Origin of the sequence: Streptomyces sp. NPDC001068 (assembly GCF_042897315.1) — a bacterium.
GTDB lineage: Bacteria > Actinomycetota > Actinomycetes > Streptomycetales > Streptomycetaceae > Streptomyces.
The window spans coordinates 395,988-446,570 of record NZ_JBIAYD010000010.1 but is presented as its reverse complement, the minus strand read 5'-3'; the positions used below and the strand labels follow the sequence as shown (position 1 = coordinate 446,570).

General features: G+C 71.8%; 53 protein-coding genes and 1 riboswitch (1 of these 54 cut by a window edge). Of the genes, 21 read left to right on the top strand and 32 right to left on the bottom strand.

Annotated elements, in window-relative coordinates:
* Positions 1-151: 151 nt before the first annotated feature.
* The 7 genes from ACFY3I_RS28870 to ACFY3I_RS28840 form a co-directional block, all read right to left on the bottom strand.
* On the bottom strand, positions 152-4,048 hold the full coding sequence (locus ACFY3I_RS28870) for a S8 family serine peptidase (RefSeq protein ID WP_390863828.1): 3,897 nt from the start codon (positions 4,046-4,048) through the stop codon (positions 152-154).
* Positions 4,049-4,224: 176 nt separating this feature from the next.
* Positions 4,225-4,767 carry a G/U mismatch-specific DNA glycosylase gene (mug, locus tag ACFY3I_RS28865; RefSeq protein WP_390863826.1) on the bottom strand — a complete coding sequence of 181 codons (543 nt, stop codon included), beginning with the start codon at positions 4,765-4,767 and terminating at the stop codon, positions 4,225-4,227.
* Positions 4,768-4,978: 211 nt separating this feature from the next.
* Positions 4,979-6,451, bottom strand: coding sequence for an MFS transporter (locus ACFY3I_RS28860; protein WP_390863825.1), 1,473 nt, complete (start codon positions 6,449-6,451; stop codon positions 4,979-4,981).
* 101 nt (positions 6,452-6,552) lie between these two features.
* On the bottom strand, positions 6,553-6,942 hold the full coding sequence (locus tag ACFY3I_RS28855) for a hypothetical protein (RefSeq protein WP_365284024.1): 390 nt from the start codon (positions 6,940-6,942) through the stop codon (positions 6,553-6,555).
* A gap of 152 nt (positions 6,943-7,094) precedes the next feature.
* A complete protein-coding gene (locus ACFY3I_RS28850) occupies positions 7,095-7,634 on the bottom strand; it encodes a hypothetical protein (protein ID WP_365284022.1) in 540 nt (179 codons plus the stop codon).
* Positions 7,635-7,835: 201 nt separating this feature from the next.
* Complete coding sequence (locus ACFY3I_RS28845; RefSeq protein ID WP_390863823.1) at positions 7,836-8,600, bottom strand: DUF4328 domain-containing protein; 765 nt, start codon at positions 8,598-8,600, stop codon at positions 7,836-7,838.
* A gap of 103 nt (positions 8,601-8,703) precedes the next feature.
* Positions 8,704-10,329: a family 20 glycosylhydrolase gene (locus ACFY3I_RS28840; RefSeq protein ID WP_390863857.1), complete on the bottom strand. Its 1,626-nt coding sequence runs from the start codon at positions 10,327-10,329 to the stop codon at positions 8,704-8,706.
* 191 nt (positions 10,330-10,520) lie between these two features.
* Here ACFY3I_RS28840 and ACFY3I_RS28835 point away from each other — a divergent pair, with 191 nt between their 5' ends.
* The 5 genes from ACFY3I_RS28835 (at position 10,521) to ACFY3I_RS28815 (ending at position 14,704) form a co-directional block, all read left to right on the top strand.
* Complete coding sequence (locus tag ACFY3I_RS28835; RefSeq protein WP_390863822.1) at positions 10,521-11,093, top strand: 2-oxo-4-hydroxy-4-carboxy-5-ureidoimidazoline decarboxylase; 573 nt, start codon at positions 10,521-10,523, stop codon at positions 11,091-11,093.
* 189 nt (positions 11,094-11,282) lie between these two features.
* Positions 11,283-11,663 (top strand): succinate dehydrogenase, cytochrome b556 subunit, encoded by a 381-nt coding sequence (sdhC, locus tag ACFY3I_RS28830; protein WP_043406142.1) that lies wholly within the window; start codon positions 11,283-11,285, stop codon positions 11,661-11,663.
* 5 nt (positions 11,664-11,668) lie between these two features.
* Positions 11,669-12,151 carry a succinate dehydrogenase hydrophobic membrane anchor subunit gene (locus tag ACFY3I_RS28825; protein WP_390863820.1) on the top strand — a complete coding sequence of 161 codons (483 nt, stop codon included), beginning with the start codon at positions 11,669-11,671 and terminating at the stop codon, positions 12,149-12,151.
* Positions 12,152-12,170: 19 nt separating this feature from the next.
* Positions 12,171-13,925 (top strand): succinate dehydrogenase flavoprotein subunit, encoded by a 1,755-nt coding sequence (sdhA, locus tag ACFY3I_RS28820; RefSeq protein WP_365284014.1) that lies wholly within the window; start codon positions 12,171-12,173, stop codon positions 13,923-13,925.
* A complete protein-coding gene (locus tag ACFY3I_RS28815) occupies positions 13,925-14,704 on the top strand; it encodes a succinate dehydrogenase iron-sulfur subunit (RefSeq protein ID WP_365284012.1) in 780 nt (259 codons plus the stop codon). Before sdhA ends, ACFY3I_RS28815 begins: the two co-directional genes overlap by 1 nt.
* A gap of 60 nt (positions 14,705-14,764) precedes the next feature.
* Here ACFY3I_RS28815 and ACFY3I_RS28810 read toward each other — a convergent pair whose 3' ends face one another.
* The gene (locus tag ACFY3I_RS28810; protein WP_390863818.1) at positions 14,765-15,199 is read right to left on the bottom strand and encodes a hypothetical protein; all 435 of its coding nucleotides are present in this window, start codon (positions 15,197-15,199) and stop codon (positions 14,765-14,767) included.
* A 133-nt stretch (positions 15,200-15,332) separates the two neighbouring features.
* Here ACFY3I_RS28810 and ACFY3I_RS28805 point away from each other — a divergent pair, with 133 nt between their 5' ends.
* From ACFY3I_RS28805 to ACFY3I_RS28785, 5 genes are all read left to right on the top strand, one after another.
* Positions 15,333-15,743, top strand: coding sequence for a VOC family protein (locus ACFY3I_RS28805; protein WP_365284008.1), 411 nt, complete (start codon positions 15,333-15,335; stop codon positions 15,741-15,743).
* Positions 15,744-15,839: 96 nt separating this feature from the next.
* A complete protein-coding gene (locus ACFY3I_RS28800; RefSeq protein ID WP_365284006.1) occupies positions 15,840-16,247 on the top strand; it encodes a hypothetical protein in 408 nt (135 codons plus the stop codon).
* Complete coding sequence (locus ACFY3I_RS28795) at positions 16,244-16,738, top strand: DCC1-like thiol-disulfide oxidoreductase family protein (RefSeq protein ID WP_365284004.1); 495 nt, start codon at positions 16,244-16,246, stop codon at positions 16,736-16,738. The genes ACFY3I_RS28800 and ACFY3I_RS28795 overlap by 4 nt, the downstream gene beginning before the upstream one ends.
* A gap of 9 nt (positions 16,739-16,747) precedes the next feature.
* Positions 16,748-17,491, top strand: coding sequence for a TetR family transcriptional regulator (locus ACFY3I_RS28790; RefSeq protein WP_390863816.1), 744 nt, complete (start codon positions 16,748-16,750; stop codon positions 17,489-17,491).
* A gap of 90 nt (positions 17,492-17,581) precedes the next feature.
* The gene (locus ACFY3I_RS28785; protein ID WP_390863815.1) at positions 17,582-18,208 is read left to right on the top strand and encodes a Uma2 family endonuclease; all 627 of its coding nucleotides are present in this window, start codon (positions 17,582-17,584) and stop codon (positions 18,206-18,208) included.
* Here the strand turns inward: ACFY3I_RS28785 and ACFY3I_RS28780 are convergent.
* The gene (locus ACFY3I_RS28780) at positions 18,201-20,612 is read right to left on the bottom strand and encodes an MMPL family transporter (protein WP_390863855.1); all 2,412 of its coding nucleotides are present in this window, start codon (positions 20,610-20,612) and stop codon (positions 18,201-18,203) included. The genes ACFY3I_RS28785 and ACFY3I_RS28780 overlap by 8 nt on opposite strands.
* 175 nt (positions 20,613-20,787) lie before the next feature.
* Between ACFY3I_RS28780 and ACFY3I_RS28775 the strand changes: the two genes are divergently transcribed.
* Both ACFY3I_RS28775 and ACFY3I_RS28770 read left to right on the top strand, forming a co-directional pair.
* Entirely contained in the window at positions 20,788-21,477 is a 690-nt protein-coding gene (locus tag ACFY3I_RS28775) for a response regulator transcription factor (RefSeq protein ID WP_365283998.1), read from the top strand.
* Positions 21,474-22,907 (top strand): sensor histidine kinase, encoded by a 1,434-nt coding sequence (locus ACFY3I_RS28770; protein WP_390863814.1) that lies wholly within the window; start codon positions 21,474-21,476, stop codon positions 22,905-22,907. The genes ACFY3I_RS28775 and ACFY3I_RS28770 overlap by 4 nt, the downstream gene beginning before the upstream one ends.
* A gap of 79 nt (positions 22,908-22,986) precedes the next feature.
* Here ACFY3I_RS28770 and ACFY3I_RS28765 read toward each other — a convergent pair whose 3' ends face one another.
* From ACFY3I_RS28765 to ACFY3I_RS28755, 3 genes are all read right to left on the bottom strand, one after another.
* On the bottom strand, positions 22,987-24,528 hold the full coding sequence (locus tag ACFY3I_RS28765) for an ABC transporter substrate-binding protein (RefSeq protein WP_390863812.1): 1,542 nt from the start codon (positions 24,526-24,528) through the stop codon (positions 22,987-22,989).
* A 205-nt stretch (positions 24,529-24,733) separates the two neighbouring features.
* Positions 24,734-25,954, bottom strand: a complete 1,221-nt coding sequence (locus tag ACFY3I_RS28760; RefSeq protein WP_390863810.1) for a metallophosphoesterase — start codon at positions 25,952-25,954, stop codon at positions 24,734-24,736.
* A 33-nt stretch (positions 25,955-25,987) separates the two neighbouring features.
* Positions 25,988-26,227: an SCO4848 family membrane protein gene (locus ACFY3I_RS28755; protein WP_365283990.1), complete on the bottom strand. Its 240-nt coding sequence runs from the start codon at positions 26,225-26,227 to the stop codon at positions 25,988-25,990.
* A gap of 103 nt (positions 26,228-26,330) precedes the next feature.
* Here ACFY3I_RS28755 and ACFY3I_RS28750 point away from each other — a divergent pair, with 103 nt between their 5' ends.
* A complete protein-coding gene (locus ACFY3I_RS28750) occupies positions 26,331-27,611 on the top strand; it encodes a D-alanyl-D-alanine carboxypeptidase family protein (protein ID WP_390863853.1) in 1,281 nt (426 codons plus the stop codon).
* Here the strand turns inward: ACFY3I_RS28750 and ACFY3I_RS28745 are convergent.
* From ACFY3I_RS28745 to ACFY3I_RS28730, 4 genes are all read right to left on the bottom strand, one after another.
* Positions 27,559-28,464 carry a YihY/virulence factor BrkB family protein gene (locus ACFY3I_RS28745; RefSeq protein ID WP_390863808.1) on the bottom strand — a complete coding sequence of 302 codons (906 nt, stop codon included), beginning with the start codon at positions 28,462-28,464 and terminating at the stop codon, positions 27,559-27,561. The genes ACFY3I_RS28750 and ACFY3I_RS28745 overlap by 53 nt on opposite strands.
* Positions 28,452-28,856, bottom strand: a complete 405-nt coding sequence (locus tag ACFY3I_RS28740; RefSeq protein WP_390863850.1) for a GtrA family protein — start codon at positions 28,854-28,856, stop codon at positions 28,452-28,454. The genes ACFY3I_RS28745 and ACFY3I_RS28740 overlap by 13 nt, the downstream gene beginning before the upstream one ends.
* A gap of 71 nt (positions 28,857-28,927) precedes the next feature.
* Positions 28,928-29,977 (bottom strand): decaprenyl-phosphate phosphoribosyltransferase, encoded by a 1,050-nt coding sequence (locus ACFY3I_RS28735; protein ID WP_390863806.1) that lies wholly within the window; start codon positions 29,975-29,977, stop codon positions 28,928-28,930.
* Positions 29,974-30,498 carry a phosphatase PAP2 family protein gene (locus ACFY3I_RS28730; protein ID WP_390863805.1) on the bottom strand — a complete coding sequence of 175 codons (525 nt, stop codon included), beginning with the start codon at positions 30,496-30,498 and terminating at the stop codon, positions 29,974-29,976. The genes ACFY3I_RS28735 and ACFY3I_RS28730 overlap by 4 nt, the downstream gene beginning before the upstream one ends.
* 150 nt (positions 30,499-30,648) lie before the next feature.
* Here ACFY3I_RS28730 and ACFY3I_RS28725 point away from each other — a divergent pair, with 150 nt between their 5' ends.
* Both ACFY3I_RS28725 and ACFY3I_RS28720 read left to right on the top strand, forming a co-directional pair.
* Positions 30,649-32,049 carry an FAD-binding protein gene (locus ACFY3I_RS28725; protein ID WP_390863803.1) on the top strand — a complete coding sequence of 467 codons (1,401 nt, stop codon included), beginning with the start codon at positions 30,649-30,651 and terminating at the stop codon, positions 32,047-32,049.
* A gap of 15 nt (positions 32,050-32,064) precedes the next feature.
* A complete protein-coding gene (locus tag ACFY3I_RS28720; protein ID WP_365283978.1) occupies positions 32,065-32,820 on the top strand; it encodes a decaprenylphospho-beta-D-erythro-pentofuranosid-2-ulose 2-reductase in 756 nt (251 codons plus the stop codon).
* Positions 32,821-32,873: 53 nt separating this feature from the next.
* Here the strand turns inward: ACFY3I_RS28720 and ACFY3I_RS28715 are convergent, their stop codons facing one another.
* The 5 genes from ACFY3I_RS28715 to ACFY3I_RS28695 form a co-directional block, all read right to left on the bottom strand.
* Positions 32,874-33,452 carry a 2'-5' RNA ligase family protein gene (locus tag ACFY3I_RS28715; protein WP_365283976.1) on the bottom strand — a complete coding sequence of 193 codons (579 nt, stop codon included), beginning with the start codon at positions 33,450-33,452 and terminating at the stop codon, positions 32,874-32,876.
* Between the two features lie 207 nt (positions 33,453-33,659).
* Entirely contained in the window at positions 33,660-34,673 is a 1,014-nt protein-coding gene (gene trpS, locus ACFY3I_RS28710) for a tryptophan--tRNA ligase (protein WP_365283974.1), read from the bottom strand.
* A gap of 143 nt (positions 34,674-34,816) precedes the next feature.
* Positions 34,817-36,277: a glycine hydroxymethyltransferase gene (locus tag ACFY3I_RS28705; RefSeq protein WP_390863801.1), complete on the bottom strand. Its 1,461-nt coding sequence runs from the start codon at positions 36,275-36,277 to the stop codon at positions 34,817-34,819.
* Between the two features lie 32 nt (positions 36,278-36,309).
* A riboswitch (ZMP/ZTP riboswitch) is annotated at positions 36,310-36,400 on the bottom strand.
* A 144-nt stretch (positions 36,401-36,544) separates the two neighbouring features.
* The gene (locus tag ACFY3I_RS28700; protein ID WP_390863799.1) at positions 36,545-37,735 is read right to left on the bottom strand and encodes a glutathionylspermidine synthase family protein; all 1,191 of its coding nucleotides are present in this window, start codon (positions 37,733-37,735) and stop codon (positions 36,545-36,547) included.
* Positions 37,736-37,742: 7 nt separating this feature from the next.
* A complete protein-coding gene (locus ACFY3I_RS28695) occupies positions 37,743-38,093 on the bottom strand; it encodes a hypothetical protein (protein WP_390863798.1) in 351 nt (116 codons plus the stop codon).
* A gap of 183 nt (positions 38,094-38,276) precedes the next feature.
* On the opposite strand from ACFY3I_RS28695, the gene ACFY3I_RS28690 reads away from it, so the two are divergent.
* The 3 genes from ACFY3I_RS28690 to ACFY3I_RS28680 all read left to right on the top strand — a co-directional run bounded on the left by ACFY3I_RS28690 (position 38,277) and on the right by ACFY3I_RS28680 (position 40,002).
* On the top strand, positions 38,277-39,104 hold the full coding sequence (locus tag ACFY3I_RS28690; RefSeq protein ID WP_365284308.1) for a DMT family transporter: 828 nt from the start codon (positions 38,277-38,279) through the stop codon (positions 39,102-39,104).
* 173 nt (positions 39,105-39,277) lie between these two features.
* Positions 39,278-39,769, top strand: a complete 492-nt coding sequence (locus ACFY3I_RS28685) for a DUF2975 domain-containing protein (protein ID WP_390863796.1) — start codon at positions 39,278-39,280, stop codon at positions 39,767-39,769.
* Positions 39,769-40,002, top strand: a complete 234-nt coding sequence (locus tag ACFY3I_RS28680; protein ID WP_365283964.1) for a helix-turn-helix transcriptional regulator — start codon at positions 39,769-39,771, stop codon at positions 40,000-40,002. The genes ACFY3I_RS28685 and ACFY3I_RS28680 overlap by 1 nt, the downstream gene beginning before the upstream one ends.
* Positions 40,003-40,117: 115 nt before the next feature.
* On the opposite strand, the gene ACFY3I_RS28675 is transcribed toward ACFY3I_RS28680, so the two are convergent.
* From ACFY3I_RS28675 to ACFY3I_RS28665, 3 genes are all read right to left on the bottom strand, one after another.
* On the bottom strand, positions 40,118-40,750 hold the full coding sequence (locus ACFY3I_RS28675; RefSeq protein WP_390863794.1) for a chaplin family protein: 633 nt from the start codon (positions 40,748-40,750) through the stop codon (positions 40,118-40,120).
* A gap of 258 nt (positions 40,751-41,008) precedes the next feature.
* Entirely contained in the window at positions 41,009-41,284 is a 276-nt protein-coding gene (locus ACFY3I_RS28670) for a hypothetical protein (RefSeq protein WP_365283960.1), read from the bottom strand.
* A 98-nt stretch (positions 41,285-41,382) separates the two neighbouring features.
* The gene (locus tag ACFY3I_RS28665; RefSeq protein WP_390863792.1) at positions 41,383-42,021 is read right to left on the bottom strand and encodes a hypothetical protein; all 639 of its coding nucleotides are present in this window, start codon (positions 42,019-42,021) and stop codon (positions 41,383-41,385) included.
* A gap of 465 nt (positions 42,022-42,486) precedes the next feature.
* On the opposite strand from ACFY3I_RS28665, the gene ACFY3I_RS28660 reads away from it, so the two are divergent.
* From ACFY3I_RS28660 to ACFY3I_RS28650, 3 genes are all read left to right on the top strand, one after another.
* On the top strand, positions 42,487-42,975 hold the full coding sequence (locus ACFY3I_RS28660; protein WP_365283956.1) for a hypothetical protein: 489 nt from the start codon (positions 42,487-42,489) through the stop codon (positions 42,973-42,975).
* 206 nt (positions 42,976-43,181) lie between these two features.
* Positions 43,182-43,469, top strand: a complete 288-nt coding sequence (locus ACFY3I_RS28655; RefSeq protein ID WP_365283955.1) for a hypothetical protein — start codon at positions 43,182-43,184, stop codon at positions 43,467-43,469.
* 222 nt (positions 43,470-43,691) lie between these two features.
* Positions 43,692-43,979: a hypothetical protein gene (locus ACFY3I_RS28650; protein WP_365283953.1), complete on the top strand. Its 288-nt coding sequence runs from the start codon at positions 43,692-43,694 to the stop codon at positions 43,977-43,979.
* Between the two features lie 75 nt (positions 43,980-44,054).
* On the opposite strand, the gene ACFY3I_RS28645 is transcribed toward ACFY3I_RS28650, so the two are convergent.
* The 8 genes from ACFY3I_RS28645 to ACFY3I_RS28610 all read right to left on the bottom strand — a co-directional run.
* Positions 44,055-44,399: a hypothetical protein gene (locus ACFY3I_RS28645; protein WP_390863789.1), complete on the bottom strand. Its 345-nt coding sequence runs from the start codon at positions 44,397-44,399 to the stop codon at positions 44,055-44,057.
* Between the two features lie 208 nt (positions 44,400-44,607).
* A complete protein-coding gene (locus ACFY3I_RS28640) occupies positions 44,608-44,895 on the bottom strand; it encodes a hypothetical protein (RefSeq protein WP_365283949.1) in 288 nt (95 codons plus the stop codon).
* Between the two features lie 93 nt (positions 44,896-44,988).
* Positions 44,989-45,354 carry a hypothetical protein gene (locus tag ACFY3I_RS28635; RefSeq protein WP_390863787.1) on the bottom strand — a complete coding sequence of 122 codons (366 nt, stop codon included), beginning with the start codon at positions 45,352-45,354 and terminating at the stop codon, positions 44,989-44,991.
* Between the two features lie 7 nt (positions 45,355-45,361).
* Entirely contained in the window at positions 45,362-45,607 is a 246-nt protein-coding gene (locus ACFY3I_RS28630; protein ID WP_365283944.1) for a hypothetical protein, read from the bottom strand.
* A gap of 125 nt (positions 45,608-45,732) precedes the next feature.
* On the bottom strand, positions 45,733-47,133 hold the full coding sequence (locus tag ACFY3I_RS28625) for a condensation domain-containing protein (protein ID WP_390863786.1): 1,401 nt from the start codon (positions 47,131-47,133) through the stop codon (positions 45,733-45,735).
* Positions 47,134-47,247: 114 nt separating this feature from the next.
* The gene (locus ACFY3I_RS28620; RefSeq protein ID WP_390863784.1) at positions 47,248-48,207 is read right to left on the bottom strand and encodes an ABC transporter substrate-binding protein; all 960 of its coding nucleotides are present in this window, start codon (positions 48,205-48,207) and stop codon (positions 47,248-47,250) included.
* A gap of 2 nt (positions 48,208-48,209) precedes the next feature.
* Complete coding sequence (locus ACFY3I_RS28615) at positions 48,210-50,144, bottom strand: ABC transporter permease (protein ID WP_390863782.1); 1,935 nt, start codon at positions 50,142-50,144, stop codon at positions 48,210-48,212.
* A protein-coding gene (locus ACFY3I_RS28610) for a glycine betaine/L-proline ABC transporter ATP-binding protein (RefSeq protein ID WP_390863781.1) crosses the window boundary here: on the bottom strand, positions 50,144-50,583 show its 3' portion. Its footprint extends 859 nt past the window's final position; 440 of the gene's 1,299 nt are visible here — the last part of the coding sequence; its start codon lies beyond the right edge, outside the window — the gene reads right to left on this strand; the stop codon is at positions 50,144-50,146. Before ACFY3I_RS28610 ends, ACFY3I_RS28615 begins: the two co-directional genes overlap by 1 nt.

Here is a 50,583-nt window from a genome sequence, read left to right as displayed (position 1 = left end):
CCCCGCCTAGCGATACCCCCCGGGGGCCGTCGGTTAACCGCGCGCCGGGGGGGCCCGGGGGGGGGGGGCCCGGGGGGGGGGGGGGGGGGGGGGCCGGGGGGGGGGGGGCCCCGGGGGCCCGCCGTACTCCCGTCCGGTGACGGCAACCCGGTCAGCGGTGTGCCGAGCCGCCCGGGTGGCGGAAGGCGCGGTCGACCGTCTGCCGGACGCGGTGCCCGGCGTCGTCGGTCGCGGTGATCCGCAGTGTGACATAGGCGTCGCCGCGCACCCGCGACGGCCGTTCGACGGCGGCGGTGAAGTGCCCGCCGGATCCCGTCCGTCGGGTCCGGGCCGTGACCCAGGTCCGTCCGTCGTCGTAGGAGGTCTCGACCGTGAGCCGCGTCCCGCGGGGTGCGGCCAGGCCGTCGGGCAGGCGGACGTCGAACCCGAGGGTGTGGGTGCGCCGCGGGGTCACGGCGTTCTCCGCGTCGACGGGCACGGCGCAGTCGACCTGGAGCAGCGGCAGCACCGAGGAGGTCCGCGTCGTGTCCGAGTCGAAGGACCAGGACGTCTCGGTACGGGTGCCGAAGCGCCAGTCGTCCGAGTCGCGTGCCGTCGTCAGGTCCAGCCGGTAGGCCGCCCGGCCGGCCGGCACCTCGATGTCGCCCCACGCGCCGGTCTCGGAGTGGGCCACCCGCTTCCCGTCGCGGAACAGGTCCGCCACCGCCGTGTCGCCGCCGCTGCCGGAGGTGCGGGTGCCGACCCCGCCCAGGGCGTCCTGCTCGGCGAAGGCCCAGTGGCCGGCGGCATCGGTGAACTCCGGGACGCGCAGCGAGAGGGTGTCGCCGTACCTCGCCGAGGCGGGCAGGCCGGTGGCGCCGCGCGGCAGGGACGGGCGCACCGGTGCGGTGAACCAGGCTTCCGTGGCGTGCTGTCCGGCCCGGTACCGGTGGGCCGGGTCCCGCATGCCCACCTGGAGGGGGAAGTCCCGGTCGGCGACGGTGTCGTGGTGCACGACGTGGTTCCACAGGGTGTCGCCGGCCGTGACGTACTCGACGCGCTCCCCGCCCACCGGGACGTCACGCGTGTACTGGTTCCAGGCGGTGTCCTGGTAGGGCCGCCAGGCGAACCGCTGCTCACTGGCCCAGTCGGAGGCTCCGGTACGGGCGTAGGTGGCGCGCACGACCGCGCTCTCCTGCCCGGAGACGGTGTGCACGAGACGCTCGGGGACGCGCTGCTCGGACACCTGCATGACGTCGTAGAGGTAGGGGCTGCGCACCGTGCCGGTGAACCGGACGCGGGTGTCGGTCCGGGCGCTCCGCCGCAGGATCGCGGTGCCGTCCGCGGCGCCCGCCCGCATCACCGGCAGGGCCAGGCGCTCTCCGTCCGGGCTCCACCGCGTCCACGGATAGAAGCCCTCGGGCATGACGAGCATCAGGGCCTTGGCCCCGGCGGCCGCGGCGGCCTGGGCGAGGGCCCGGTCGTCACCGAAGTCGTAGCGGACGACGGCGAGTCGGCCGCGTACGTGCGCGGCCCGGAGGTCGGCGGCGGTGCCCGTTCCGGCGTCCACCGCGGTCAGCAGGGCGCCCTTGTCGCCGAGGACCGGTGACGTGGGGAGGTAGTAGGGGGCGAAGGACCGCGAGGTCCCGGCCACCCGCGCGATCAGCTGCGGTGCCGTCAGCTGCCAGCGCGAGGCGAACTCGAAGGTGCCGTCGGTGACCCGGGCGGTGGGGCTGACGTAGATCCGCTTGGCGACGTCGAAGAACATCACGCCCTGGATCAGCCCGTTACCGTCGATCCGCCGGTACGTCTGATAGCTGAGGATCCCGTGCTGTTCGGCGGGGCGGGGGGTACGGATCCGAACCTGGGTCACCTTCGAGGCGTCCAGGGTGACGGTCGTGTCCTTGGCGACCCGCACCTGCGGGTTGACCACCTCGCGCAGTTCCTGGCCGTCGGCGGCGTTGTCGAGCGTGCCGAAGCTGACCTGGTAGGTGCCCTCTTCGACGACGGCGACCGCGGGATCGAGACCGGTGTACCCGACGAAGCCGTCGGCGCCCCAGATGGTCGGCGCGGCCTGCGGGATCACGGCGCCGTCCCGGTCGCGGGCGACCACGGTGAGCCGGTGCAGCGGCGCGTGCACGACGAGGGAGAGCGTGGTGTGGGCGAGGACGGTGCCGTCCGCGGAGGTCGCGGTGGCGTAGCCGTAGTAGGCGCCGCGCGGGGCGCGCGCGCCGTCGGAGAGCACCGGGACGTCCGCCGAGGCGCCGGCCGCGAGGTGCAGGGTGCCGGTGCCGAGGGTGACCGTCCCGTCGGTGAGCGCGACACCGTTGTCGGTGCTCAGCGCCGCGGACAGCCGGACGTCGACCGGGTGGTCGCTCTCGTTGGTGTAGTGCAGGATCGCCGCCTGCCGCCGTCCGCCGGAGCCGCCGGTCTGCAGGGCGGGCAGGGTCACCGAACCCGTGGCGGTGAGGGCGCCCATGGCGGCGCCGATGTCGATGCGTCCGCCGCCCTGTTCGGTCACCTTGGTGCCGGACACCAGGTGGGCCGTGCTGATGAGCACGTCCTTGATCCGCTGTCCGCTCCAGCCCGGGTGCTGCTGGGCGAGGAGCGCGGCCGCGCCGGCGACGTGCGGTGTGGCCATCGACGTGCCCGACGCTGAGGTGTAGTCGGCGTCCACCGGGGTGCCCATGGTGGTGCCCGCGGCGCGCGCGGCGACGATCGAGACGCCGGGCGCCGTCACGTCGGGCTTGGCCGCCTTGTCGGTCAGGCGCGGGCCGCGGCTGGAGAAGGGCGCGAGCGAGTCGTCCCGGTCCACGGCGCCGACGGTCAGAGCGGCGTCGGCCGCACCGGGCGACCCGATGGTGGACGCGCCCTGCTCGCCCGCGTTGCCCGCGGCGACGACGAAGAGCGGGCCGCCGGAGGCCGACAGCGCGTCGACGGCCTGGCTCATGGGGTCCGTGCCGTCCGAGGGCGCGTCCGAGCCCAGGCTCATGTTGACGACCTTGGCGTGTTCGGCGGCCGCCCACTCCATGCCGTCGATGACCTGCGACTCCGACCCGTAGCCGTCGTCGCCGAGCACCTTGCCGATCAGCAGGTCCGCCCGCGGCGCGACGCCCTTGCGGGTGCCGCCGGAAGCCGCCCCGGTGCCGCCCACGATCGACGCGACATGCGTGCCGTGGCCGAAGTGGTCGGTCGTGTTCCCGCTGTCGGAGAAGTCCTTCGATTCGGCGATCCGGCCCGTCAGGTCCGGGTGCCCGGCGTCCGCACCGGTGTCCAGTACGGCCACCTTCACACCCTGGCCCTCGAAGCCGGCCTGCCAGGCGGTGGGCGCGCCGATCTGCGCGGTGCTGCGGTCCAGCGTCGGCGCCACCCTGCCGTCGAGCCACACCCGGGGCGTCCGGGCGAGCCGGGCCGCGCCGGCCGTGCCCTGCGGCCGCAACGTCTTCCAGAAGGAGCCGAGTTCGTCGTCGGCGACCCGCAGGGCCGTCGCGTCGATGCTCTCCAGACGGCGCTCGGGCGCGGACCCGGTGCCGAAGGCGGAGAGCCGGTCGGCGGTGGCCGCGGCGGCCTTCCTGTCCGCCGTGGCCGCCCCGGCCGTCGCCGAGGCCGCTCCGAGGGCGGCGCCGGCCGGCTGCGGGGAGACGATCAGCGGGAGCGCCGGCGTGCCGGCCTCGTCGTAGCCCTGGGCCAGCAGGGCGGTGACGTCGAAGAGCCGACGGTCCAGCGTCCCGGCGGCGACCAGCTCCGCCGCGTCCGAGGGCAGTACGGTCATGGTGCCGTCGTCCTGCTCATAGGTGCGGAAGACGATGTCCCGGCGGCCCGGGCCGGGTTGCACCGACGCGGTGCGCCGCCCGTCGTCGCCCGGTGTCACCGTGACGCGGTCGCCGGTGACGAGCCGTACGGTCGATGCGGCTCTCGCGGTACCCGCCGCGGGTTCGACGGCCCCGGGGGTGGAGGTCCGGGGGGTGGAGGTCCGGGGGGTGGAGGTCCGGGGGGACCCGGAGGCGATGCCTCCCGTGGTCAGCACCAGTGCTGTCGATATCGCCGCCGTCAGACGGATCCATGCCATCAGCCACACACCTTTCGTGCAACGCCGGTTCACACGCTGTCCGAAAGAATCAGCCGGAGCGATGCCCGTGTCACGGGCCTCAGGTGTCGCGACTGCGACATGTCCCAACTCCGCCACCGCACGCGGCTGTCGGCACGCGCGGTCCGACGCGGCCGGGTCGCCGTGCGGCGGGCGGGTCAGGAGTTGTCGAAGGGGCCGTCGCCGAGCAGTCCGGAGCGGTCGGGCAGGCCGGCGGCGATCCGGAGCCTGGCGAACTCGACGGCCAGAGCCGCGGGCGGGAAGTGGGCGTTGAGACCGCTCGGGTTGGGCAGGACCCACACCCGGGCTCCGCCGATGGGCGCGTCCTGCGGACCGACGGCGGCGGCGCGGACCCCGAAGGCCGCGCGGTATCCGGTGACGCCCAGCAGGGCGAGCCATCTCGGGCGCAGGATCTCCGTCCGGCGGCGCAGGTCCTCGCCGCCGCGGACGTACTCGGCGGGTGTGAGTTCCGAGGCGCGCGCCGTCGGCCTGCGCACGATGCTCGTGATGCCGAGTCCCAGCGCCGGCAGGTCGTGTTCCTGGTCGGGCCGGAACAGGTGGGGCGTGAACCCGGACCGGTGCAGGGCCGGCCACATCCGGTTGCCGGGTGTCGCGAAGTTGTGGCCGCGCAGCGCCGAGGGCAGACCCGGGTTGATGCCCACGAAGACGACGTCCAGGTGCTCGGCGACGACATCCGCCAACGACGGCTGACGACCGGTGGTGATGGCTGCCTCACAGTGCCGCGAAGGGAACGAACCGACGCGGAAGCCTATCCCCGGACGGTTCGGGGCCGGCCGGCGGCGCGCCCGCCGACGCCGTACCCCGCCCCACCGTGGCTCCCGGTGCCCTGCCTCTCGCTGCCGGTGTCCTACCTCGCGGTGTGCCGTACCTCGCGGTACCGAACCCGGCGGCTCAGGTGGCCGTCTCCACCGGTTCCGGTGCGGGCTCCCGGCTGTCCTGGGAGCTCGGTACCCGGTCCGTGTCGACGACCACCCCGGCGACGAGCGCGCCCAGCAGCAGGACGCCCATGGCCCACCAGGTGGCCACGTTGAAGCCGTGCACCGCGGCCTTCGCCGCCAGCAGCCGCCGGTCGGGGGCCGTGGCCGCGTGGGCGAGGGCGTACCGGGTGGTGACGCTCGCGGCGATGGTGTTGAGCAGCGCCGTACCGATCGAACCACCCACCTGCTGGGCGGTGTTGAAGGTGGCCGAGGCCGCCCCCGAGTCGCGCGGGGCGACCCCGCCGGTGGCCAGGGAGACGGAGGTCATCATGGCCGTGCCCATGCCGAGACCGAGCATCAGCATGCCGGGCAGGATGTGCGAGGCGTAGGCCGGCTCGATGCCGACCTGGGCTATCAGCGCCAGCGCCCCGGCCGCGACGAGCAGTCCGGGCACCAGGAGCAGCCGGGGCGGGACCCGGTGCAGCAGCCGGGCGGCGATCTGCGTGGAGCCGGTGATCATGCCGACGGTGATGGGGAGATAGGCGACGCCGGTCTTCACCGGCGAGTAGCCGAGGACGCGTTGCATGTAGTAGGTGAGGAAGAGGAAGACGCCGAACATGCCGATGGTGACCAGCAGCACGGTGAGGTAGGCGCCGACGCGCTGCCGGTCGCGGACGACGGTCATCGGGAGCAGCGGGACCGGGGCCCGCGTCTGCCAGAACCCGAAGACGCCGAGCAGGGCGACGCCGCCGAGGAGCAGGGTCAGGACCAGGGAGTCGTGCCAGCCCCGGGACTCCGCCTCGGAGAATCCGTAGACCAGGGCGAGCATCCCGCCCGAGCCGAGCAGCGCGCCGGGCACGTCGAGCCGGGAGTCGGGGTGGCGGCCGCCGCCGGGCAGCAGCGCCCAGGCGCCGGCGAAGGCGGCCAGCGCGATCGGCACGTTGACGTACAGGCACCAGCGCCAGTCGAGGTACTGGGTGAGGAAGCCGCCCGCGAGCAGTCCGACCGCGGCACCGGCGCCGATGATCGCGCCGAAGATGCCGAAGGCCTTGCCGCGGTCCTTCGGGTCGGTGAACGTCGTGGCGAGCAGCGACAGCGCGGCCGGGGCGAGCAGCGCGGCGAACACGCCCTGCAGCGCCCGCGCGCCGAACAGCATGGCCTCGTCGACCGCGGCGCCGCCGAGCGCGGAGGCGGCCGCGAAGCCGACGAGTCCGGTCATGAACGCCGGCCTGCGCCCGGCCAGGTCGGCGATGCGGCCGCCGAGCAGCAGCAGTCCGCCGAAGGCGAGGGTGTAGGCGGTGATGACCCATTGCCGGTCGCCGTCGGACATGTGGAGGGCGACCTGTGCGGAAGGGAGCGCGATGTTGACGATGGTCATGTCGAGCACGACCATCAGCTGGGCGAGCGCGATGACGACGAGAGCCCACCAGCGTCGGTTGTCGGCCATGGGGCAATCGTGCTCCGGGCCGGGCCACTTGGGAACGCCCGCGTCTCTTATTGCGGGGTTTTTGCCAAGTCCCCCGGCCCGGCCGTCTCAGCGCGTCCCGGTCAACGCGTGCCGCTCATCGCGTCCCGGCACAGCAGCCGCAGCGAACCGTGGCCGCCGTAGCACCGGCGGGCCTCGTCGACGGGGTCCCAGAGCCGGCCGTCGGGGGTGCGGACCCAGTGTTCGCCGCCCGAGGACCACCAGTCGGCGCCGGTGTGACGGGCGATCACCTCGCCCGCGTAGCACCCGAGGCCGCGCAGCATCTCCCGTACCGCGTCGTACGGCGCGCCCTCCCGGCGTATCTCCTCGATCATCCGGTCGACCCGCCACAGACTCTGTGCGGAGTAGTCGAGCCGGATCCGCGCGCCCTCGCGCATCATGGCCACCGCGTCCGCCGCCCAACGGGCCGGTTTCGTGGCGGCGTGCGGCCTGGTCTGCTGCTGTGCTGTCACGTAGTGGGCTGTCACATAGGGAAAAGCGAGGTCAGCCAGGGTTTCGTCACGCCGTTTCGGGCTGTTTCGGCAACCGGCGCAGGACCCCCGCAAGTCCGCCGCAGCTCCCTCGCACGGAACGCACAGGAATCCCCCGGGCCGCCCCGCCGGGTTCAGCCGAGCCCGCGGGCCCGGCGGGAGACCACCGCGCGCAGCACCCGGCGGCCTTCGGTGGAGACGTCCAGCGCTCGGCGCAGCCCGGCCGCACCGTGGCCGGCGAGCAGTTCGAGGACGGTGACCTGGCGGCGCAGTTCGGCGGCGACCAGCGGGGACATGTCCTCGGTGCCGCCCTCGCGCCGGGTGTCGACGGAGGACGCCGGGTCCTCGGCGGGGTCCAGGAGCCGGTGGATGCGCAGCGAGGCGACGGAACAGGCGTCGGCCCACCGCCGCACCTCGTCGGGGGCGCGCTCCACGGGCGCGGCGTCGAGCATGCGGCGGGCGAGCAGCTCGGCCTCGGCCTCCCCGGTGTCCAGCGCGTCCCGGGCCTGCTCCAGACCGGCGCTCCATCCGGAGCCGTCGGCCAGGCTCGTCCAGAGCGGCCGCAGCACCAGGTCGTCACCGCCGAGCAGCGGCACGCACCGATCCAAACAAGCCAGTCCGCTCGCGGCCAGTCCGTGCTCATCGGCCTGAGCGATCAGCTCCACCAGGCTCATCCCACGCCTCCCACAACGGTATGTACCAAGGCGCCGACCTGTACGGAGCCCGCACTCCCCCTTACTGCGTGCAAGGGCCCGGGAGTGTCACAGCGGTACGGAACCCGGCGGATCGGGCGGGCGGGAGAAGGGGTTTTCGGCCAAAACGCCCGACGACCCCGACGGGGAGGCCAGGGTCTCCCGGGCGGGCGCGGCCCTCGTTCAGAGCGCGGCCGGGGCGGTGCCCGCCGTCGCCTTCTCGTGCTGCATCCGGGTCAGCCGCACCACGACGAGGATCGCGAGGACGGCGGCGGCGATGTCGAGGGCGTCGGAGACCAGCATCCCGAGGGCGTCGGTACGGGCCTGGGCCGCGCCCTCGGAGTCGCCGTCGCCGCCGCTCACGAGGCGGCCGGCGAACAGCGAGGCCAGCCAGAGCGTCCACCAGGCGTTGACCAGCGCGTGCGAACGGCGCGCACCCCACGGGCTGCTGGCGTCCCAGATGTCGACGGTGATCCGGTACGGGAACCAGAGGTTCACGACCGGCACGAACCATCCGCCGATCGCCCACCCGGGCGACCTGCGGTGCCCGAACGGGCTGAAGACCTGGGCGTTGGCCCGCACCCGCTGGAACCAGCACAGGTAGACCACCGCGCAGCTGACCAGCGACACCGACTGGGCGCCGGCGGCGAGTTCGGAGAGCACGTCGGCGCGGTCGGCGCGGCGGAACGCGGCGGCGCCGGTCTCCCCGTCGGCCAGGGCGCCCGTGGCGTCGTACCGGAACAGGTCCGTCCAGACGGCGAACAGGTCGGCGGCGACGACCGCGCCGAGCAGCACGGCGGCGGCCCAGCCGAGACCCACGGGTGAGCGCAGCCACGACCCCGGCGCGCCGCCGACGGCCGGGGCGGGTTCGGCGGAGGCGCCCAGACACCGGTCGCACAGCGTGGCGCCGGACGCGGCGGCGAAGTGGTGGCAGCGGACGCAGATCAAGGCGGTACCCCCGGGGTAGGCACGGAACCCTCCCCTGGTCCGCGCGCGGAAGCGGAACATACGGCCCGTCACCGCCGTACGTCCACCTCTCGTCGCGGGCGGGTCAGCCCAGCCTGTCCGCCAGCGCCCTGAAGTCGTTCCAGGACAGGGCCGGGGTGCCCGGGTCCCAGAGCTTCTGGCTGGTGGCCCGCAGCGGCATCCGGATGCCGGCGGCGACCTGGTCCTGCGTCTGGGCGCCGGCGAGGTCGCACCAGACGGCGAAGGAGCCGCCGAGGATCTGGGGGTCGTACCGGGTCGCCACGGCGGCGGTGCCGCGCAGTACGCGCGGCGTCCACTCCTGGTAGATGCGCTGACCGGTCGGATAGACGAAGGTGTTGGGCTCGCCGAGGACGTAGTAGAGGTACTCGTCGTTGTAGTTGAGGACGTCCCGTCCCGCGCTCAGGTACTCGGCCGGCAGTCGGGCGCCGATCTCCTTGCCGGTCCAGTAGGCCACCTGGAGGTCCTTGGCGGGGGGTACGGAGGTGTCCCGGAAGAAGCCGTCGTTCCAGGCCCGCAAGGTGCGCTCGTGCGCGCGGACGGTGTCGGCGCGGTCGTCGAGCCAGCCGGTGGTCAGGTCCGCGACGGTGCCCGAGGCGCCGTACGCCTGCTGGGCGGCGGCCGCCAACTGCGGGTAGGAGGCCTGCGGGTCGGCGACGGTGAGCGCCCGGTACTCGTCGCCGCCGAGGTTCCAGTAGGAGCCGGGGAACAGGTCGGCGTACTCGTCGAGGAGGTCGTCGACGATCTTGGCCGAGGCGTCCTTCGAGATGTCGATGGCGCCCTTGGCGGCGACACCCCGCGCGTCGCGCAGCTGGAGGTCCGGGTGGGCGGCGAGCACCGCGCCGAGATGGCCCGGCGAGTCGATCTCGGGCACGACCTGGATGTGCCGGCCGGCGGCGACCGCGACGATCTGCCTGACCTGGTCCTTGGTCAGATGGTCCGGGGAGACGATCTCGGGGTGGGTGCTGGACTCGATCCGGAACCCCTGGTCGTCGGAGAAGTGCAGCCCGAACTCGTTGAACTTGAGGTCGCCCAGTTCCCTTATCCGGTCCTCGATCCAGTCCGCGGTGAACGGCTTGCGCGCGATGTCCAGCATGAACCCGCGCCGCGGCTTGGCCGGCCGGTCGTTCACGACCCCCTCGGGGGCGCTGCCGCCGCCCCGCACCTCCTGCTTGAGGGTCCGGGTGCCGTAGAAGACACCCGCGTCACCGGGCCCGCTGATCCGCACCGACCCGCCGCGCACGGTCATCGTGTACGACTCCGGGTCCCCCGTCCCGCCGAGATCGAGTCGCAGGTCGCCCGCCCTGACGTCCTCGTCCGCCGCCTTCTGTCCGGCGTACGACAGCCCCAGCTCACCAGCCGTCAGGCGTCCCTCGTCGGCCAGTGCCGGGTCGCTCACCACGACCCGCCCGCCCTGCCGGGGGCGCCAGCCAGGTCCGCGGGCGGCGGTGTGGGAGCGCACGGCCGGGATGGTGCGCGGGGCCTGGGACAGGGGGTAGCTGCGGCTGGGCGCCGGAGTGGGGGACGCGGCACGGTCGGCGGACGAGGCGGTCCCTTTTCCGGACGACCGCTGGGCGGCCGAACCGGGCGGGGTTCCGCCGCTCCCCGAGGTGGCGGCCCACACACCGATGCCGGTGCCGGTCGCGACGGTCCCCACGAAGACCGCGGCGATCACCGCCCGCCTCCGCGACATCTGGCGTGCCGAGGGCCTGCGCTTGTGCTGGCTCACCGGTCCAACCTACGACGCGTCCACCGCTCAGGCGTCATCCAACCGCTCGTAACCTCTCCCCTTCGGGTGAAATTGAGGCAACCAACCGACACATCGTGAACGTCCTCGATAACGTCGACGACACATCTCTCACAGCATCCCCTGCCACACCACATGTGACGCGAGGACCCACGCTGCCCGCCCACCGCCCGCCCCACCTCCCCACTCCGCTGGACGCCTTCAACGCAGCCTCGGAGGACGAGGTCGGCACCCTGCTCCTGCACTGCCTGCGCAGTCCGCGCTGGTCCCGGCGTCTCGCCGACCACCGCCCCTACCCGGACGTGGAGTCCCTGCTGGCGGCGGCCGACGAGGCGGCCTACGACCTGCTCCCGGCCGACCTCGCCGAGGCCCTGGCGGGCGAGAGCCTCCCCGAGCTGCCCGCGGGCACCTACTCGGCGGCCCACACGGCGCTGACCGCGGCCCACGCGGCCTACGAGGCCAAGTTCGGACACGTGTTCGTGATCTACTCCGGTGACATCCGGCCGACGGAGGCGCTGGACCACATCCTCGAAGGCATCCGGTCACGATTGACGAACGATCCGGAGGAGGAGCGGGTGCTGGTGGCGGACGAACTCCGCCGACTCGCCCGGGGACGTCTGCTGTCCCTGCTCAGGGGCGCGGGGCCGGTCACATCGGCGGCTCCGCCGCGCGACGCGGCCAGCCCGCGCGGCGCCGCACCCGGCGCCTGACGGACCCCCAGCGCGCGAACGGCCTTGTTTGTAGCCCGTCCGGTGCCATTTTGATCACACAAGGTAGGCCCCCCGTAAGGCCGCCAGTCGCGGCTGGCTAACATGCTGGGGGCCGGTGGACCGTACCCGGCCGGGCCCGACCGACACCAAGCCGGCGCGGCCCCGATCCCCGCTCCCGGAGGGACTTCCGTGCCGGCTGGAACGCTGTACCGCGGCCGGGAAGGAATGTGGTCCTGGGTGGCTCACCGAGTCACCGGCGTCCTCATCTTCTTCTTCCTGTTCGTTCACGTGCTGGACACCGCTCTCGTCCGTGTCTCCCCCGAGGACTACGACAAGGTCGTAGCCACGTACAAGACGCCGATCGTCGCACTGCTGGAGTACGGCCTCGTGGCCGCCATCCTCTTCCACGCGCTCAACGGCCTGCGCGTCATCGCCGTCGACTTCTGGTCGAAGGGCCCGCGCTACCAGAAGCAGATGCTCTGGACGGTCGTCGGTGTCTGGGTCGTCCTGATGGCCGGGGCCATTTACCCCGTTCTCGGCCACGCCGCTCGTGTCCTGTTCGGGAGCTGACGCAGATGTCGACCACTGAAACCCCCGCAGCCGGCGTCGGCCCCGTCGAGGGCGCCCCCCTCTTCAACGTCGACAACCCGGCTCCCCTCATCGAGGCCCCGCGCCGGCGGACCAAGAAGACCCCGCGCTCCACCCGCGGCAACTTCGAGATGGCCGCCTGGCTGTTCATGCGCCTGTCCGGCGTGGTGCTGGTCGTCCTGGTCCTCGGCCACCTGCTGATCCAGCTCGTGCTCGACGGCGGTGTGTCGAAGATCGGCTTCGCCTTCGTGGCCGGCCGCTGGGCGAGCCCCTTCTGGCAGGTCTGGGACCTGGCGATGCTGTGGCTGGCGATGCTGCACGGCGCCAACGGCCTGCGCACGGTCATCAACGACTACGCGGAGCGCGCGAACACCCGGCTGTGGCTGAAGGGCCTGCTCTACACCGCCACGGTGTTCACCATCCTGCTGGGCACGCTGGTGATCTTCACCTTCGACCCGAACATCCGCTAGGCACGGGGCTGCGAGAATCATGAAGATCCACAAGTACGACACCGTCATCGTCGGCGCCGGCGGCGCGGGCATGCGCGCGGCCATCGAGTCCACCAAGCGCAGCCGCACCGCGGTGCTGACCAAGCTCTACCCCACCCGCTCCCACACGGGCGCGGCGCAGGGCGGCATGGCCGCCGCGCTCGCCAACGTGGAGGAGGACAACTGGGAGTGGCACACCTTCGACACGGTCAAGGGCGGTGACTACCTGGTCGACCAGGACGCCGCCGAGATCCTGGCGAAGGAGGCCATCGACGCGGTCCTCGACCTGGAGAAGATGGGCCTGCCGTTCAACCGGACGCCCGACGGGACGATCGACCAGCGCCGCTTCGGCGGTCACTCCCGCAACCACGGCGAGGCGCCGGTCCGCCGCTCCTGCTACGCGGCCGACCGCACCGGCCACATGATCCTCCAGACGCTGTACCAGAACTGCGTCAAGGAGGGCGTGGAGTTCTTCAACGAGTTCTACGTCCTGGACCAGCTGATCACCGAGGTCGACGGCGTCAAGAAGTCGTCCGGCGTGGTGGCGTACGAGCTGGCCACCGGCGAGATCCACATCTTCCAGGCGAAGTCGGTCATCTACGCCTCGGGCGGCACCGGCAAGTTCTTCCGGGTGACGTCCAACGCGCACACCCTCACCGGTGACGGCCAGGCGGCCGTCTACCGGCGCGGTCTGCCGCTGGAGGACATGGAGTTCTTCCAGTTCCACCCGACCGGCATCTGGCGCATGGGCATCCTGCTGACGGAGGGCGCCCGCGGTGAGGGCGGCATCCTCCGCAACAAGGACGGCGAGCGCTTCATGGAGAAGTACGCGCCGGTCATGAAGGACCTCGCGTCCCGTGACGTCGTCTCGCGGTCCATCTACACGGAGATCCGGGAGGGCCGCGGCTGCGGTCCCGAGGGCGACCACGTCTACCTCGACCTGACCCACCTCCCGCCGGAGCAGCTGGACGCCAAGCTCCCGGACATCACCGAGTTCGCGCGCACCTACCTCGGTATCGAGCCGTACACGGACCCGATCCCGATCCAGCCCACCGCGCACTACGCGATGGGCGGCATCCCGACGAACGTCCAGGGTGAGGTCCTCATCGACAACACCACGGTCGTCCCGGGTCTGTACGCGGCCGGCGAGGTGGCCTGCGTGTCGGTGCACGGCGCCAACCGCCTCGGCACGAACTCCCTGCTGGACATCAACGTGTTCGGCCGCCGGGCGGGCATCGCGGCCGCCGACTACGCGCACACCGTGGACTTCGTCGACATCCCCGAGAACCCGGCGGAGCTCGTCGTCTCGCAGATCGAGCGGCTGCGCTCCTCCACGGGCAACGAGCGGGTCGCCACCCTGCGCCGTGAGCTGCAGGACACCATGGACGCCAACGTCATGGTGTTCCGCACCGAGCAGACGATCAAGACGGCCGTCGAGAAGATCGCCGAGCTGCGCGAGCGCTACCGGAACGTCTCGATCCAGGACAAGGGCCGGCGGTTCAACACCGACCTGCTGGAGGCGATCGAGCTGGGCAACCTGCTCGACCTCGCCGAGGTCATGGCGGTCTCCGCGCTGGCCCGCAAGGAGTCGCGCGGCGGTCACTACCGCGAGGACTACCCCAACCGCGACGACGTCAACTTCATGCGCCACACCATGGCGTACCGCGAGGTGGGCGACGACGGCACCGAGTCCATCCGTCTCGATTACAAGCCGGTCGTCCAGACCCGCTACCAGCCGATGGAGCGTAAGTACTGATGGCAACCCCGACCCTGGAGAAGGCGGACGCGGCCGGCCAGCCCGAGCCCGGCTTCGCCGACTCCCCCTACATCACGGTCACCTTCCGGATCCGCCGGTTCAACCCGGAGGTCTCCGCGGACGCCGTCTGGGAAGACTTCCAGCTGGAGATCGACCCGAAGGAGCGCGTCCTCGACGGCCTCCACAAGATCAAGTGGGACGTCGACGGCACGCTGACCTTCCGCCGCTCGTGCGCGCACGGCATCTGCGGCTCGGACGCGATGCGGATCAACGGCAAGAACCGCCTCGCCTGCAAGACGCTGATCAAGGACATCAACCCCGAGAAGCCGATCACGGTCGAGCCCATCAAGGGCCTGACGGTCCTCAAGGACCTGGTCGTCGACATGGAGCCGTTCTTCCAGGCGTACCGGGACGTGATGCCGTTCCTCATCACGAACGACACCAACGAGCCGACGCGCGAGCGTCTGCAGACCGCCGAGGACCGCGAGCGCTTCGACGACACCACCAAGTGCATCCTGTGCGCCGCGTGCACGTCGTCCTGCCCGGTCTTCTGGAACGACGGCCAGTACTTCGGCCCGGCGGCGATCGTCAACGCGCACCGCTTCATCTTCGACTCGCGTGACGAGGCGGGCGAGCAGCGCCTGGAGATCCTGAACGACCGCGACGGCGTGTGGCGCTGCCGCACGACCTTCAACTGCACGGACGCCTGCCCGCGCGGCATCGAGGTCACCAAGGCGATCCAGGAGGTGAAGCGAGCGCTCATCACGCGCCGCTTCTGATCCCCACCGCCTTGCCGCAGGGCCCTGTTCTCCGCTCGGGAGAACAGGGCCCTGCGCTGTTCAGGCGGGTCGGTGCCACTCCCTGGCACCGGCGGCGCGCATCAGCGCCAGGGCCGGGTCCGGGGCGCCGGAGACCAGGGGGTGGACGAGTTCGACGTAGCGGATCTGGCCGCTGAGGGATCTGCGCAGTTGCCGCAGGCTGCGGGCACCGAAGGAGACACCGCCCGAGCCGTGCGCGACGCCCGCCGCGCGGGCCAGCCCCTCGACGCCGACCTTGCACACGGTCGACGCGGTCTCCCGGCAGGCGTGGATCTCGATGTCGCCCTGCCACAGGCCGAGGACCACCGTGTAGGTCACTCCGGACCCGGTGTAGCTGGCCACCGCCAGATGGCGGTCCGGCTCCCCCACGCCCGGTCCGTCCAGCCCCAGTCGCTTCGCGGCTCCGGCGAAGGCGACCCGCACCTCGCCGAAGAAGGCCTCTGTCCCCGGAGTCATGTCCGCCCCCCTGAGCAGCCGTCCCACCGATGGCCGCCCAGCGTAGCGAGCCGGAGGGCGCCGTCTCGGCCCAATGAGTGACCCCGCGGTCAGCCCGCTCAGCAAGTGTCATCCCCGCACCTAATGTGATCGCATGTCAGATGACGAGTCGTACGAATTGCTCGGGTTCGACAACGTACTGCTCCCCGTCGGGGACCTCCCGGATGCCGTCGGCTTCTACGAACGGGCCGGTTTCACGGTCGGGTTCCGGTTCGACGAGGGTGGCATCGCCCTGCTGAAGGTCGGGGGCGAGACGCCCGGGATCCTGCTGCGGGCCGAGGCGGGCCTCGGGCGGCGGACGCCGGTGTGGGCCGCGCCGCGGCTGTGGCTGGAGGTGCCGGACGCGCGGGAGGCCGCGCGGCGGCTGGCCGAGGCCGGGGTCGCCGTCCTCGACGCTCCGTTCTCGGTCGCCACCGGATGGACCGTCGAGATCGCCGACCCCTGGGGGAACGTCGTCGGGTTCACCGACTACACCAAGCGGCCGGAGCTGGCCCGGCGAGGGTGAACGGGGTCACCCCGCCATTGAGTTGAACACGTTCAAAAGTAGGTCTACAGTCATCCCTGTCAGCGTTTTTTGAACGCGTTCAAGAAGGGGTGGGGCATGGACCTCACGGTCGTCGCCTACGTCATCTACCTGCTGGTCAGCATCGGCCTGACCATCTGGGTGGCCCGCACGCTCAGCCGCAACGGGCGGATCTTCCTCTCCGACGTGCTGCGCGGCAACGAACAGCTCGCCGACGCCGTCAACCACCTCCTGGTGGTCGGCTTCTACCTCGTCAACCTCGGCTTCGTCGCCCTGTACCTGCACAACGGAGACAGCATCGACAACACCCGGGGCGTCTTCGAGGCCCTGTCCGCGAAGCTCGGCGTCGTCCTGCTGGTGCTCGGCGTGATGCACCTGGGCAACGTGTACGTCCTCAACCGGATACGGCGGCGCGGGGCCATGGAGAGGGAACAGCTCCCGCCCGTCCCGCCGCAGGGGTGGACCGCGCCGGCGGCCGGGGCGTGAGCACCGTGCCGGCCACCGACGACCGGGACGCCGCGCGCGTCCCGGTCCGCGGGCTCACCGTTCTCTACGACGCCGAGTGCGCCCTCTGCGCCCACCTGCGCGACTGGCTCGTCCGGCAGCCGCAGCTGGTCCCCCTCACCCTGATCCCGGCGGGGTCGCGGGAGGCCCGCGCCCGCTTCCCCGGACTCGACCACACCGCCACCCTCGACGAGGTCACCGTCGTCGGCGACTCCGGGCAGGTCTACCGGTCCGCGGCCGCCTGGGTCGTCGTCCTGTGGGCGCTGCGGGAGCACCGGCCGCTGGCGCACAGGCTGAGCACACCGGCCGGAGCCCGGCTGGCCCGGGGCGCGGTGCTCGCCGCGGCACGGTGGCGGGGCGCCCAGTGGGGCGGGCGGGTCTACCGGCGCGAGGACGGATGGACGTACGACCCCGGGCTCGGATGGAGATACGACCCTCCGGGCTGTGCGGGCGACACCTGCGCCACTGGTTAGGCTCTGTCCGTGTCCGCGAAGAACGACGGTCCTGTCGAGGCCGATACGCCGAGCAAGTCCGAGCAGACCCGCGCGCTGATCCTGGAGACGGCGATGCGGCTGTTCCGGGAGCGCGGCTACGAGAAGACCACGATGCGGGCCATCGCCACGGAGGCCGGGGTCTCCGTCGGCAACGCGTACTACTACTTCGCCGGCAAGGAACACCTGATCCAGGGCTTCTACGACCAGCTCGCCGCCGAACACCGGGTGGCGGTCCGCGAGGTCCTGGAGCGGGAGACCGACCTGGAGGCGCGGCTCGCGGGCGTGCTGAAGGTGTGGCTGGACATCGCCCTGCCGTACCACGAGTTCGCGGTCCACTTCTTCAAGAACGCCGCCGACCCCGACAGCCCGCTCAGCCCGTTCTCCCCGGAGAGCGAGCACGCGCGCGCGGAGGCGATCAGCGTGCACCGGGAGGTGCTGGCCGGGGCGAAGACCAAGGTCGCCCCCGAACTCCGCGACATCCTGCCCGAGTTGATGTGGCTCTCGCAGATGGGTCTGGTCCTGTACTGGATCTTCGACCGGACCGAGGGCCGGGAACGCAGCTACCGGCTCGCCGAACGCGGGGCCCGGCTGACCGCGCGAGGCGTCTCCCTCGCGCGGTTCCGGGTGCTGCGGCCGCTCGTGCTGGAGGTGCACGAACTGTTCACGGACTTCCTGCCGGGGATGACGCGGGTGCTGCCGGATCCGGCGGTCAAGGGGCGCCGGGGCGAGTGATCACCTTCGGGTGAAGGCGGTCGAACGGGACAGTGAGGGCCTTGGCTGCCTACGATGATGACCTCGACACCAGCCCATGGGAGGCACCTGATGTCCGCAGCAGCCGTCGAGCATCCCGAGCGTCCGGCGAGCAAGAGCCGCGCCATGACGCTCACCGAAGCTGCTGACATGTTCGAGGACCGGATGCCGGGCTACCGCGTCGAGATCATCGGAGGCCAGCTCCTCGTGACGCCACCGCCAGACGGCCCCCACGGGGATGTCCTCACCGACCTCATGGTTCCGTTCCTCGCAGCGGGCCTGCACGGTAAGCAATCCAGGCTGATTCAGGGCATCGGGCTGTCGCTCCCGGAGGGACCGGAAGATTACGCCATCCCGGATCTCTCGCTGGTCGACTCTGACTACGGTGAGCACCGTGCCGAGAACGGCTGCTACGACCCCGCGTGCTTCCGCCTGGTCCTGGAGGTCACCTCCAACAACTACAAACAGGATCTGCGGACCAAGGTGGCCACCTACGCCAAGGCGATGATCCCGGTCTACGTGATCGTCGACCGCAAGCACAAGCGCCTCCACGTACTCACCGACCTCACCGAGGAGGCCTACGCGACCCATCGCGTCCACGCCCCCGGTGAGGTCGTCTCCCTGCCCGACCTCATCGGCGCCACGGTCAGCCTGGATGTCGGGCAGATCTTGGAAGTGGGGGACCCTGCGCCTAGTTGACCGCGTCCACCTCGTCCCCGGTCAGCTCCACGTCGTACACCAGCGGCCCCTCCGTCACCACCAGGTGGCGGGCGCGTGAGCCGTACGACGTCGACGTCACCGCGAGCAGGTAGGAACCCGGCGCCGGGACCGAGACGATGTAGGAGCCGTCCGCCAGGGACGTCACACGGTCCAGCTGTCGGCCGCCCTTGGACATCAGGGTCACCGAGGCGTCCTCGACCGGGTCGCCGTCCGCCGTCCGGACGAAACCGTGGACAGCCGTGGCCGGTCCGGCCGGCTCGGCGGGGTTCGGAGCGACGGCCTCCTCCGACGGCTCCACCGCGAGGTGCGGCAGCCGCTTCTCCAGCCAGCCCGGCAGCCACCAGTTGGAGTCGCCGAACAGGTGCATCGCCGCCGGGACCAGCGCCGTACGCAGGATGAACGCGTCGAGCGCCACCGCCGCCGCCAGGCCCACGCCCGCCATCGCCGCGCCCGAGTCGCCGCTCAGGACGAAGGCCAGGAAGACGCAGACCATGATCAGGGCCGCGCTGTTGATGACCCGGCTGGTCTCGGCCAGGCCCACCCGGACCGCCCGCGCGTTGTCCCTGGTGTGCACCCACTCCTCGTGCATCCGGCTCACCAGGAACACCTGGTAGTCCATCGACAGACCGAAGAGCAGGGACAGCATGATGACCGGGAGGAACGCGTTGATCGGGCCCTCCTTGCCGAGGCCCAGCAGGTCCAGGCCCCAGCCCCACTGGAAGACCGCGACCAGCACGCCGAAGGAGGCGGCCGCCGCGATCAGGTTCATCAGCGCCGCCGTCAGCGGGACCACCAGGGAGCGGAAGGCGACCAGCAGGAGCAGGAAGCCCAGCCCGATGATGGTCGCGACGAACAGCGGCAGCCGGTCGCCGGTGACCGAGGCGAAGTCCTTGGAGACCGCGGTCACGCCGCCCACGTGGGCGTCCACCCCCGCCTGCGGGATCACCCGGTCGCGGAGGGTGTCGATGAGGTCGTCGGTCTCCTTGGACTGGGGAGAGGTGGTCGGGACCACCTGGATCACGGTCACACCCCGCGCGGGGGGCAGCGCGGCGGCCTGGGCGACTCCGGAGGTCGCCTTGATGCCCTCGACCAGCCTCGTCGTGTCGCCGCCCGCGCTGACCACCTGGAGCGGGCCGTTGAAGCCGGGGCCGAAGCCCTCGGCCAGCAGGTCGTAGGCCTTCCTGGTGGTCGTGGACGCGTCGTCGTTGCCCTGGTCGGTGGCGCCGAGGCGGAGCGAGAACACCGGGACGGCGAGGACCGCCATGACGACCAGGGCGAGCGCGGCGATGCGCCGCGGGCGCTTCTCGACGTTCACCGACCAGCGGGCCGCCAGGCCGCTCGCCTTCTCCGGTTCGGGGCCCTCGGCGGCCAGCCGGCGGCGCTGCCGGCGGCTGAGGACGCGCGGGCCGAGGAAGCCGAGCAGGGCGGGCAGCAGGGTGACGGCGGCCAGCACGCTCAGGACCACCGTCAGGGAGGTGCCGATGACCACGCCGTCCAGGAAGCGGAGCCTGGTGACCAGCATGCCCGCCAGCGCGATGCAGACCGTGCCGCCCGCGAACAGCACCGCCCGGCCGGAGGTGTTGAGGGCGGTGACCGCCGACTCCTCGGGGTCCATGCCGCGCAGGATGCCCCGGCGGTGCCGGGTGACGATGAACAGGGCGTAGTCGATGCCGACGCCGAGGCCGATCAGCGAGGCGAGCAGCGGCGCGATGTCCGGGATGTTCGTGATGTGGCTGAGCAGCTGGGTGGAGAACAGGCCCATGCCGACACCGAAGACGGCGATGGCGATCGGGAGGGTCATCGCGAAGAACGAACCGAACGCCAGGAAGAGGACGACGGCCGCCGCGACGATGCCGACCGACTCCGAGAGACCCTGCGGGGGCTCCTGGACCCGCTGGATCGCCTGACCGCCCAACTCGACCTGCAGTCCGCCGCGTTCGGCGGCCTGGGCGGTGTCGAGCACCTTCTGGACGGTGTCCTTGGGAATCTCGTTGGCCCGCTGGACGAAGGTCAGCTGGGCGTAGGCGATCCTGCCGTCCCGGCTGATCTGCGCCGCCCCGCGGGCGCCTTCGTAGGGACCGGCGACCGCGCCGACGCCCTCGATCTTCGCGATCCTGTCCAGGGCCGGCTGGACGCGGTCGCGGACCGCCTGGTCCCGGACCGAGCCGTCGGTGACCTTCCAGACCACGGTGTCCGTGTCGCCCGAGGTGTTCGGGAAGGCCTTCTGCATCAGGTCGTACGCGGTCTTGGAGTCCGTGTCCGGGAGGGAGAAGACGTTCGCGTAGTCCGTACCGGCCGTCGAGGCCGAGAAGCCCACGCCGAACAGCGCCCCCACCCACAGCAACAGGACCACCAGCCGGTGCCGATAGCACCACCGTGCCAATGCCGTCACGCTCAACAGCTCCTTGAATCAGATGAGTTCGGTCGGTCGGTCCCCCAGGTCCTGGGCACCAGGATCGGCAGCGGGACACCCGCCGGGACACGGGGCGCGCATGACTCTCAAGGAACTCCAAAGCTGCGCGCACCCCGCCGTCGGCCCGCGCGCCGATACTGGGGGCATGACGGCTCCAGGCAGCACCGTGCTGATCGTGGAGGACGAGCCGAGCATCACGGACGTCCTCGCCATCGCCCTGCGCTACCACCGGTTCGAGGTGATGACGGCCGGCACGGTCCGGGACGCCCTCACGCTGGCCGAGCGCACCCGCCCCGACGCGGCGCTGCTGGACGTGATGCTGCCGGACGGGGACGGCCGGGCCCTGGCACGTGAACTGCGCGCCCGGCAACCGGACCTGGCACTGGTCTTCCTGACCGCGCGGGACGCGCCGGCGGAGATAGTCGGCGCGCTCGGCTACGGCGACGACTACATCACCAAGCCGTTCAACATCGACGAGGTCGTCGCCCGGATCGGGGCGGTGCTGCGCCGCACCCGTCCGGCCGACGTCATCCAGCAGCGCCCGCCGCTGCGCTACGGCGACCTGGAGCTGGACGAGACGACGTACTCGGTGCACCGGGCCGGCCGCACGGTCGAGCTCACCCCGACCGAGTACGCGCTGCTGCGGTTCCTGGTCCGCAACGGCGGCCGGATCGTGCCCAAGGAGCAACTGCTGCGGCACGTCTGGCAGTACGAGCACATGCCGTCCGAGTCGACCGTCGTGGAGACCTACATCAGCTATCTGCGGCGCAAGCTGGACGCCCTGGGCGCGCCGGTGATCACCACCCGGCGGGGCGTCGGATACGGCCTGGCATGAACGTCGCCAGGCGCCGGTACCGGCACGGTGTGCACTCGCTGCGCGGCAAGCTGACCCTCGCCAACGTGGGCCTGCTCGCCGTCGGCATCGTGGCGGCGACCACGGTCAGCATCATGGGCATGCGGCTCTACCTCCTCGACCAGGTCGACTCCTCGCTGCTCAAGATGCGTACCTCGCTGGGGAGTTCCGGTCTCACCCTGCGGCAGGTCGACTCGCTCGGCACGCTCGGTGTGATCCGCGACCGGGTGGTGCCGTCGGAGTCCGACCCGGCACCGGGCTCGATCTTCGCGGTGGTGGACGCCGACGGCGGCGCGGTCGCCGTCTTCGGCATGGCGCCGACCGACGCCCAGCGGTCGCTGGCGGCCGCCGTGCACGACCCGCGGGCCCTCGCCGCCCGGCCCGACCCGGGCGACGTCAGCGTGCACGGCGCGAAGTACCGGGTGACGGCGACCCGGCTCGCCGACGGCCCCTACATCCTGCTCGCCACCTCGACCGAGCTGCTGCACGAGGGCATAGCCAAGGCGCTCCGGCTCGACTTCGCCGTCGGCGCGCTGCTGCTGGCGCTGCTGGCCTGCCTGACGATGTTCAGCTCGCGGCGCTGTCTGCTGCCGCTGGAGGGCATGGTGGAGACCTCGTCGGCGATCGCCGAGGGGGACCTGACCCGTCGGGTGCCCTCCAGCCAGCATCCGACGGAGGAGGTCGAGCAGCTGCGGCTCGCCCTGAACTCGATGCTGCACCAGGTGGAGACGGCCTACCGGACCCGCGAGCGCAGCGCCGCCCAGCTGCGCCGGTTCGTCGCGGACGCCTCCCACGAGCTGCGCACGCCGCTCGCCGCCATCCGCGGCTACCTCCAGCTCTACGACAAGGGGATGCTGAGCGAGCCCGGGGAGCGGCGGCGGGCCTGGGACAGGATGCACGGCGAGGTGGACCGGATGGGCCGGCTCGTCGACGAACTGCTGCTGCTGGCGCGGCTCGACCAGCGGCCCGAGATCCGGTTCAGGAACGTCGACGTGAGCCGGCTGGTGCGGGACGCGGCGGAGGACCTGCGGGCCCAGCAGCCGGCCCGGCGGGTGGCGGTGGACGCCGAGGGGGCGGTGCTGGTACGGGCCGACGAGTCGGGGCTGCGGCAGGTGCTGGGGAACCTGGTGGCCAACGTCCGCACCCACACGCCGGTCGAGTCGGCGGTACGGCTGGGGGTGGAGCGGTCGGACGGGGTGGTGCGGGTGTGTGTCGCCGACGAGGGGCCGGGGCTGGCGGAGGACGACGCGGCACGGATCTTCGACCGGTTCTTCCGGGTGGGCAGCGCGGAGGGCAGCGGGCTCGGCATGGCGATCGTGCAGGGGGTGGTGGACGCGCACGGCGGCGAGGTGGAGGTGAGCACCGCGCCCGGTGCGGGGCTGGCGGTGACGGTGACCCTGAGATGCGGGTGAGCCGCGCCACGTCCCGGCGCGGCTGCCCCGCACCCCACGCACCTTCCCGTCCCAGGGCGGTGCGTGGGGTGTCCGTCCGTCAGATCCAGCCCAGACTCCACAGCCGGAACAGGCCCGTGCTGTCCGTGAGGTACTGGGTGCCGACGACGTCCTCGTCGCTGACGACGTAGTCCCTGCGCTGCCAGAGCGGGAGCAGCGGCACGTCGTTCGCCACGTCCGTCTGGATGTCGCGGAAGTCGGCCTCGGTACGGGCGCGGTCGGCGTACTGCTGGCTGCTGCGGATGTGCCGGTCGACGTCCGCGCTGCTGTAGCCGGTGCTCATCGTGGAGCCGCTGCCGACCAGGGCGGCGCCGAAGGTGTCCGGGTCGGGGTAGTCGGCGACCCAGCCGACCGCCCAGGCGTCCATCTTGCCCGCGGCCCACGACTTCTGGAAGGCGGTCCACTCGTAGCCCTTGACGTCGACCTTGAACAGGCCGCCCGCCTCCAGTTGCTTCTTCAGCACGGTGGCCTCCTCGGCTCCCGCGCCGTGGCCGATGCCGTAGCCGAAGGAGAACTCGACCGGCGTGCTGACACCGGCCTGCTCCAGCAGCGCCTTCGCCTTGGCCACGCTCTGCGTGGGGTAGTCGTCGAAGAAGGACGTGGTGTGACCGGTGAGCCCGGCCGGGATCAGCGAGAAGAGCGGGTCGACCGTCCCGTCGTACACGTCGGCGGCCAGCTTGTCGCGGTCGACCAGCCAGGCCAGCGCGCGGCGGACCAGCACGTCGCGCAGGGGCGAGTTCTTGCGGGTGTTGAAGTACAGGTTCCGGGTCTCGGCGCTGTCGGCCACCGTGACGCGCTGGTCGGGGTCGCTCGGCGAGAGCCTGGACACCATGGCCGGCGGCAGTGTGCGGGTGGCGACGTCGATCCGCTTCGCCTTGTAGGCGCTGCCGAGCGTGGCCGAGTCCTTGTAGTAGTCCAGCTTGATGGGCCGGCCGTCGCCGTCGAGGCCGCCCTTGTAGGCGGTGTTGGGCTGCAGGTCCGCCTGCTTGCCCTGGGTGTACGAGGTCAGGCGGTACGGGCCGGTGCCGTCCACCGCGTCGTCGGTGCGCAGGCTGTTCGCCGGGTACTTGTCCCTGTCCACGATCGAACCGGCGCCGGTGGCCACCTTGAACGGGAACGTCGCGTCCGCCGCCGACAGGTGGAAGGTCACGGTCATGCCGGAGGCGGTGACCGAGGAGAGCGCCGAGAACAGCGACGCCGGACCGGTGTCGGAGTTGATCCTCTTGACCCGGTCGAAGGAGAACTTCACGTCCTGCGCGGTCATCTCCCGGCCGCTCGGGAAGGTGATCCCGTCCCGGAGGACGCAGCGGTACGTCTGCAGGGCGGTGTCCGTGAAGGAGCAGCTCTGCGCCGCGTCCGGGACCGGCTGGACACCGCCCGGATCGAAGGTGAGCAGTGGTTGGAAGACGTTGTTGAACAACGCCCAGGAACCGGCGTCGTAGGCGCCTGCCGGATCGAGCGAGGTGACGGCGTCGGTCGTGCCGACGGTGATCGTCCTGTTCTTGTCGCCCTGCGACGGCAGTAACTGCCAGCCGCCGATCCCCACGACCGCCAGGACGAGAAGCGTCACGAGAATCCGCATGCGAACAGATCGCACGGTTGGTGCCCTCCCCAGGACCCGCACGGGCCCGTTCCAGGCCCTCCACGAATGCCACTCCCCTAAGTGACGCGGCTCACCTAACCACAGGTGTTTCATTTGGGGGAAGAGTGATCTGACTAGATGACAAAGAACTTACCGAGCGCCTGTTTCTCCCGGATTTCACAGCTCCGGCACAGGAACGCTGCGTTCACGCCCGCTTCGACGCCAGTTCGATGACCGTGATGTCGGAGGGCGCCCACACGCGGGTGGGCGGCCCCCAGGCACCCGCGCCCCGGGAGACGTACAGCTGGGTGTCGCCGTAGCGGTCGAGACCCGCGACGGTCGGGTTGGCCGCGGCCGCGAGGAGGTTGCCGGGCCAGAGCTGGCCGCCGTGGGTGTGGCCGGACAGCTGGAGGTCCACGTGGTGACGGACGGCCTCGTGGATCTGGACGGGCTGATGGGCGAGGAGGACGCAGGCACGGGCGGGGTCGCGCCCGCCGAGCGCGCGGTCGAAGTCCGGACCCTGGCCCGTGCTCTCACCGGCGATGTCGTTCACCCCGGCGAGGTCGAAACCGGCCAGTTCGGTACGGGCGTTCTCCAGCGGGCGCAGACCGAGCCGCCGCACCTCCTCGACCCACTGGGCGGCACCGGAGAAGTACTCGTGGTTGCCGGTGACGAAGTAGGCACCGTGCCGTGCCGACAGTCGGGCGAGGGGGGCCGCGGCGGGGCCCAGGTCCCGCACGCTGCCGTCGACCAGGTCGCCGACCACCGCGATCAGGTCGGGCTGGGTGGCGTTGACCGTGTCGACGACCCGCTGCGCGAACCCGCGGCCGAGGATCGGGCCGAGGTGGATGTCGCTCACCACGGCGATGCGGTAACCGTGGGCGGCCCGGGGGAGTTTGGCGAGAGGGACTGTGACGCGTTTCACGCGGGGGCCGCGCAGGACGCCGTAGGTGCCGTACCCGACGGTCGCCACGGCGGCGGTCGCGGCGGCACCGCCGACGTACCGGGAGACGACGAGACGACGGGTCGGGTTTGTATTACTTGGGGTGGTTTCGGTAGGTTGCGACGGCCGCTCCTCGCGCGAGCCCGTCGCGCGGTTCCCCGCGCCCCTTCCGGGACGTGCCGGCGCGCGGCGCAGCAGGGGCCGCAGCACCTCCCCCGCGACCACCGCCAGCAGCAGGTACAGGGACAGGGCCATCCACAGGAAGCCCGGCCAGGCCAGCGTCCGCTGGAGGGCGAACGGGGCGTGGCCGACCTCGGCGAAGAGGGCCGCGAACATCAGGACCGGGCCGACGACGAACGCGGCGGTGCCGGTCCTGCGGGCCCAGCCCCTGCCTGCCGTCGTGTCCCGCACCAGGCGGCACCACAGATACCGGTACAGGCCCACCACCACGGCCAGGGCGAGGAGCGCGAAGACGATGAACACCCTGCCGTACCTCTCTCTGTGACGTACGGCTCGCTATGACGTACGGCGCAGTGCGCGCACTCCGCGCAACCCGATGCCCCCGACGACCGTCCCCAATACGAAGGAAACGACGGCCAGCGTCAGATGGACCCAGAAGTACGCGGTGGGGTGTCCGTCGTCGAAGGCCAGCCCGCTGCCGTCCTTGACCAAGTTCTTGACGAAAGTGATCCAGATGAACCAAGACCACACTCCGAACGCGAGCAGGAACCAGGACACCGGGCGGCTGAGCTTCATGGGTCCAGTATCGCCGTCGGCTGTCCGGTCCCGTGTCCGGGGTGGGGCCGGTGGCGGGACGTCGCCCTCCGCGCCGGGTACGTTCTCGTCCGTGTCCGCACCGATGTCCCCCGCCGGCCGGTCCCTGCTGGTCGCGTCCGCCGCCCTGCTGTCCCTGTCGCTCACCGCGCCGGCCGCGCTCGCCGCGCCCACGCCCTCGACCAGTCCGTCGGCCACGCCCCCGGCGCGCATGTCGTCGGTCGGCGGCACCCGGCTGGGTCAGCCCGGCACCCAGGTCGACCCGGCCGCCGGCGCCCCGGTGCTGCCGAAGGACATCACGGCCCGTTCCTGGATCGTCTCCGACGCCGAGTCCGGCGAGGTGCTGGCCGCGCACAACGCGCACTGGCGGCTGCCCCCGGCGAGCACCCTGAAGATGCTCTTCGCGGACACCGTGCTGCCGCGGTTCCCGAAGTCGACCCCGCACAAGGTGGTGCCGGCCGACCTCGCGGGCATGGGCGCCGGATCCAGCCTGGTGGGGATAAAGGAGGGCCAGACCTACACGGTCCACGACCTCTGGCTCGGTGTCTTCCTGCGCTCCGGCAACGACGCCGTGCACGTGCTGGCCGCGATGAACGGCGGTGTCGAGCAGACCGTCAAGGACATGCAGTCCCACGCCGACGACCTCCAGGCCCTGGACACGCACGTGGTGAGCCCGGACGGGTACGACGCGGCCGGCCAGGTCTCCTCGGCGTACGACCTGTCGCTCTTCGCCCGTTCCGGACTGCAGAAGAAGGACTTCCGGGAGTACTGCTCCACCGTGCGGGCCGCGTTCCCGGGCGAGACGTCGAAGAACGCCAAGGGCAAGTCGGTGCGGGAGTCCTTCGAGATCCAGAACACCAACCGGCTGCTGAGCGGTGACACCGACGTGCCCGTCTACCAGGGCATCGCCGGGGTGAAGAACGGCAACACCACCAACGCGGGCGCCACCTTCACCGGGGTCGCGGAGCGCGGCGGCAGGGTGCTGCTGGTCACCGTCATGAACCCGGAGAAGAAGGACCACAACGAGGTCTACAAGGAGACCGCCCAGCTGTTCGACTGGGGCTTCCAGGCGGCCGGCAAGGTGACCCCGGTGGGCGAGCTGGTCCCGCCGAAGGGAGCGGTGGACTCCAGCACCCCGCCGGGGTCGGGCGCCTCGCCCTCCGCGTCCGGGTCCGGTTCCGGGAAGGGTTCGGGGAAGGACTCGGGGTCGAAGCCGGTGGCCGCCGCCTCGGCCGACGGCTCCGGCGGCGTCGGGGTCGCGCTGGGGATCACGGGCGGCGCGCTGGTGCTGCTCGTGGGCGCGGCGTTCCTGGTCAACCGCCGTTGGCCGCTGCCGGATCTGGTGCGCCGGCGGACTCGTCCGTGACCTCCGCGCCGCTCTCGGTCGCCGTCCAGGCGGCGCAGAACAGGACCAGTTTCGAGGTGAAGTTGATCCACAGCAGCAGCGCGACCGGCACGCCGAACGCGCCGTACATGCTCTTCGTCGCGACGCCCTGGATGTAGCCGCTGAGCAGCAGCTTGAGGAGTTCGAAGCCGACCGCGCCGATCAGTGCCGCGACCAGCAGGCGGCGGCGCGGCGGTTCCACCCCGGGCAGCAGGGTGAGGACGTAGAGCAGCACCAGGAAGTCGGCGACCACCGCGACGACGAACGCGATGACCCGCAGCAGCAGGCTGCCCCAGCTGTGCTGGTCGATGCCGAGCTGTCCGGCCGTCCAGCCGACGGCCGCCGAGGCGACCGTGGACACGGCGAGGGTGACCAGCAGGGCGCCGCCGAGGCCGATCAGGATGCCGGCGTCCTTGCCCTTGGCGACGATCGGGTTCTGGTCCTTGTCGGGCAGCTCCCACACCGTGCGCAGGCAGTCCCGCATCTGGCCGACCCAGCCGATGCCGGTGAACAGCAGCAGGGCACCGGCGATCAGACCGACCGTGCCGGCGTTCTGCACGAGCGAGTTGATGTCCAGCTGGTCGGAGATGCCGGGGAACTGGTCGGCGATCTTGCCCTCGATGCTGTGCTGCCGCGAGTCGCTCAGGGTGGCGGCGGCGATCGCGGCGGCCACGGTCAGCAGCGGGAACAGCGAGACGAAGCTGATGAAGGTCATGGCGGCGGCCAGCCGGGCCCACTTGACCCGGTCGAGCCGCTCGTACGACCGCCACGCGTGCGTCTGTGTCAGCCACCCGACGAGCGGCCCGACTACGGGAAGTCTCCTCAGCCAGTCCATGATCCGACTCTGCCCTCCGCGCGGAACACCAATGTACGGGTACCCCAGAAACGCAGAACCGTGGCGAGCGCCATCCCGACGACAGCGCCGGAGACGGTGTCGGCGCGCTGGGAGGTGAGACCGAGCCCGTAGTGGCTGACGGCGAGGCAGAGCAGTTGGACCAGGGCGCCGGCGAGGTTGACGGCGACGAAGACGGCGTACGCGCGCGTCCCCGACGTCCGCGCGCCCCGATAGGTGCCGCGGGCGTTGCCGAGGTAGGCGACCGTGCAGCCGGCCACGAAGGAGAGCGCCTTGGCGGTGAGCGGGTCGAGGGCGGCCGGGCCGCGCAGCCAGCTGAAGAGGGTGAGGTCGGCGGTGTAGGCGAACAGGCCGACGACCGCGAAGGCGAGCAGCTCGCGCGGGGGCGTGGGACTGGCGCGGGCGGGGTGCGGGCGGGCGGGGTGCGGGCGGGCGGGGTGCGCGCTCACCAGTGGGCCACCGCGAGTGCGTACATCGCGAGCCAGGCCAGGCCGATCAGGGCGAGGGCGCGGTCGCGCAGGACGACGTCCTCGGGTTCCCCGGCGGTGCCGCGGTCGGCGAAGACGGCGTAGCGCAGGATCGCCAGGATGAAGGCGACCATGGACAGCTGACGCCACGGCAGCAGGCCGGCGACGGCCCCGTGACGGCCCTCCAGGGCCCACAGACAGTAGGCGAGGACGGCGACCCCGGCGGCGAGCTGCCAGACGAAGCGGAGGTAGCCGGTGGTGTACTCGGTGAGCAGCGCGCGCGTGGCGCCCGCCTTGCCGCCGAGCTGCACGGCCTCGGAGTAGCGCTTGGCCGACACCATGAACAGCGCGCCGAAGCCGGTGGTGATGAGGAACCAGCGGGACAGCGGGATGCCGAGCGCGACCCCGCCGATCACCGCCCGCATCAGGAAGCCGGTGGTGACGACGACGAGGTCGACGACCAGGACGTGCTTGAGGGCGACGCAGTACGCCAGTTGCATGCCCAGGTAGGCGATCAGCAGGGCCGGGACGAGCGGCGGGGTGAGCCGGGCCGCGAGCAGCGGTCCCAGGACGGCCAGGACGCCGCCCGCCGTGTAGGCGACGGGGACCGGGACCAGGCCCGCGGCGACCGGGCGGCGGCACTTGGTGGGGTGGGCGCGGTCGGCGTCCGCGTCCCGGGCGTCGTTGATCAGGTAGACGGCGGCGGCGCAGGCCGTGAAGAGGACGAAGGTGAGGGTGAGGGTCAGGAGCGCGTGCGCGGAGAAGAGCCGGCCGGCGGCGGCCGGGGCGGCGACGACGAGGGTGTTCTTGACCCACTGCTTGGGGCGGGTGGTCTTCAGCAGGCCCTTGAGCAGACCCCCGGGTGTGACGCGCGCGCGTGCCGGTCCGTCCGCGTGCTCCGGCGGCCGGGCGGGGTGACCGCGCTGTTCGTGCAGATTCGTTTCAGCGGTGCCCTCGGCGGCCGCCTCGACGGCGCCCGCGGTCACCTCGCCGGTCACTTCGGTGGCGGCGTGCGCGGTCTCGGTCATGCCCGCCTCCCCGCGTGCACTGCACCCGGTACACCCCCGCGCATCCAGCGCGCCCCGGCCCGCGCCGTGAGCGCCCCGAGGGCCGCGCCCGCGGCGACGTCCGACGGGTAGTGCACACCGACGACGAGCCGGGACAGGCACATGGCGGCCGCCAGGGGCGCGAGGGCGGGTACGCCGAGCGCTCCGAAGGCGACGGCGGCGGCCACCGCGGAGGTGGCGTGCGAGCTGGGGAAGGAGTGCCGTCCCGCGGTGCGCACCCGGGGCCGGACATGTGCGGGGCGCGCACGGCGCACGAGCCGTTTGATACCCATGCTGCCGAGATGCGCGCTCGCGACCAGGGCCGTGCCGCGCAACCAGGCGTCGCGGCGCGCACCGTCCACCGCGGCCCCGGCGAGGCCCGCCGCGAGCCAGAGCGCGCCGTGCTCACCGGCGAGGGAGAGACCACGCGCGGTCGACTCGACGCGTGGATCGGCACCGCAGGCGTGCAGTGCGGAGAGGATCCGGTGGTCCATGTCGTCCATTGGACTCACTGTTCACCCTGACCCCGTAAAAGCTACGACCGTATTGAGCGACATTCCGATAATCACCCGTTTCGGGGAGTCAGGTGATATTCCGTAACCATTCCCTCATAGCGCGCTTAACACCCATACGGCAGCGATACGGTCGTCGTCATGCCTGGAAAGCCTGGAGGGTCCGCAGATCCCGCCGAGTCCGCACCCCCCGGAACCGCCGTCCCCGTCACCGGCTGGGGCCGAACCGCCCCCACCGTCGCCCGTCTGATCCGTCCCCGGACGTACCAGGAGGCGGCGAACGCGATCCGGAACTGCGGCGCACGCGGCGGCATCGCGCGGGGCCTCGGGCGCGCGTACGGGGACGCGGCGCAGAACGCCGGCGGCGCCGTGCTCGACATGACGGCCCTCGACCGCATCCACGCCATCGACGCCGACGGCGGCACCCTCCTGTGCGACGCGGGGGTCTCCCTGCACCGCCTGACCGAGGTGCTGCTGCCGCTCGGCTGGTACGTCCCGGTGACCCCGGGGACCCGCCAGGTGACGGTGGGCGGCGCGATCGGCGCCGACATCCACGGCAAGAACCACCATGTCTCGGGATCGTTCTCCCGTCACGTGCTGTCCTTCGAACTCCTCACCGCGGACGGCCAGGTCCGCACGGTGAGCCGCGGCACCCCGCTGTTCGACGCGACGGCCGGCGGCATGGGTCTGACCGGAGTGATCCTCACGGCGACCGTCCGCCTCCTCCCCGTCGAGACGTCGTACATGACGGTCGACACCGAACGCGCCACCGACCTCGACGACCTGATGCACCGCCTGACCACCTCGGACCACCGCTACCGCTACTCGGTCGCCTGGATCGACCTGCTGGCGCGCGGGGCGGCGACCGGGCGCGCGGTACTCACCCGGGGCGACCACGCGCCCCGGGAGGCGCTCGACGAGGACACACGCGCCGGGCGTGCACCACTCGCCTTCCGTCCCCGCCAGCTTCCGGCCGCCCCCGCGTTCGTCCCGGAGGGTCTGCTGGGCCGCACCAGCGTCGGTCTCTTCAACGAACTCTGGTACCGCAAGGCGCCACGCGCGCGAACCGGCCAACTCCAGCGCATCGCCGCCTTCTTCCACCCCCTGGACGGCGTCCCGCACTGGAACCGCGTCTACGGCCGCGGCGGCTTCGTGCAGTACCAGTTCGTCGTCGGATACGGCCGCGAGGAGGCCCTGCGCCGGATCGTGGACCGTATCTCCGAACGCCGCTGCCCGTCCTTCCTGGCCGTCCTCAAGCGCTTCGGCGACGCCGACCCCGGCTGGCTCTCCTTCCCCGTGCCCGGCTGGACCCTCGCGCTCGACATCCCGGCCGGCCTGCCGGGACTGGGCCTGTTCCTCGACGAGTTGGACGAGGAGGTCGCGGCCGCCGGAGGCCGCGTCTACCTCGCCAAGGACGCCCGGCTGCGCCCCGACCTGCTCGCCGCCATGTATCCCCGGCTCGCCGACTTCCGTGCGCTGCGCGCGGAGTTGGACCCGCACGGGGTGTTCGTCTCCGACCTGTCCCGCCGTCTCGGCCTCTAGGAGCTGATCGCTGTCATGAAGGACGCCTTCGGAGCGCCCCAGTCCCTGCTCGTGCTCGGCGGTACGTCCGAGATCGCGCTGGCCACCGCGCGCCGGCTGATCGCCCGCCGCACCCGCACCGTCTGGCTGGCCGGCCGCCCCTCCCCCGCCCTCGACCGCGCCGCCGGACACCTGCGCACGCTGGGCGCCGACGTCCGGACCGTCGCCTTCGACGCGCTCGACCCCGAGTCCCACGAGGCCGCCCTCGGCAAGGTCTTCGCCGAGGGCGACGTCGACATGGTGCTGCTCGCCTTCGGCGTCCTCGGCGACCAGGCGACCGACGAGCGGGAGCCGGTGCAGGCCGTGCGGGTGGCGCAGACCAACTACACGGGCGCCGTCTCGGCCGGCCTGGTCTGCGCGGGGGCCCTGCAGGCACAGGGACACGGATCCCTCGTGGTCCTGTCCTCGGTCGCCGGGGAGCGCGCCAGGCGCTCCAACTTCATCTACGGCTCCAGCAAGGCGGGCCTGGACGCCTTCACCCAGGGCCTGGGCGACGCACTGCACGGGACGGGCGTGCACGTGATGGTCGTACGGCCCGGGTTCGTGCGGTCGAGGATGACGGCGGGACTCGCGGAGGCGCCCCTGGCCACCACCCCCGAGGCGGTGGCGACGGCGATCGAGACGGGGCTGCGCAGGCGCTCGGAGGTGGTGTGGGTGCCGGGGGCCCTGCGGGTGGTGATGTCCGCGCTGCGGCACGCGCCGCGGTCGGTGTTCCGGCGGCTGCCGGTCTGAACCCGCCGCGCCGGCGGTCTACCGGCTACCGGCTACCGGCTACCGGCTACCGGCTACCGGCTGGCGATGGTGCCCCGCTCCGCGTGTCCGGCCTGGGGCGGCACGACCGCCCCTCCGAAGGGGTACTCGCGGAGCTTGCGCCACACCCCGTCCGGCCCCTGCTCGTACAGGGCGAAGCCGGTGCACGGCCACGCGGCCTCGTACCCGGCGAGCTCGGCGAACGCCCGGTCCATCGCGGCCTCGTCGATGCCGTGCGCGACGGTCACATGGGGGTGGTAGGGGAACTGCAGCTCGCGGTCGAGCGGACCGGACGCGTCCCGGACCCGCTGCTGGAGCCAGGCGCAGTCGTCCGCCCCCTGGACCACCCTGACGTACACCACCGGTGAGAGGGGCCGGAAGGTGCCCGTACCGCTCAGCCGCATCGGGAAGGGCCGGCCCGCCGCGGCGACCTCGCCGAGGTGGGCCTCGACGGCGGCCAGCGACCCGGCGGCGATCTCCGTGGGCGGCAGCAGCGTGACGTGCGTGGGGATGCCGTGTGCCGCGGCGTCGCCGAAGCCCGCGCGCCGCTCCTGGAGCAGGCTGCCGTGAGGCTCCGGGACCGCGATCGACACGCCGATCGTTACGGTCCCCACGTCATCTCCTGTCGGTTGTGATGGTCGGACACGTGTCGGGTTCGTACGAGGCCGTCCGCTATCGACTGTACGGCCACGACCCCCTTCCGGGCAGCCGTGGCCGAAGTGATGTGCAGCGCTCCCGTGCGCTCCCCGGCGCGCTCCGAGCGCCCCCCGGACACCCCGCGCGGTGCGGTCGGCGCCCTCGACGCCTCGGAGGCGTTCCGCTCAGTGCTTGGCGGGCAGGAAGCCCACCTTGTCGTAGGCCTGGGCCAGGGTCTCCGCGGCGACGGCACGGGCCTTCTCCGCGCCCTTGGCGAGGATCGAGTCGAGGGTCTCCGCGTCGTCCAGGTACTGCTGGGTGCGCTCCCGGAACGGGGTCACGAAGTCGACCATGACGTCGGCGAGGTCCGTCTTGAGCGCGCCGTACATCTTGCCCTCGTACTCCCGCTCCAGTTCGGCGACCGTCCTGCCGGTGAGGGTGGAGTAGATGGTGAGCAGGTTGGAGACGCCCGGCTTGTTCTCGGCGTCGTAGCGGATCACGGTGTCCGTGTCGGTGACCGCGCTCTTGACCTTCTTCGCCGTCGCCTTCGGCTCGTCCAGGAGGTTGATGAGACCCTTCGGCGTGGACGCCGACTTGCTCATCTTGATCGCCGGGTCCTGGAGGTCGTAGATCTTCGCCGTCTCCTTGAGGATGTACGGCTTCGGGATCGTGAAGGTCTCGCCGAAGCGGCCGTTGAAGCGCTCGGCGAGGTCGCGGGTGAGCTCGACGTGCTGGCGCTGGTCCTCGCCGACCGGCACCTCGTTGGCCTGGTAGAGCAGGATGTCGGCGACCTGGAGGATCGGGTACGTGAACAGCCCGACGCTGGCGCGGTCGGCACCCTGCCTGGCCGCCTTGTCCTTGAACTGGGTCATCCGGCTGGCCTCGCCGAAGCCGGTGAGGCAGTTCATGATCCAGGCGAGCTGGGCGTGCTCGGGGACGTGGCTCTGCACGAAGAGGGTGCAGCGGTCCGGGTCCAGGCCGGCCGCGAGCAGCTGGGCCGCGGCGAGCCGGGTGTTGGCCCGCAGGTCGGCCGGGTCCTGCGGGATCGTGATCGCGTGCAGGTCGACGACCATGTAGAAGGCGTCGTGGGACTCCTGGAGGGCCACCCACTGGCGGACGGCGCCGAGGTAGTTGCCCAGGTGGAACGAGCCGGCGGTGGGCTGGATGCCGGAGAGCACGCGGGGTCGGTCAGAGGCCATGTTCACCATTCTCTCAGAGGGTGAGGGCGGGATCGGCCCGGCGGTGAGAGGTGGTTTCGGGGCGCGGGGGGCTGCGGGCCCGGTGGGGGCCTGTCGCGCGGTTCCCCGCGCCCTTCGGGGGCGCTGCCCCTGACCGGCGTCGATCAGCCCAGGTCGATCTCCGGGTACAGCGGGAAGCCCGCCACCAGGTCGGCCGCGCGCTGGGCGATCTCCGTCGAGACCTTCTCGTCCAGGACGTGGGAGGCCTTCGACGGGGCGCCGGACTTCGTCGTGCCCGGCTCGGCTGCGGTCAGCACGCGGTCGATCAGGCCCGCGACCTCGTCCATCTCGGCCGTGCCCAGGCCCCGGGTGGTGAGCGCCGGGGTGCCGATGCGGATGCCGGAGGTGTACCAGGCGCCGTTCGGGTCGGCCGGGATGGCGTTGCGGTTGGTGACGATGCCGGAGTCGAGCAGGGCCGTCTCGGCCTGGCGGCCGGTGAGGCCGTACGACGTCTCGACGTCGATCAGGTTGAGGTGGTTGTCCGTGCCGCCGGTCACCAGCGTGGCGCCCCGCCGGGTCAGGCCCTCGGCGAGCGCGCGCGAGTTGTCGACGATCCGCCGCGCGTAGTCCTGGAAGGCGGGCTGCCGGGCCTCGGCCAGGGCGACGGCCTTGGCCGCCATGACGTGCGGGAGCGGGCCGCCGAGGACCATCGGGCAGCCGCGGTCGACCTGGTCCTTGAGGGAGTCGTCGCACAGGACCATGCCGCCGCGCGGGCCGCGCAGCGACTTGTGGGTGGTCGTGGTGACGATCTGGGCGTGCGGGACCGGGTCGAAGTCACCGGTGAGCACCTTGCCGGCGACCAGGCCCGCGAAGTGCGCCATGTCGACCATCAGGGTCGCGCCGACCTCGTCGGCGATCTCCCGCATGATCCGGAAGTTCACCAGCCGGGGGTAGGCGGAGTAGCCGGCCACCAGGATCAGCGGCTTGAAGTCACGGGCCTGGGCGCGCAGCGCCTCGTAGTCGATCAGGCCGGTGGCCGGGTCGGTGCCGTAGGAGCGCTGGTCGAACATCTTGCCGGAGATGTTCGGGCGGAACCCGTGGGTGAGGTGGCCGCCGGCGTCCAGGGACATGCCGAGCATCCGCTGGTTGCCGAAGGCCTGCCGCAGCTCGGCCCAGTCGGCCTCGGTCAGGTCGTTGATCTGGCGGGCGCCGGTCCTCGCCAGGAAGGGCACCTCGACGCGGTCGGCGAGGACGGCCCAGAAGGCGACCAGGTTGGCGTCGATGCCGGAGTGCGGCTGGACGTAGGCGTGGCGGGCGCCGAACAGTTCACGGGCGTGTTCGGCGGCGAGCGCCTCGACGGTGTCGACGTTGCGGCACCCGGCGTAGAAGCGGCGGCCGACGGTGCCCTCGGCGTACTTGTCGCTGAACCAGTTGCCCATCGCGAGCAGGGTCGCGGGCGAGGCGTAGTTCTCGGAGGCGATCAGTTTCAGCATCTCGCGCTGGTCGTGGACCTCCTGACCGATGGCGTCCGCGACGCGCGGTTCGACCGCGCGGATCACGTCGAGGGCCGCGCGGTAGGCGGTGGACTCGACGGAGAGGGACTCGGTGGAGCGGGGCTCGGACATTCGGGACCTCCGGACATGGCGTTCGGCGTTCACGGTTCGGCCCAGGCGCACGGCACTCGGTCATGACGCGGGCCGCTCCCCGATGGTCGGTCCCATCCCTGCGCGCCAGTCACGGCCCGCTGGTCACACTACCCGGCGGACCCTCCCCAGGGCCGCGACGTCCACCAGTCGGTCAGGGTGCGGGGCGGACCGGAAGGGCACCGCGCCACCGGGCCGCCAGGCGCGCCGGGCCGCCTCCGCGCGTCGGCGCGAACGGTCGGCCGGAGGCTAGGCCGGCAGGATCACATGGGGCAGGAAGCGGGCGTAGTCGTCCGTCACCAGGCCCGTCGACTCCCTGATCCCGAGGCCCGCCGCCTCCTCCCCCACCACCCAGGCGCCCAGCACCACATGGTTGCCGTCGAACGCCGGCAGGGGCGCCAACCGCTGGTAGCAGCACGCCTCCTCGCGTACGACCGGTGGCCGACCGGGCCCGTGCACCACCACGCCGGCGCCCTCCCGGCCCAGCAGCGGTTTGCTGACGTAGCCGCCCGAGGCCGCCAGTTCCCGCGGGCCGTCCAGGTAGGCCGGCAGCAGGTTCGGGTGCCCCGGGTACAGCTCCCAGAGGATCGCCAGCAGGGCCTTGTTGCTCAGGAGCATCTTCCAGGCCGGTTCCACCCACATCGTGGAGCCGGTGCCGCCGCCGTTGTCCAGGGTGTCCAGGACGTGGTCCGCGAAGGCGTCGGTCGTGAGCCACTCCCAGGGGTAGAGCTTGAAGCAGCCGCGGATGAAGCGGAGCCGGTCGTCCACGAAGCGGCCGGAGAGGGTGTCCCAGCCGATCTCCTCCATGGAGATCCACTCGGTGTCCAGGCCCGCCTGCTCGGCGGTCTCCTTCAGGTAGGCGACCGTCATCAGGTCCTCGCCGAGTTCGTCGGCGGCGGAGTGGGCGAAGTGGAGGGGAACGCCGGACGGGAGCAGGTGGGCCTGGCGCCGCCAGGCGTCCACGAGGCGGTCGTGGAGGCTGTTCCACTGGTCGGCGCCCGGGAAGCGGTCCTCCATCCAGAACCACTGGGCCGAGGCCGCCTCCACCAGGGAGGTGGGGGTGTCGGCGTTGTACTCGAGGAGCTTCGCCGGACCGGTGCCGTCGTGGCGGAGGTCGAAGCGGCCGTAGAGGCTGGGGAGTTCGGCGCGGCGCTGCCAGGACTCGGTGACGGCCGAGCGAATGCGCGGGTCGGTGATACCCAGGTCGGCGAAACGATCCTGCGCGACGATGTGCCCGGCCGCCGCCAGACACATGGCGTGCAGCTCCTCGACCACCGCCTCCAGCGCCTCCACCTCCTCCAGCGTGAAGACGTAGTAGGCGCTCTCGTCCCAGTACGGACGCAGGACGCCGTCGGGATGCCGGGTGAGGGGGTAGATCAGCCCCTGCCCCTCGACGGTCCGCTGCCAGCCGGGGCGGGGTTCGACGGTACGGCGCTCCATCGGGCGGTCAGCCGCCGGAGCTGCCGTGGCCGCCGCCGTGCCCGAAGCCGCCGCGGCGGACGCTGTGGCCGCCGCCGTAGGAGCCGCCCGAGCCCTTGCGCGGCGCGGTGAACGAGCCGCCGCTGACCCACCCGCTCTTCTTCTTGCCGCCGTAGTAGTAGGCGCCGTCGACCGCGGCCTTGGTGGAGCCGCAGTCCTTGTCGGGGACGACCCGGTAGCCCTTGGCCGCGGTGTAGCTGTCGCGGTCCACGCAGCGCTTGTCGGGGTCGGAGGAGCAGGCGGTGAGGGCGGCGGCCAACAGGCCCATGCCGCCGAGGATCACCGTGCCCGAGCGGAGTCTGCGGCGCGTGTCGGCCATGTTCTCGTTCCCCCGTGTGGTGTGCGGCGGGCTGCTGACGGTCGCGTGATCGCCGGCCCGGTTGTCCGGCGACAGCTTAGGCGCCGGCCCCCGGTCCCCGGCAGGCGCCCGCCCGCGCAGCGCGGGCCCGGGGCGGCCCGGGGGCCAGCCCGTTCACCTACAGTCCCTGCTGTGCTCTTTGGAATGATGTGCGCGCTCGCCGCGGCGCTCTGCTTCGGTACGGCGACGGTTCTGCAGGCGATGGCCGCGCGGGCGGCCGGTGACGGTGCCGGCGGGGAGGCCGCACTGCTGTTGCGGGCCGTCCGGCAGTGGCGCTACGTCGCCGGGCTGGGGCTGGACGGCCTCGGGTTCGTCTTCCAGATCCTGGCGCTGCGCGCGCTCCCCATCTACGCGGTGAGCGCGGCGCTGGCCTCCAGTCTCGCCGTGACCGCGGTGGTCGCGGCCCGGCTGCTGCGGGTACGGCTGAGCGGGCTGGAGTGGGGCGCGGTGGGGGTCGTGTGCGCGGGCCTGGCGATGCTCGGGCTCGCGTCGGGGCCGGAGGGCGACCGGGCCGGGTCGGGCGCGCTGAAGTACGCGATGCTGGCGACCGCGGTGGGGGTGCTGCTGCTCGGGCTCGTCGGCGGGCGGCTGTCGGGGCGCGGGCGGGCACTGCTGCTGGGCCTCGGGGCGGGGTTCGGGTTCGGGGTGGTGGAGGTGTCGGTGCGGCTCGTCGACACCCTGCGGCCGGCCGGTCTGCTCACCGACCCTGCGACCTACGCGCTGCTGGTGGGCGGCGGCGGCGCCTTCCTGCTGCTGACCTCGGCGCTGCAGCGCGGTTCGGTGACCACGGCGACGGCGGGGATGGTGATCGGCGAGACGATCGGTCCGGCGGCGATCGGCGTGGTGTGGCTCGGGGACCGCACCCGCGAGGGGCTCGCCTGGCTCGGGGTGCTCGGCTTCACCGTGGCCGTGGCGGGGGCGCTGGCACTGGCCCGCTTCGGGGAGGCGCCGGAACGGGGCGAGGCGGACTGACTCCCTGGCCCCCTGCGCTCGTTCCTGCGGCCCTCCGGCTCTCGCCCCTGCTCTCCCGCGGCTCCCGCTCTTCCCTCACCCGCTCCTGCCTCACCCACTCTTGCCCACCCACCCATTGCCCCACCTATCGAAATTCGATAGATTCCCATCGTAACTCGATGGGAGGATGGGTTGTGGGGAAACTGACAGTGCGGGCGTTGCGCGCCGTGCTCGCGGTGGTGCTCACCGGCACCGTGTTCGTCCAGGCCGGAATGGTGTGGACGCTGGTCTCCGGGAACGACCCGGAGGACGGGTCGCTGCCGCTGACCGCGTTCCGGGTGATCACGATCCTGGGCATGGTGTCCGCCCAGGTGGCCCTGGTCTGCGTGTGGCGTCTGGTGACGATGGTGCGGCGCGGAACCGTGTTCTCGCACGCCGCCTTCCGGTACGTGGACGCGGTGATCGGCGCGATCGTGGCGATCGCCCTGCTGTGGTTCACGGTCACCGCCGTCAACGCGCCGGGCCAGCGGGACGACCCGGGGGTCAGCGTCATCATGGCCGGCATCGGCCTGGCCATCCTCGGGGTCGCCCTCATCGTGCTCGTACTGCGGATGCTGCTCGCCCAGGCGGTCGCGCGCGACGTCGAGGCCACGGAGATGCGGGCCGAGCTGGACGAGGTGATCTGATGCCGATCACCGTCGACATCGACGTGATGCTGGCCAGGCGGAAGATGTCCGTGGGCGAGCTCGCGGACCGGGTCGGGATCACCCCCGCCAACCTGGCGGTGCTCAAGAACGGCCGCGCCAAGGCGGTGCGGTTCGCCACCCTCGCCGCACTCTGCGAGGTGCTGGAGTGCCAGCCGGGCGACCTGCTGCGCTGGGAGGCCGAGGTCGCCGAGGTGTCCACCGCGGCCGAATGACGCGCTCCGGGCCGGCCGGCCCCGTGCGGCCACGGCCCGGTCCGTGAACCCGAGCGCGGGGCGCGGCGGCGGTCCGGGAGATCGCCGCCGGGCACCGTCGGACGGGCGGCCGGTGTCACCGCATGTGGCTGACCGCCCCCGGACGGAATCGCCGGTAGAGCAGCACACCCGCGGTCAGCGACGCCAGGCTCGCGGCCGCCGGCGCCCAGGGGTTGCCGGCTCCGGTGTGCGCCAGCTCGGGGGCCGTCCGGTGCCGGACGACGGTGGCGGGCGGCTTCGGCTCCGGGTGCGCCTTCACCGGCGGGGCCGGCTGGTGGCGGACGGGGGGCGTGGACGGGGCGGGCTCGTCGGGGTGGTTGACGCCTTCGTTGCCGAAGACGGGGTTGCCGATGCCCACCGCGTTCACGCTGTTGCCGACGACGTTGACGGGCACGTCGACCGGAAGCTGGATGGTGTTGCCGGAGAGCACACCCGGCGAGTCGTGGGCGGTGCCGGTGGCACTGGCCCCGCCCTTCTCGCCCCCGGACTTGCCACCCTCGTTGGCGCAGCGATTGCCCATCGCGGGGTTGAGCAGCCCCACCACGTCGACGGTGTTCCCGCACACGTTCACCGGGATGTGCACCGGCAACTGGATGTCGTTGCCGGACAGCACCCCCGGAGAGCCGGCCGCGGAACCGTCCGCCGCGGAGTCGGCCCACGCGGGCCCCGCGACCGCCATCGCACCAGACGCGACGGCGAAGGCGATCACACTGTTTCGGGTAACCCGTTTCATGGGTCCCTGCCCTTCCAGACACGTCGCGGGCACTCACCCGCGATCGGCGAAAACCAAGCAAAACGATGTAACTGGTGACTTCTGCGACCCGTATCGGGGAGATACGGGCGTGCCGGACTGGACGTGCGGGCCCGCCTGGCCGTTGACGGGACGAGGCGTGTCACGGTGGTCCGGCCGGCGCCTGCCGCGCGTCGGCCCGCGGCGGCACGAGCCGGGCGAGCTGCCGCGGACGGGTCAGAGGGCCTGGTTGTTGCAGCCCATGTCCGAACCGAGGTGGCTCTGCTGCGCACCCGGGTTGCCCTCGCCGTTCAGGAGGTTGCCGGCCAGTCCGGTGAGCGCGCCGACACTGCCGAGCACCTCGATGTTCATGTCGTGCGAACGGCACTCGGTGGCCTGGGTGACGTCGATGTCGCGGCCCAGGTCGTCGTGCGCGGAGGCGACACCGGCGCCGAGGGTGCCGACGCTGCCGAGCATGGCGCCCACGAGGACGGCCTTGTGGAAGGTGCGCATGGGTTCTCCAAATGGTCGATACGAGCGGGGAGTCCGCGGGGAATCCGCGGGAGGTCGTGCGGGAGGTGCCGACGGGCGGACGCGCGCGGGCGCCACCGTCAGCCGAGTCGGGGAAGCCCCAACTGGCCGACCGGAGGCGCCGCGACCTGTCCGAGGCCGACCGGGGAGAGCTGCGGCACACCCGGCGACCCGAGCTGCGGGTTCAGGAGCGGGTTCACCTGCGGGTTGATCTGGGGGTTCACCTGCGGGGCGACGATCGCCGGGGCCTGCTCGGCGAAGGTCTGGGGCACGGCCACCTGCGGGGCGACCTGCGGCATGACCTGAGGCATGACCTGCGGCACCACCTGGGCGGGCTGCGCGGGCGCGGCCTGCTGCTGGTACTGCGGCGCGGGCTGCTGCTGGTACTGCGGCGCGGGCTGCTGGTAGGCGGGCGGGGCCTGTTGCGGGTACTGCGGGGCGGCCTGCTGCGGGTACGGCGTGGTCGCGGCCTGCGCGACTCCCTGCGAGGAGGCCGAGCTGGCGGCGTACCCGGTCTGCGGTGGCGCGGGCGCGGGCGCGACCTGCTGGACCGGCTGGGGAGCGGGAGCCGGGGCCGCCTGGGGAGCGAACTGTTCGGGAGCCGGCGCCGGGGCGGGACTGCCTTGTCCGATGGGAGCGGCATGACTGACGCCGCCGCCGAGCGCGGACAGACCGCTGGCCGCCACTACAAAGAGCGCGGCCTTGTGAAGCTTGCGCATGAAACTCTCGGCCCTTCGATACCTGAATAGGGAAGTCCATTGCATTCAGCGCGGTCACACGTGCCATCGGTGTGATACTCATACCGCACCGCAGGCAGCAGTAATTCCGATAAGCACGTGGACTTCGCATTCGGAGCCGACAGCGATTGCCTCACCTTCGTCAGGTCCACGGTCGCTGCCCTCTCCTCGTCGGAACGACCGTCGCCCCGCCGTGGTCACGGCATTCAAAAGCCCGTCACCCATTTGCCGCCCCGCGAACCGGAGTTCACCGGACGCACGGGGTGCGGCAAACGGGTGACCCCGAACCGGCGACCGTTTCTGGGTCCGCGCACCCCTCGTTCCCCACGGGGCAAGAGCGATGGTTCACCGCGGCCGCTCAGGACGGCAGCAACAGCGACAACTGCGCTGACTCATCAGCTTTTCATCAGATTCCGTGCACAGGTCAATTGAAGGGCCGAGAATTCCATGCGCAAGCTTCGTAAGGTCGCGCTCGTCGTCGCAGCAGCCGGAGGTCTCACCGCCGTCGGCGCCGGCCCAAGCTCCGCCGTCACCCCCGCCGCCTACAACGGGGCTGTGCCGCCGCCGGTTTCACAGCCCGACGCCCAGGCCGCCGCGGCCTCCCACGCCCAGGCGACCGCGCAGTCCTACGGCTCACCGGCCCCGCAGCAGGCGGCCCCGCAGCGCGGCACCGAGGTCGCTCCGCAGATCAACCCGCAGTTCAACCCCCAGATCAACCCGCAGCTTTCGTCGCCGGCCCCGCAGCAGGCACAGGGCCAGGGTGCCCCGGTGAGCCAGACCAACATGTTCCGTCCGTCCCAGGAGTGCAGCCCGCAGACGCTCCTCGACGCGAACGTCCCGGTCGCGCTGCTCGCCGCCTCCCAGACCCGCGGCGTCGACTGCTCGCAGGCCAACAGCCAGGCGAACTCGCTCGCCAACGCGCTGCACCAGGGCTGACCGCCAAACACGGTTGCACGACGGGGAATTACCGGAAATGACGCCCGCCGGAGCCGCGTCGACGCGATACGGCTTTCGGGTGCTTTCGCCTGGAGATCACGAAATCGGCGCGTCGCCGCGAGCTTTGGCGTATTTCCTACTAATCTCCCGTAACTGTAACAAGTCGATCTCCCGCAGATCGCACCCACTCACTCCCCGGAGATGACATGCGTAAGCTTCGCAACGTTGCCGTCCTGGTCGCCGCAATCGGCAGCATCGGACTCGTCGGCGGCACGGCCCACGCCGGTGACGGCGGCAGGGGCGGCGAGCACGGCGACAAGTTCAACATCACCCAGAGCTCCAACTGCAAGTCGCACGACCTGAACCTGGACGTCCTCGGCGAGGTCGGCCTGCTCAACGGCCTTCTGGGCAACGCGCTGAACGGCGAGGGCAACCCCGGTGCCCAGGCCACCGACATCGGCTCCACCATGGGCTGCAACAACAGCGCCTTCTGATAAACCCGATCGACGCGCAGACGCCGATCGGCCAATGGTCCCGGCGCCGGGCTTCCCGCCTGGCGCCGGGGCCATTTGCATGTGCCGCCGGAACTCCAAGGTGACGAAATCCACGCGAGTTCGGCGCGCCGCCGGATCATCTCGCTTAATTCGTATCAACCTTCTGTTCAAGGAAGCCGATTCCTCGTGAATCGCCTCCACCCCCACATCAGCGGAGATGAAATGCACAAGGTACGTACGGCCGTCGTCCTCCTCGCCGCGTTCGGGAGCCTCGGGCTCCTCGGCGCCGGCACCGCCCAGGCCCACCAGGGCGGGGGCAAGGGGGGCGACAGCTTCGACATCCGGCAGAGCAGCACCTGCAGGTCGCACGACCTGAACCTGGACATCCTCGGCGAGGTCGGCCTGATCAACGGCCTGGGCGGCAACCTGCTGAACGGCGAGGGCAGCGCCGGCGCCCAGCAGAGCCACCTCGGTTCGGAGATGGGCTGCAGCAACAGCTTCGGCAGGTAGGCACCACGGAAAGATCCCGGTGTCCCGGCAACGGCCGGGGCACCGGGATCTTTGCGTGGCGAGCCCGGGCGGTGCTCAGAACTCGATGTGCGGCTTCTTGAAGCCCTTGGGCAGCTCCGCCCTGTTGGAACAGTCCACCTGCGGACCGGCCTTGGTGGATCCGCTGCCCAGCAGGCCGTCCTGCGGATCCACCACGCTCGGCCGGTCGACCGTCGTGCAGTCCTGCGTCTGCCTGATGATGTGCGTGCCGTCCTTGTCCTTGTGCACCTCGCTCCTGCGCACGCAGACGGTGTCACCCTGCGCGCTGGTCTTGCAGTCGCCCGAGTGTCCGTCCGCGTAGGCGTGTCCGGCGCCCACGCAGATGGCCGCGAGGCTCCCGACGAGCCCCGTGACGGTGGCGATCCTCTGCCGAGTCGACATGTGCCGCATTCCTTTGCGAAAGAGGCCCGGTCGCGTGCCGTTGCCGGCGGGCGCCCGGGCCTTGGAAGGTCGGATACAACAGGGCGACGGCAGCCCGGACGCATGCCCCGAGGGAGCAGTGCGTCCGGGCTGCCGTCGCCACGGGGTCCCGCTCGGCAAATCGCCGAACATTCCCCGGAGTTGGTGCGATGTGCCGCGGTACGTCGTGTTACTCGCCCTCGCCGCCCTGCTGCTCGCCGTAACCCTGCTCGGGGCCCTCGGGACCCTCGGGGCCGGCCTTCTGCTCCTCGGGCTGGCCCTCGGGCTGACCCTGCGGCTGCGCCTGGGGGCCGTAGTAACCACTGCCGACGGCAACGGCGTTGGCCGACGAGTTGGCCACGGCGGTGACGCCCTGGCCCGCGTCCTCGCCGCCGGCGGCGAAGCTGGCCCCGGCGCCGACGAAGGACAGACCGGCAACCGCCGCCGCTACGACCGCGGCACGCTGGAACTTACGCATGATATGACCCTTTCTCATCCGGGCGGAGCGCCCGGCTCGACTACACAACGTGAGCATATACACACATTCTGTAGTGATTCAGGATCTACACACTCATGTCGCGTCGCCCTCGCCCGGCACGCTCGTCCGCCAGTGCCCGGCATGCCGGTCCTCACGGGTCCCGGTCGACCCCCACGTGGTGGGGGAGCAGGTCACCTCGGGCCCGAGCCGCGCCCTCCCGTTGCCGAGGACCGCGGGGACGGTCAGGGGCTGCACCGGCTGGCAAGTGTCCTGGTGGGGCGGGAGTTCACCCTCGGGGACCTCACCCTTGAAGCGCTGGGTGCACGAGAGGTTGCCCAGGAGGTCACGGGTGCAGTCCCCCGGGCCGGCCGCGGCGTACGCCTGGGTGACGCCGGCACCGGTCGCGACGAGCCCACCGACCAGCAGCGAAAGAGCCGTGATCTGCTTCCTGTTCACCATGCCGAGCTCAGCCGGTGAAGGCGTTGTTGTACTGACCGCAGGTGGTGTCCGTGGTGCCCGCGAGACCGAGCACGCCGATCGGGATGTCGTTCTCGGCGACCGTCTGCGGGCTGCACTCCTGGTACGGGCGGTAGAGGTCGGCCACCTGCAGCCCGTTGCCCGAGCTGTCGGCGACGGCGGTTCCGGCGCCGACGGCAGACAGGCCGCCGGCCGCCGCCACCGCCGCGAGCACGACCTTCTGAAGCTTGCGCATGAAAACCTCGATTTCTTTTCCGGTACATCGAGAGGGATTGCCTAGCGTGACCGCGCAAACACTAGCAGTAGCCGCACGTGACTTTTCGTTCCCCTTATTCCGCCGCCGATACCAATACGGTCGTATCAAAGGGAAGTTGACACGAGGTCGCCGGCCGGCACGGAGGAAATCACGTCCCGCAATCCCTCGGCATACCGCCGCACGTTCTTGTGGGCGATCTCGGTGTCGGGGTGACGGCAGGCGAACCACAGCCCCTCGTGGAGCCGGCTGACCCAGGCACACACCTGGTCGCCGTACGACACCCGGATCAGTCCGTACGTCTTCTGCTCGGTCCAGTCGGCCGCACCCGGGGTGAGGCGGGCGTCCGTGTACGAGACGATCGAGTACAGGTCGGGCGAGGTCGGCCGGAAGTCCGAGCCGAGCAGCCGCAGTACGCGGGCGAGCGGAATGCGCGCCAGCGACCGGTTGGCCCGCAGCTCGGCGCGGACCAGGGCGAGCGCCTCGTCGAAGTCCCGTGCCGCCGGCACCTCGATGGGGGCGCCGCCGACGTACCAGCCGACGGAGTCCGACCACTCGGACTTCAGCCGGGTGTGGAACGGCACGACCGTACGGTAGACCGGCTGTCCGCCGAGCTCGTGGACGATCAGGCTGGTCGCGGCCAGGATGCCCACCAGGCTGCCGCCGTAGGGCCGGCAGTACGCCTCGAACGCGGCGGCCGCGTCCGCGTCGACGAGCGGCTCGCACATCAGCTTCTGGGTGGGCAGCGTGCCGCCCGGCCGCAGCCCGAGGTCGACGGGGAACTGCGGAAGCCTCCCGTCGCACCGGGCGATGAACTCCCGCCAGCGCCCGACGATCGCGTGGGTGTCGTCGATCCCGTCCGCGTTGGCCCGCTCGTGCCGGCAGAAGTCGACGTAACTGCCCACCGGCGTACCGGTGACGGACCGCCCTCCGGTGCTCGCCGTGTACAGCCCGTGGATCTCGTTCGGGGTGAGCTGGAGGGAGTAGGCGTCGACGTTGGTGTGGTCGAAAGCCATGTACACGCTGGTGGAGTCGTCACGGACGACCGCCGTGTAGATGATGTTCGGCCAGCCGAGCGCGTCCGCCGCGACGTCGAACCGGTCCTGGAGGTACCGGGTCAGCACCTCCGCGTCGGCGAAGTCGCCGACCACCTCGCGCTGCAGCGTCACGTCGTCCGCGTCGAGCGTGAACCGGCGCATGTCCTCGCCGACCCACCGGAAGCCGCTGCGCAGCGTCTCGTGACGCAACGTCCAGCCGCGCAGCGCCTCTTCCAGCGCGTCGAGGTCGGCCCGGCCCGGCAGGTCGAACGCCGTGCCGAGCCAGGTCGGCACGAACAGCCCGTCCTCGCGCACCGCCCGCGCCGTTCTGATGTGCGACTCCTGGATGTACGCCGGCGGCCGCGGATCCGGCGGCAGCGCTGCCGCGGCCGCCACGGTCGCCGGGCTGAACGTCCACTCGACAAGCCGTCCGGGCCGGACCTCGCAGCGCTGAATGTCAGAAATTCGCACGATGGCGTCTCCTTCACAGAAGACACCAGCTTGATCAAGTCACGGCCGTGCGCGAGCGACGGCCGCTGTGTCGCCCGCATTTCAGCGGGACGTGTGACACCTCGAACGAGTTGACTACGACCGCTCGGGCAGCCACTTCCTCCACACCGAGGGGTGCTCGTCCACCCACTTGCGGGCGGCGTCCTGCGGGCTCAGCTTCTGGTCGGCGATCAGCAGCGAGACCTCGTTCTGGTCCTCGGTGCTCCACTTGAACTTCTTGAGGAACGCCGCCGCCTCGCCCCCGCTCCCCGCGAAGTCCGCGTTGAGGTACTTCCGCAACGGGGTGTGCGGGTAGGCGCAGGCCACCTTGGCCGCGTCGGCGTCGCAACCCTCCCGGTACGCCGGCAGCTTCACCTCGGTCATCGGCACCTTCCGGAACAGCCACTGGGGTGAGTACCAGTAGGTCAGGAAGGGCTTCTTCTCCTTGGCGAACTGCTTGATCTGGGTGATCTGGGCGGCCTCGGAACCGGCGAACACCACCTGGTAGTCCAGCTTCAGGTTCTTCACCAGCGCCTTGTCGTTGGTGACGTACGACGGTGAGCCGTCCAGGAGCTGTCCCTTGCCGCCGCTCTCCGCGGTGCGGAACAGGGAGGCGTACTTGTCGAGGTTCCTCCAGTCGGTGATGTCGGGGTGCTGCTTGACCAGGTAGGTCGGCACGAACCACCCGATGTGCCCGGTGACTCCGAGGTCGCCGCCACCGTCGATGGTCTTCTTGTCCCGCACGTACCGCTTCTCCTGGTCCGGGTGGCCCCAGTCCTCCAGGATCGCGTCGACGCGGCCCTGGCTGAGCGCGTCCCAGGCCGGTACCTCGTCCACCTGCACGGTGTCGACGCGGTAGCCCAGTTTGTGTTCGAGGAGGTACTGGGCGACGGCGACGTTGGACTGCGCGCCGACCCACGACTGCACGGACAGGGTCACGGTCCTCGACCCCTGCGCGTTGGCGAAGGGCGAGGCCTGCTTGGTCATGTCGGCGGCACCGCAGCCGGTCGCGAGGACCAGCACGCAGGCGGCGGCCACCAGGTTCGTCCGGCGCATGGTCAGGCTCCCTTCCCCGTACGGCGCTCCGTGGGCTGGGTGACCCGGTCGAGCATCAGGCCCAGGCAGACGATGGCCGCCCCCGCCACCAGTCCGGTCGCCAGATCGCCCTGGGCGAGACCGAAGGTGACGTCGTAGCCGAGCGCGCCCCCGCCCACCAGGCCGCCGATGATGACGACGGCGAGCACCAGCACCACGCCCTGATTCACGGCGAGGAGCAACGCGGGCCGGGCCAGCGGGAGCTGGACCTGCCACAACTGCTGCCGTCCGGTCGCGCCGAGCGAGCGCGCGGACTCCAGGGCGGCGGGGTCGACCTGCCGCAGCCCCTGGGCGGTGATCCGTACGACGGCGGGCAGCGCGTAGACGACCGCGGCGGCCACGGCCGGGGCGCGGCCGACGCCGAACAGGGCGACGACCGGGATCAGGTACACGAACTGCGGCATGGTCTGGAAGACGTCCAGGACCGGGCGCAGGGCGCGTTCGACGCGGTCGCTGCGGGCGGCGGCGACACCGGTGGCGAAGCCGATGACGAGCGTGACGGCGACGGCCGCGAGGACCTGGGACAGCGTGTCCAGCGACTCCTCCCACACCCCGAGCACACCGATCGCGGCCATCGCCAGGACGGCGGTGAGCGCGGTGCGCCAGGTGCCGATCAGCCACGCCAGGGCGGCGACGAGCAGCAGCACCGACCACCAGGGCAGCCACTGCAGGCCCGACCGGACCGGGTCCAGGATCCAGGTGGTGAAGTGCGCCGCCCAGTCCGCGGTGCCGCCCACGACCGGGACGCCCGAGTACAGGTGGGCGGTCATCCAGTCGACGGCGCGGTTGACCGGTTCGGCGAAGTCCAGGGTCCAGGCCGCGGGCCAGTCCAGGCCGTCGAGGAGGCGGGCGGCGACGGCGACGGCCACGGTGGCGGCGAGGGCGTGGAGGAGGCCGGCCCGGGACCGGCGGGTGTCACCCCGGTCGCCCGCGGCGGCGGTGATCCGGTCCAGGACGACCGCGAGCAGCACGATCGGGATTCCGGCGGAGAGGGCCGCGCCGACGTCCACCGAGGCGAGCGCCTGGTAGACGCGGTCGCCGAGACCGCCGGCGCCGATGACGGAGGCGATGACCGCCATCGACAGCGCCATCATGATCGTCTGGTTGAGACCGAGGAGGAGTTCCCTGCGGGCCAGCGGGATACGGGCGGTCAGCAGCCGCTGCGTGCGGGTGGCGCCCAGCGAGTCCACGGCCTCCAGGACCTCCGGGTCGGCCTCGCGCAGGCCGAGGGCGGTGAGCCTGGCCATGGGCGGGGCGGCGTAGACGACGGTGGCGAGGACGGCCGCGGGGACGCCGATGCCGAAGACCAGGACGACGGGCAGGAGGTAGGCGAAGGCGGGGAGCACCTGCATGGTGTCCAGGACCGGGCGCAGGGCGCGGTTGAGCCGGTCCGAGAGGCCGGCGCCGAGGCCCAGGAGCAGGCCGACGGCGACGGACGCGAGGACGGCCACGACCATCAGCGCGAGGGTCTGCATCGTCGGCACCCACATGCCGAGGGCACCGCAGGCGAGGAACGCGGCGGCCGTACCCGCGGCGAGCCGGGGGCCGGCGACGCGGTGCGCGACGGCGGCGCCGAGCACGGTCACGCCGGGCCAGCCCGCGGCGAGGAGGGCGAGGTAGACGACGCGGACGGTGAGGACGACGGCGTTGCTGACGTAGCCGAGGAAGTAGAGGAAGAGGGGGTGGGTGTCGCGGTTGTCGATGACCCAGTCGCTGGCGGCGGCCAGCGGCTTGGAGAGGTCGACGGTGAGGCCGTGCGGCCAGGCCGCGGACGCCCAGTGGGAGGCGGCGAGCGGGACGAGGACGGCGGCGACCACGGCCAGGGCGAGCAGCTTGCGCACGGCCGGGCTCGCGGGAAGGGTCACTCGACGGGGGCTCGGAACACTGATCGTCGCCATCAGATCCCCTCCGTGTCGGTGCGCGGGGCGGGGAGTTCCACTGGCCCGCGTTCACGCGGCGCCGCCGCGCCCAGCCGTGCCGCCCCAGCGACACGACCGCCCGCGGCTGGGTCTGCTTCGGGCCCGCCCGAGGACGGGTCGGCTCCGGGACCTTCCGACGGAGGACACGCATCCCCACCCAGGGGCGCGGGGAACTGCGCGCCCGGCCCACCACTGCCCGCGGACGACGCACTGCCCGCATCCGCTTTCGCCACCACGCCGAGCAGCGTGTCGGCGTCGACCACGCCGACGCACCGGTCCCCCTCGACGACCCGCGCCGGGACGCCGGCCGCGGCCACCACGTCGATCGCCTCGGCCACCGTGGACCGTGCGCCGACCACCGGGCCGGTCCCGCTCTCCCCCGCCTGCGCCGCCCGCATCGCGGACCCGACCGTGATCA

What these genes read in the sequence shown, in the direction of transcription:
- ACFY3I_RS28690 (WP_365284308.1), top strand. Translation starts at nt 38,277, where the DNA reads ATGATGTGCGCGCTCGCCGCGGCGCTCTGCTTCGGTACGGCGACGGTT.
- ACFY3I_RS28695 (WP_390863798.1), bottom strand. Translation starts at nt 38,093, where the DNA reads ATGGCCGACACGCGCCGCAGACTCCGCTCGGGCACGGTGATCCTCGGC.
- ACFY3I_RS28870 (WP_390863828.1), bottom strand. Translation starts at nt 4,048, where the DNA reads ATGGCATGGATCCGTCTGACGGCGGCGATATCGACAGCACTGGTGCTG.
- ACFY3I_RS28680 (WP_365283964.1), top strand. Translation starts at nt 39,769, where the DNA reads ATGCCGATCACCGTCGACATCGACGTGATGCTGGCCAGGCGGAAGATG.
- ACFY3I_RS28615 (WP_390863782.1), bottom strand. Translation starts at nt 50,144, where the DNA reads ATGGCGACGATCAGTGTTCCGAGCCCCCGTCGAGTGACCCTTCCCGCG.
- ACFY3I_RS28840 (WP_390863857.1), bottom strand. Translation starts at nt 10,329, where the DNA reads ATGTCGCGGAGGCGGGCGGTGATCGCCGCGGTCTTCGTGGGGACCGTC.
- ACFY3I_RS28670 (WP_365283960.1), bottom strand. Translation starts at nt 41,284, where the DNA reads ATGCGCACCTTCCACAAGGCCGTCCTCGTGGGCGCCATGCTCGGCAGC.
- ACFY3I_RS28655 (WP_365283955.1), top strand. Translation starts at nt 43,182, where the DNA reads ATGCGTAAGCTTCGCAACGTTGCCGTCCTGGTCGCCGCAATCGGCAGC.
- ACFY3I_RS28800 (WP_365284006.1), top strand. Translation starts at nt 15,840, where the DNA reads ATGGACCTCACGGTCGTCGCCTACGTCATCTACCTGCTGGTCAGCATC.
- ACFY3I_RS28725 (WP_390863803.1), top strand. Translation starts at nt 30,649, where the DNA reads ATGCCTGGAAAGCCTGGAGGGTCCGCAGATCCCGCCGAGTCCGCACCC.
- ACFY3I_RS28815 (WP_365284012.1), top strand. Translation starts at nt 13,925, where the DNA reads ATGGCAACCCCGACCCTGGAGAAGGCGGACGCGGCCGGCCAGCCCGAG.
- ACFY3I_RS28735 (WP_390863806.1), bottom strand. Translation starts at nt 29,977, where the DNA reads ATGACCGAGACCGCGCACGCCGCCACCGAAGTGACCGGCGAGGTGACC.
- ACFY3I_RS28850 (WP_365284022.1), bottom strand. Translation starts at nt 7,634, where the DNA reads ATGAGCCTGGTGGAGCTGATCGCTCAGGCCGATGAGCACGGACTGGCC.
- ACFY3I_RS28810 (WP_390863818.1), bottom strand. Translation starts at nt 15,199, where the DNA reads ATGACTCCGGGGACAGAGGCCTTCTTCGGCGAGGTGCGGGTCGCCTTC.
- ACFY3I_RS28665 (WP_390863792.1), bottom strand. Translation starts at nt 42,021, where the DNA reads ATGCGCAAGCTTCACAAGGCCGCGCTCTTTGTAGTGGCGGCCAGCGGT.
- ACFY3I_RS28730 (WP_390863805.1), bottom strand. Translation starts at nt 30,498, where the DNA reads ATGGACGACATGGACCACCGGATCCTCTCCGCACTGCACGCCTGCGGT.
- ACFY3I_RS28705 (WP_390863801.1), bottom strand. Translation starts at nt 36,277, where the DNA reads ATGTCCGAGCCCCGCTCCACCGAGTCCCTCTCCGTCGAGTCCACCGCC.
- ACFY3I_RS28630 (WP_365283944.1), bottom strand. Translation starts at nt 45,607, where the DNA reads ATGCGCAAGCTTCAGAAGGTCGTGCTCGCGGCGGTGGCGGCGGCCGGC.
- ACFY3I_RS28635 (WP_390863787.1), bottom strand. Translation starts at nt 45,354, where the DNA reads ATGGTGAACAGGAAGCAGATCACGGCTCTTTCGCTGCTGGTCGGTGGG.
- ACFY3I_RS28640 (WP_365283949.1), bottom strand. Translation starts at nt 44,895, where the DNA reads ATGCGTAAGTTCCAGCGTGCCGCGGTCGTAGCGGCGGCGGTTGCCGGT.
- ACFY3I_RS28860 (WP_390863825.1), bottom strand. Translation starts at nt 6,451, where the DNA reads ATGGCCGACAACCGACGCTGGTGGGCTCTCGTCGTCATCGCGCTCGCC.
- sdhA (WP_365284014.1), top strand. Translation starts at nt 12,171, where the DNA reads ATGAAGATCCACAAGTACGACACCGTCATCGTCGGCGCCGGCGGCGCG.
- ACFY3I_RS28650 (WP_365283953.1), top strand. Translation starts at nt 43,692, where the DNA reads ATGCACAAGGTACGTACGGCCGTCGTCCTCCTCGCCGCGTTCGGGAGC.
- ACFY3I_RS28700 (WP_390863799.1), bottom strand. Translation starts at nt 37,735, where the DNA reads ATGGAGCGCCGTACCGTCGAACCCCGCCCCGGCTGGCAGCGGACCGTC.
- ACFY3I_RS28620 (WP_390863784.1), bottom strand. Translation starts at nt 48,207, where the DNA reads ATGCGCCGGACGAACCTGGTGGCCGCCGCCTGCGTGCTGGTCCTCGCG.
- ACFY3I_RS28775 (WP_365283998.1), top strand. Translation starts at nt 20,788, where the DNA reads ATGACGGCTCCAGGCAGCACCGTGCTGATCGTGGAGGACGAGCCGAGC.
- ACFY3I_RS28805 (WP_365284008.1), top strand. Translation starts at nt 15,333, where the DNA reads ATGTCAGATGACGAGTCGTACGAATTGCTCGGGTTCGACAACGTACTG.
- ACFY3I_RS28770 (WP_390863814.1), top strand. Translation starts at nt 21,474, where the DNA reads ATGAACGTCGCCAGGCGCCGGTACCGGCACGGTGTGCACTCGCTGCGC.
- ACFY3I_RS28765 (WP_390863812.1), bottom strand. Translation starts at nt 24,528, where the DNA reads ATGCGGATTCTCGTGACGCTTCTCGTCCTGGCGGTCGTGGGGATCGGC.
- ACFY3I_RS28825 (WP_390863820.1), top strand. Translation starts at nt 11,669, where the DNA reads ATGTCGACCACTGAAACCCCCGCAGCCGGCGTCGGCCCCGTCGAGGGC.
- ACFY3I_RS28750 (WP_390863853.1), top strand. Translation starts at nt 26,331, where the DNA reads ATGTCCCCCGCCGGCCGGTCCCTGCTGGTCGCGTCCGCCGCCCTGCTG.
- ACFY3I_RS28660 (WP_365283956.1), top strand. Translation starts at nt 42,487, where the DNA reads ATGCGCAAGCTTCGTAAGGTCGCGCTCGTCGTCGCAGCAGCCGGAGGT.
- ACFY3I_RS28720 (WP_365283978.1), top strand. Translation starts at nt 32,065, where the DNA reads ATGAAGGACGCCTTCGGAGCGCCCCAGTCCCTGCTCGTGCTCGGCGGT.
- ACFY3I_RS28785 (WP_390863815.1), top strand. Translation starts at nt 17,582, where the DNA reads ATGTCCGCAGCAGCCGTCGAGCATCCCGAGCGTCCGGCGAGCAAGAGC.
- ACFY3I_RS28645 (WP_390863789.1), bottom strand. Translation starts at nt 44,399, where the DNA reads ATGTCGACTCGGCAGAGGATCGCCACCGTCACGGGGCTCGTCGGGAGC.
- trpS (WP_365283974.1), bottom strand. Translation starts at nt 34,673, where the DNA reads ATGGCCTCTGACCGACCCCGCGTGCTCTCCGGCATCCAGCCCACCGCC.
- ACFY3I_RS28755 (WP_365283990.1), bottom strand. Translation starts at nt 26,227, where the DNA reads ATGAAGCTCAGCCGCCCGGTGTCCTGGTTCCTGCTCGCGTTCGGAGTG.
- ACFY3I_RS28745 (WP_390863808.1), bottom strand. Translation starts at nt 28,464, where the DNA reads ATGGACTGGCTGAGGAGACTTCCCGTAGTCGGGCCGCTCGTCGGGTGG.